Here is a 57,671-nt window from a genome sequence, read left to right as displayed (position 1 = left end):
CGGGATCATCGTCTCGTCGCCCGTGCTCACCAGGATGGCGGCGTGCATGGCGGCGTCGAGGAGAGCCGGGTGCAGACCGAAGCGCGCGGCCTCGTCCTTCGCCGACTCCGGCAGCGCCACCTCGGCGAACAGATCCTCGCCCTGCTTCCACACCGCCCGAAGCCCCTGGAACACCGGCCCGTAGCCGTAACCGCTCTCCAGCATCACCTCATACGCGCCGTCGACCGACACCGCCTCCGCACCCACGGGCGGCCACTCCGCTGCGTCGAACTGCGGGGCGGCGGCACCGGTGGCCAGGAAACCGGCGGCGTGCCGGAGCCAGGGTTCGTGGCCCTGGCCCTCCGGCCGGGAGTGCACGCTCAGGGCGCGACGCCCGTCCTCGTCCGGGACGCCCACGCGCACCTGCACCTGGACACCGCCCTGCTCGGGCAGGACCAGCGGCGCGGCGAGCGTCAGCTCCTCGACGACGTCGCAGCCGACCTCGTCACCGGCGCGGACGGCCAGCTCCAGCAGACCCGTCCCGGGGACGAGCACGGAACCCTTGACGACGTGGTCGGCGAGCCACGGGTGGGACTCCAGGGACAACCGTCCAGTGAAGAGGAACCCGTCGGCACCGGCCAGTTCCACGGCCGCGCCCAGCATCGGGTGCTCGGCCGACCCCAGACCCGCGAACCGGATATCTCCGGCACGCACCAGCGCACCCGTCGGCCAGAACCGCTCGCGCTGGAAGGCGTACGTCGGCAGGTCGGCCCTCCGGGCACCTGTGCCGGCGAAGACGGCGGACCAGTCGGCCCGCGCACCGTGGACGTAGAGCTGCGCCACGGCCGCGAGCGCCGTCGTCTCCTCGGCACGGTTCTTGCGGAGTACGGGGGCGAGCACGGCGGCCTCGTCGGTCACCGACTCCTGGGCCATGGCGGTCAGGACACCGTCCGGGCCGAGCTCCAGGAAGCGGGTGACACCTTCGGCCTGCAGGGTACGGATGCCGTCGGCGAAGCGGACCGCCTCACGGACGTGGCGTACCCAGTACTCGGCAGAGCACAGCTGCTCAGCGGTGGCCTGCTCGCCGGTGAGGTTGGAGACTACGGGGACGGTCGGGGACTGGAAGGTCAGGCCTTCCACGACCGCGCGGAAGTCGTCCAGCATCGGATCCATCAGCGGCGAGTGGAACGCGTGCGAGACGCGGAGTCGCGTCGTCTTGCGGCCCTGCGCCTCGAAGTGCGCCCGGACGGTCTCGACGGCGCCCTCCGCGCCCGAGACGACCACGGACGACGGTCCGTTGACGGCAGCGATCGAAACATCGTCGTTCAGGTGCGGCAGGACCTCGTCCTCGGTCGCCTGCACGGCCACCATCGCACCGCCCGCAGGCAACGCCTGCATCAGACGACCACGCGCCGACACCAACGCACACGCATCGGCCAGCGAGAACACACCCGCCACATGCGCAGCCGCCACCTCACCGATGGAATGACCCGCCACGAAGTCGGGGCGGACGCCCCACGACTCCACCAGCCTGAACAGCGCCACCTCGACGGCAAACAGCCCGGCCTGGGCGTACACCGTCTGATTCAGCAGCTCCTCGTCCTCGCCCCAGACGACAGCCGAGACCGACTGCTCAAGGTGCTCATCAAGCCCCGCACACACCGCGTCAAAGGCATCCGCGAACACCGGGAACCGGCCGTACAACTCACGACCCATCCCCAACCGCTGCGAACCCTGACCCGAGAACAAGAACGCCGACCGACCCGCACGCACCGAGCCTTCCACCACACCCGCATCCGCCTCGCCCGCCGCCAGCGCGGACAGGACCCGCAGCGCGTCGTCCACATCGGCGGACAGAAGGACCGCGCGATGGGCGAAGGCGGACCGGTTCGTCACAAGGGAGAAGCCGATGTCCGCAAGGGTGGCGTCTGTCCGGCCCTGAACGTGGTCCAGAAGGCGGGCAGCCTGCGCCCGCAGAGCGGCTTCGGTCTTGCCCGAGAGCACCCACGGCACCACACCGGGCTCGACCACGGGCTCGGCCTGTCCGTCCGTTGCCTCGACGGGCTCGGGCTGCTCCAGGATCACGTGCGCGTTCGTGCCGCTGATGCCGAAGGAGGAGACGGCCGCGCGACGCGGGCCGTCGCCTTCGGGCCAGGCCAGCTCGTCGGCAAGGAGCTCGACCGCGCCGGCGCTCCAGTCCACGTGCGAGGACGGCGCGTCCACATGCAGCGTCCTCGGCAGCACACCGTGCCGCATCGCCATAACCATCTTGATCACACCGGCCACACCAGCCGCAGCCTGCGTGTGACCGATGTTCGACTTGATCGAACCGAGCCGCAACGGCCGGTCCTCGGGCCGGTTCTGCCCGTACGTCGCCAGCAGCGCCTGGGCCTCGATCGGATCACCCAACGTCGTACCCGTGCCATGCGCCTCGACCACATCGACATCCGCAGCCGACAACCCACCACTGGCCAACGCCTGGCGGATCACCCGCTGCTGCGACGGACCGTTCGGCGCCGTCAAACCGTTCGACGCACCGTCCTGGTTGACGGCCGAGCCACGCACCACGGCCAGCACACGGTGGCCGTTGCGGCGCGCGTCCGACAGCCGCTCGAGTACGACCATGCCGACGCCCTCGGACCAGCCCACACCGTCCGCCGCATCGGAGAACGACCGGCACCGGCCGTCCGCCGACAATCCGCCCTGGCGGGAGAACTCGATGAACGTCATCGGCGTCGACATCACCGTCACGCCGCCGGCCACCGCCAGCGAGCACTCGCCCGAGCGCAGCGCCTGCGCCGCCAGGTGCAGACCCACGAGGGACGACGAGCAGGCCGTGTCGACCGTGACGGCCGGGCCCTCGAAACCGAAGGTGTACGACACGCGGCCCGAGGCCACGCTGCCCGCGCTACCGCTGCCCTGATAGCCCTCGAACTCGGGACCGGAGAGCAGATTCGCGTAGTCGTTGTACATCACACCCGCGAAGACACCCGTCTGGCTGCCCCGCAACGACACCGGATCAATACCGGCCCGCTCCAACGCCTCCCAGGTCGTCTCCAGCAACAGACGCTGCTGCGAATCCGTCGCCAACGCCTCGCGAGGGCTCATCCCGAAGAAGTCGGGGTCGAACTCCCCCGCCTCGTAAAGGAATCCACCGGACCGCGTGTACGACGTGCCGGGCACCTCGCGGTCGGCGTTGTAAAGCCCTTCCACGTCCCAGCCGCGGTCGGTCGGGAAGCCGCCCACCGCGTCGACGCCTTCGGACACCAGGCGCCACAGGTCCTCCGGGGAAGACACCCCGCCCGGGTAGCGGCAGCTCATGCCCACGATCACCACCGGATCGTCGGCAACAGGCGGCAACACCCGCACCGGCACCAGCGCCTCCGCGGACTCGCCGCCGAACAGCTCGTCCAGGAGGAAGCCCACCAGCGCATCTGCCGTGGGGTAGTCGAACACGGCGGTCGCGGGCAGCCGCAGCCCGGTCACCGTACCGAGGCGGTTGCGCAGTTCGACGGCCGTCAGGGAGTCGAAGCCCAGGTCCTGGAAGGCCCGCGTCGGATCCACCGTCTCCGAACCCGCGTGCCCCAGCACCACCGCGATCTGCCCACGCACCAGGTCGAGCAGCGCCTCACGCCGCTCCGCCACCGCAAGCCCCGCCAACCGCTGCACGAGACCGGCCGTGGCCGCCGAACCGGCGACCGCAGCGCGCCGTGCGCGCGTCCGGATCAGCCCGCGCAGCAGAGCGGGGATCTCGCCCTGGGACTTGAAGGCCGCCAGGTCGAGGCGCACCGGCAGTACGGCCGGTTCCACGCCGGACAGCGCGGCGTCGAACAGCGCCAGGCCCTGCTCCACGGACAGCGGCGGCATGCCGGCCCGGTTGATCCGCTGGATGTCGGCTTCGGAGAGGGTCCCGGTCATTCCGCTGTCCTGGGCCCAGGGGCCCCAGGCCAGCGACACACCGGGCAGGCCCTCCGCACGGCGGAACCGTGCGAGGGCGTCCAGGAAGGCGTTGCCGGCGGCGTAATTGCCCTGGCCCGCGCTGCCGAAGGTGCCCGCTACGGACGAGAAGACGACGAACGCGGACAGGTCGAGGTCCTTGGTGACCTCGTGCAGGTTCCAGGCCGCGTCCACCTTCGGGCGCAGGACGGCCGACAGGCGCTCCGGGGTCAGCGACCCGATCACACCGTCGTCCAGCACGCCGGCCGTGTGCACCACGGCCGAGACCGGGTGCCGCGCCACCAGCTCGGCCAGCGCGTCCCGGTCCGAGACGTCGCATGCGGCGATGGTCGCGTCGGCGCCCTGGGCGGCCAGTTCGGCGACGAGTTCCTCGGCGCCCTCGGCGGCCGGACCACTGCGGCTGACCAGCAGCAGGTTCCGTACGCCGTGCTCGGCCACCAGGTGCCGGGCCACCGCACGGCCCAGGCCGCCCGTGCCACCGGTGATCAGCACCGTGCCGTCCGCGTCCCACACGGCAGGACCGGACTCGACCGGCGCCGGCACCCGGGCCAGCCGGGCCGCCAGCACCTCGCCACCCCGGACCAGCAACTGCGGCTCGTCCAGAGAGAGCGACCGACGCAGCAGCGCCGACGAGGAGTCCTCGTCGCCGCCCAGGTCCACCAGGCCGAAGCGGCCCGGGTTCTCCAGCTGCGCCGAGCGCACCAGGCCCCACACGGCAGCACCGGCGAGGTCGTCACCCGTCGTCGCGCCCCGCGTCACGAACACCAGACGCGAACCGGCGAACCGCTCCTCGGCCAACCACGACTGCACCAGACCCAGCACCCGCGACACGGCCGCATGGACCGACTCCACCACGGCACCGGATCCGTCGCTCAATGCCACCGGCACCAGCACGACATCCGGCGCGTCCACTTCCGCTTCTGCGAGCAGCAGAAGGTCCGCGCTCGTCTCCACCGAAGGCCCGCTGAACGCCTCGGCGTCCGCCTCGTCGCCCGGCACCTGGACCGCAGCCCAGACGAGTTCGAACAGCGAGTCGTGGCCGACGGCGTTCAGCTGGTCGGCGGAGATCGTACGAACGACCAGCGACTCGACCGAGGCGACCGGCGCACCTGTCGTGTCAGCGATCGCGATCGACACCGCGCCGTCTCCGGTCCGCGACATGCGCACCCGTATCGCGGAAGCGCCTGCCGCATGCAGGCTGACCCCGCTCCAGGAGAACGGGACACCACCCGGCTCGTCGCCGCCGCCGAAGGCGAAGGCGTGCAGGCCGGCGTCGAAGAGCGCCGGGTGGAGCCCGAAGGCTCCGCCGTCCACGCTGTCAGGCAGGCCGACTTCGGCGAACACGTTCTCGCCGAGGCGCCAGGCTGCCCGCAGGCCCTGGAACACCGGGCCGTACTCGAACCCGGCATCCGCGAACCGCTCGTAGCAGTCGGACACGTCGACCGGCTCGGCGCCCTCCGGCGGCCACACAGCGGCGTCGAACGCCACCGCTGCCGCTTCGGCTGCCAGGGTTCCCTGAGCGTGCAGGGTCCAGAGCTGCTCTTGAGTGCCATCGCGACGGGAGTGGATGGTGAGAGCGCGGCGACCTGCGTCGTCCGGCTCACCGACCCACACCTGCACCTGGACGCCGCCCTGCTCGGGCAGCACCAGCGGCGCGGCAAGCGTCAACTCCTCCACCGCACCGCAACCGGTCTCGTCACCCGCACGGATCGCCAGCTCCAACAGAGCCGTACCGGGCACGAGAACCGAACCCATGACGACGTGATCAGCCAGCCAAGGATGCGACTGCACCGACAGACGCCCCGTGAAGAGGAAACCGTCCGTATTGACCAGCTCCACCGCCGCACCCAGCATCGGATGCTCCGCCGAACCCAGACCAGCGAACCGAACATCCCCAGCACGCATCAGCGAACCCGTCGGCCAGAACCGCTCGTGCTGGAAGGCGTACGTCGGCAGATCCACGTGCCCGGCACCGGTGCCGGCGAAGACAGCGGCCCAGTCGACCTTCGCCCCCTGGACGTGCAGCTGGGCCATCGCGCCGAGCACCGTGACCTCTTCGGCCCGGTCCTTGCGCAGGACGGGCACGAGCACGGCGGCCTCGTCGGTCACCGATTCCCGCGCCATGGCCGACAGCACGCCGTCCGGGCCGAGCTCCAGGAAACGCGTCACACCCTCGGCCTGCAGCGCCCGTACGCCGTCCGCGAAGCGCACGGCCTCGCGGACGTGCCGTACCCAGTAGTCAGCGGAGCACAGCTGCTCGTCCGAAGCCGGCTCACCCGTCAGGTTCGAGACCACCGGAATGGCCTGCGAACCGAAGGTCAGACCCGCCACGACCTCGCGGAAGTCCTCCAGCATCGGATCCATCAACGGCGAGTGGAACGCATGCGAAACACGAAGTCGCGTCGTCTTACGGCCCTGGCCCTCGAAGTGCGCCCGGATCTCCTCGACCGTGCTCTCCGCGCCCGAGACCACCACGGACGACGGTCCGTTGACGGCAGCGATCGAAACATCGTCGTTCAGGTGCGGCAGGACCTCGTCCTCCGACGCCTGCACGGCCACCATCGCACCGCCCGCAGGCAGCGCCTGCATCAGACGACCACGCGCCGCCACCAACGCACACGCGTCACCCAGCGAGAACACACCCGCCACATGCGCAGCCGCGACCTCACCGATGGAGTGGCCGGCCACATACTCCGGCCGGACACCCCACGACTCCACCAGACGGAACAGCGCCACCTCGACCGCGAACAACCCGGCCTGGGCATACACCGTCCGGTTCAGCAGATCGGCATCTTCACCCCAGACCACTTCCCGAAGCGGACGCTCCAGGTGCTCGTCCAACCCCGCACACACCGCGTCAAAGGCATCCGCGAACACCGGGAACCGGCCGTACAACTCACGGCCCATCCCCACCCGCTGCGAACCCTGACCCGAGAACAGGAGCGCCGAACGCCCCGCACGCACCGAGCCCTCGACCACACCCGCGTCCGGCTCACCGACCAGCAGCGCGGAGAGAGAGCGCACGATGCCGTCCCAGTCCGCGGCCAGCACCACCGCGCGGTGCGGGAAGCTCGACCGTTCCGTCGCCAGGGAGTAGCCGATGCTCGCGGCCGGCAGTTCGGACTGGCCCTCGACGTGGTTGAGCAGACGGGCGGCCTGGGCGCGCAGAGCGGCCTCGGTCTTGCCCGAGAGCACCCACGGCACCACACCGGGCGCCACCGTGGGCCCGTCCTGCGGAGCGGCCGGCGCCTCGACGGGCTCGGGCTGCTCGAGGATCACGTGCGCGTTCGTGCCGCTGATGCCGAAGGACGAGACGCCTGCCCGCAGTCGACGGTCCGTCGCCGCCCACTCGACCGGCTCGGTCAGCAGCTCGACGTCTCCGGCCGACCAGTCCACGTGCGAGGAGGGGGCGTCCACGTGCAGCGTCTTCGGCAGCACCCCGTGCCGCATCGCCATGACCATCTTGATCACACCGGCCACACCAGCCGCGGCCTGCGTATGACCAAGGTTCGACTTCACCGAACCCAGCCACAACGGCCGCTCCTCCGGTCGCTCCTGGCCGTACGTCGCCAGCAGCGCCTGAGCCTCGATCGGGTCACCCAGAGTCGTACCCGTACCGTGCGCCTCAACCACGTCGACGTCCGCAGCCGACAACCCACCACTGGCCAACGCCTGGCGAATCACCCGCTGCTGCGACGGACCGTTCGGCGCCGTCAAACCATTCGACGCGCCATCCTGGTTGACCGCAGAACCACGCACCACAGCCAGCACGCGGTGGCCGTTGCGCCGCGCGTCCGACAGCCGCTCCAGCACCAGCACACCGACGCCCTCGGACCACCCGACACCGTCCGCAGCGTCGGCGAAAGACCTGCATCGGCCGTCTTCCGACAGACCGCCCTGGCGGGAGAACTCGACGAAGGTGGTGGGCGTCGACATCACGGTCACGCCACCGGCGACCGCCAGCGAGCACTCGCCCGACCGCAGCGCCTGTGCCGCCCAGTGCAGCGCGACCAGGGACGACGAGCAGGCGGTGTCGACCGTGACCGCCGGGCCCTCGAAGCCGAAGGTGTACGACACGCGGCCGGAGGCGATGCTGGGGGCGCTGCCGTTGCCTCGGAAGCCCTCGAACTGGTCGCCGACCAGCATGTTGCCGTAGTCGTTGTACATCACGCCCGCGAAGACGCCCGTCTGGCTTCCCCGCAAGGACACCGGGTCGATGCCGGACCGCTCCAGGGCCTCCCAGGTCGTCTCCAGCAGCAGGCGCTGCTGCGAGTCCGTCGCCAGTGCCTCGCGAGGGCTCATCCCGAAGAAGTCGGGGTCGAACTCCCCCGCCTCGTACAGGAATCCACCGGACCGCGTGTACGACGTGCCGGGCACCTCGCGGTCGGCGTTGTAAAGCCCTTCCACGTCCCAGCCGCGGTCGGCCGGGAAGCCGCCCACCGCGTCCAGGCCCTCGGACACCAGGCGCCACAGGTCCTCGGGCGAGGACACCCCACCCGGGTAGCGGCAGCTCATGCCCACGATCACCACCGGATCGTCGGCAACAGGCGGCAACACCCGCACCGGCACCACGGCCTCTGCCGACTCGCTGCCGAACAGCTCGTCCAGCAGGTGGCCCACCAGCACGTCCGCCGTGGGGTAGTCGAACACCGCGGTGGCCGGCAGGCGCAGGCCCGTCGCCTTGTTCAGGCGGTTGCGCAGTTCGACCGCCGTCAGGGAGTCGAAGCCCAGGTCCTGGAAGGCCCGCGTCGGATCCACCGTCTCCGAACCCGCGTGTCCCAGGACCACGGCGATCTGCCCACGCACCAGGTCGAGCAGCACCTCGCGCCGCTCGGCCACCGCGAGCCCGGTCAGCCGCTGGACGAGTCCGGCGGAGACGGCGCCCGTGCCGGCCGTGACGGACCGGCGCACGCGCGTCCGGATCAGTCCGCGCAGCAGGGCGGGGATGTCGCCCTGCGCCCGCAGCGCCGCGAGGTCGAAGCGTACGGGGAGCACGACCGCCTCGTCGGCGGTGATCGCGGCGTCGAAGAGCGCCACGCCCTCGGCGGGCGACAGCTCCGGCATGCCCGAGCGGGCGATCCGCTGGATGTCGACGTCGGACAGGGTGCCGGTCATGCCTCCGTCCTGGGTCCACGGGCCCCAGGCCTGCGAGACGCCGGGCAGCCCGTGCGCACGGCGGTGCTGGGCCAGGGCGTCCAGGAAGGTGTTTCCCGCAGCGTAGTTGCCCTGCCCGGGGCCGCCGAAGATGCCGGAGACGGACGAGAAGAGCACGAACGCGGACAGGTCGAGGTCCTTGGTGGCCTCGTGCAGGTTCCAGGCCGCGTCCACCTTCGGGCGCAGGACGGTGGCCAGCCGCTCGGGCGTGAGGGCTTCGACGACCCCGTCGTCGATCACGCCGGCGGTGTGCACCACGGCCGAGACCGGATGCCGCGCCACGAGCTCGGACACGGCGTCCCGGTCCGTGACGTCACAGGACTCCACGGCCACGTCGGCGCCCTGCCGCGTCAGTTCCGCGATCAGCTCCTCGGCGCCCTCCGCGGCGGCGCCCCGGCGGCTGACCAGCAGCAGGCTCCGTACGCCGTGCTCGGCCACCAGGTGCCGGGCCACCGCACGGCCCAGGCCGCCCGTGCCACCGGTGATCAGAACCGTGCCGTCCGCGTCCCACACGGCAGGACCGGACTCGACCGGCGCCGGCACCCGGGCCAGCCGGGCCGCCAGCACCTCGCCGCCCCGGACGGCCAGCTGAGGCTCGTCCAGAGCGAGCGCCTCCCGCAGGGCCTGCGCGGCGTCCTCTGCGCCGTCGAGGTCCACCAGGCCGAAGCGTCCCGGGTTCTCGGACCGGGCCGACCGCACCAGGCCCCACACGGCGGCACCGACGAGGTCGTCACCGGTCGTCGCGCCCCGCGTCACGAACACCAGACGCGAACCGGCGAACCGCTCCTCGGCCAACCACGACTGCACCAGCCCCAGCACCCGCGACACGGCCGCATGCACCGACTCCACCACCGCGCCGTAGCCGCCGCTCGCGGCCACCGGCACCAGCACCACACCCGGAACATCTGCTTCCGATTTTGCCGTCAGCGCGGCCAGGTCCTCGTGGACATCAGCCGACAGCCCCGCCAGGACCTCTTCGGCACCGGACCCGACAACGGCGACGGCCAGGGGCTCGGCCTCCGGGGCCGGAGCCGGCAGCGGGACCCAGTCCACACGGAACAGGGAGTCACGGCCGATCCCGTTCGCCCCGGCCGAGCGGTCCCCGGCGGCGACGGCCCGCAGCGTCAGCGTCTCGACCGAGGCGACCGGCCCGCCGTCCGTGTCGGCGATCGCCACGGACACGGACTCGTCCCCGGTCCGGGCGACCCGGACGCGTACCGCCGAGGCGCCGGAGGCGTGCAGGGAGACGCCTTCCCAGGAGAAGGGCACCACTCCGCGCGGCATGCCGTTGAAGGCGGCGACGTGCAGGGCGGCGTCCAGCAGCGCCGGGTGGAGCCCGAACGCCCCCGCCCCGGCCTCGCCCTCGGCGGCCTCGGGCAGCACGACCTCCGCGAACACCTCGTCGCCGTGGCGCCACGCGGTCCGCATGCCCTGGAACAGCGGGCCGTAGGCGAAGCCGCCCTCGGCCATGCCCTCGTAGAGGCCCGTCAGGTCCACCGGCTCGGCCCCGGCGGGCGGCCACACACCGTCGCCGCCGAGGGGGGCGAAATCGGCCGTGTGCTCCCCCACGGCCAGCACGCCGGTCGCGTGGCGGGCCCAGGGCTGTTCGCCGGCGCCTTCGATCCGGGAACGGACGCTGAAGGAGCGGCTGCCGGATTCGTCGGGTGCGCCGACGCGCAACTGCAGTTGCACTCCACCCTGTTCGGGCAGGACGAGCGGCGCGGCCAGGGCGAGGTCGTCGATCCGGTCGCAGCCGACCTCGTCGCCGGCGCGGATCGCCAGCTCGACGAACGCCGTGCCCGGCAGCAGCGCCGAGCCCATCACGACGTGGTCGGCGAGCCAGGGGTGGGACTGCAGGGAGAGCCGGGTCGTGAACAACAGGCCGTCGTCGTCGGAGAGTTCCACCGAGGCGCTCAGCAGCGGATGCCCGGTGGACTCCAGGCCCGCCGCGCCGACGTCGCCGGTCGCGGAGAGGGCGGCCGGCTTCGGCCAGTACCACTCGTGCTGGAAGGCGTACGTCGGCAGGTCGACGTGCCGGGCGCCGGTCCCCTCGTAGACGGCGGTCCAGTCGACGTCGGCGCCCCGCACGGACAGCTGGGCCAGGGCCGCGAGGAGAGTCTGCTCCTCGGCCCTGCCCTTGCGCAGTACGGGCACGAGCACGGCGGCCTCGTCGGCCACCGACTCCCGCGCCATGGCCGACAGCACACCGTCCGGCCCCAGCTCCAGGAACCGCGTCACGCCCTCGGCCTGCAGCGCCCGTACGCCGTCCGCGAAGCGCACGGCCTCGCGGACGTGCCGCACCCAGTAGTCAGCGGAGCACAGCTGCTCGTCCGAAGCCGGCTCACCCGTCAGGTTCGAGACCACCGGAATGTCGGCGGAACCGAAGGACAGACCCGCCACCACCGCACGGAAGTCCTCCAGCATCGGATCCATCAACGGCGAGTGGAACGCATGCGAGACACGAAGTCGCGTCGTCTTACGGCCCTGGCCCTCGAAGTGCGCCCGGACCGCCTCGACCGTGCTCTCCGCGCCCGAGACCACCACGGACGACGGTCCGTTGACGGCAGCGATCGAAACATCGTCGTTCAGGTGCGGCAGGACCTCGTCCTCCGACGCCTGCACGGCCACCATCGCACCGCCCGCAGGCAGCGCCTGCATCAGACGACCACGCGCCGCCACCAACGCACACGCGTCACCCAGCGAGAACACACCCGCCACATGCGCAGCCGCGACCTCACCGATGGAGTGGCCGGCCACATACTCCGGCCGGACACCCCACGACTCCACCAGACGGAACAGCGCCACCTCGACCGCGAACAACCCGGCCTGGGCATACACCGTCCGGTTCAGCAGCTCCTCGTCCTCGCCCCAGACCACCTCATGCAGCGGACGGTCCAGGTGCTCATCAAGCCCCGCACACACCGCGTCGAACGCCTCGGCAAAAGCCGGGAACCGGCCGTACAACTCACGGCCCATCCCCAACCGCTGCGAACCCTGACCCGAGAACAGGAACGCCGAACGACCCGGACGCACCGCACCCTCGACCACGCCCGCATCCGCATCCGCCTCACCGGCGGACAGGGCCGTCAGGGCCCGCGTCACGGCGTCCCGGTCGGCGGCCAGCACCACCGCACGGTGGGGGAAGACCGCCCGGCTCGTGGCCAGCGAGAAGCCGAGGTCGGCGAGAGAGACGTCGGTCCGGTCCTGAACGTGCCCCAGCAGCCGCGCGGCCTGTGCGCGCAGCGCCGCTTCGGTCTTGCCGGACAGCATCCACGGCACCACACCGGGCACCGCACCGGGCACCACCGACGGGTCCGGGGCCGCCGACTCCTCGGCGGGCTCCGCCTGTTCGAGCACCACGTGTGCGTTCGTGCCGCTGATGCCGAACGCCGACACCGCCGAGCGGCGCGCCCGGCCCGTCTCGGGCCACTCGATCCGCTCGGTCAGCAGCTCGACCGCGCCGGCGTTCCAGTCCACGTGCGAGGAGGGGGCGTCCACGTGCAGCGTCTTCGGCAGCACGCCGTGCCGCATCGCCATGACCATCTTGATCACACCGGCGACGCCGGCGGCGGCCTGGGCGTGGCCGAGGTTCGACTTGATGCCGCCCAGCCACAGCGGCCGGTCCCCGGGCCGGTCCTGGCCGTACGTCGCCAGGAGCGCCTGCGCCTCGATCGGGTCGCCGAGCGTCGTACCCGTGCCGTGCGCCTCCACCGCGTCGACCTGGTCGGGGGACAGCTGGGCGTTGGCCAGGGCGGCGCGGATGACGCGCTGCTGGGAGGGGCCGTTGGGGGCGGTGAGGCGGCTGCTGGCGCCGTCCTGGTTGACGGCCGTGCCGCGCACGACGGCCAGCACCTGGTGGCCGTTGCGGCGGGCGTCCGAGAGCCGCTCGACGAGCAGGACGCCGACGCCTTCGGCCCAGGAGGTGCCGTCGGCCGCTTCGGCGAACGGCTTGCACCGGCCGTCGGCGGCGAGGCCGCGCTGCCGCGAGAACTCGGTGAAGAGGCTGGTCGTCGGCATGACGGCGACGCCGCCGGCCAGTGCCATCGAGCATTCGCCCGACCGCAGGGCGCGCACGGCCAGGTGCAGCGCCACCAGGGACGAGGAGCATGCCGTGTCGATGGTGACGGCCGGCCCCTCCAGGCCGAGGGTGTAGGCGATGCGTCCGGACAGGACGCTGGTCGCGCCGCCGGTGAGCAGGTGTCCCTCGGTCTCCTCGCTCTGCCGGGCGAGGGAGCCGTAGTTGGTGTCGGCGCCTCCGACGAAGACGCCGGTGCCGGTGCCGCGCAGCGAGGCGGGGTTGATGCGGGCGCGTTCGATGGCTTCCCACGCCGATTCCAGCAGCAGCCGCTGCTGGGGGTCCATGGCCAGGGCCTCGCGCGGGGCTATGCCGAAGAGGTCGGCGTCGAAGTGGCCGACGCCGGCGAGGAATCCGCCGCTGCGGACATAGCTCTTGCCCGGCTTGCCCGGTTCGGGGTCGTAGAGCCCTTCGACGTCCCAGCCGCGGTCGCCGGGCAGGTCGCCGACGGCGTCGGTGCCGTCGGCGACGAGCCGCCACAGGTCCTCGGGCGAGGCGATGCCGCCGGGGAAGCGGCAGGCCATGCCGACGATGGCGATCGGCTCGTTGTCCCTGGCCTCGACCGACTCCAGTCGCTGCTTGGTGCGCCGCAGGTCGGCGGTGACCAGCTTGAGGTAGTCGCGGAGCTTGTCTTCGTTACCGCTAGCCATGGGTGGGAACCTCCCAGTTCAGGAAAGATGTTTCGACCGACTGGGCTGTCAGGCGAGGCCGAGTTCTTTGTCGATGAGGTCAAACATTTCGTCGTCGCTCGAGGCGGCCGCGAGGTCGGCGTCGGCGTCGCCGTCGTCCTCCGCGGGGCCGCCGTCGTCGGCGACGTCGAGCTTCCACTGCAATGTCTTGAGGCGTTGGACCAGCCGGGTCCGGGCGTCGGCGTCCAGGCGGTCGCCGGACTCGGCCACGACCGCTTCGAGGTCGTCGAGTTCGGCGAACACCGGGGTGGTCCCCGTCCCGTCCGCGCTGCCGGGGTCGATCTGTGCGCGGAGGTGGCGGACCAGGCCGATGGGGGTCGGGTGGTCGAAGATCGCGGTCGTCGGGAGGCGCAGGCCGGTCTCGGCGTTGAGGCGGTTGCGCAGTTCCACGGCGGTCAGCGAGGACATGCCGAGGTCGAGGAAGCCTCGTTCGGCCTCGACGGCCTCCGGCGTGCCGTGGCCGAGCACGGCGGCGACGTGTCCGGAGACGAGCTGGAGCAGGAGGGCCTCCTGCTTCGGCACGCTGAGTCCGGCCAGCCGCTGTGCGAGGGCGAGGCGTTCGCCGCCCGCGGGTGCGCGGTCGGTGCCGTGTCCGGGGGTTCCGGCGGCGGTGCTCACGGCCCGGCGCGCGGGGGTGCGTACGAGTCCGCGCAGTACCGGCGGGAGTTCGCCGGCGGCGAGCAGGGCCCGGGGGTCCAGCCGGACCGGTACGAGGAGCGCGCGGTCGGTGCGGGGAGCGGCGTCGAGCAGGGCCAGGCCCTGGTCGGCGGAGAGGGGCAGCATGCCGGAGCGCGCGAAGCGATCAACGTCCACGCGGCCCAGTGTGGACGTCAATCCACTAGGTTCTTCCCAGAATCCCCACGCCATCGATACCGCCGCCATGCCCTGTGCGCGGCGGTGGTGGGCGAGGGCGTCGAGGAAGGCGTTGGCCGCGGCGTAGTTGGCCTGGGCCATGCCGCCGGCGACCCCGGCGAAGGAGGAGAACAGGACGAAGGCGGCGAGGCCGGCGTCCTTGGTGAGCTCGTGGAGGTGCCAGGCGGCGTCGGCCTTGGGGCGCAGCACGCGGTCGACCTGTTCGGGGGAGAGCGTTTCCAGCAGCCCGTCCTCGAGTACGCCGGCGGCGTGGACGACGGCGGTCAGGGGGTGTCGGTCCGGTACGGACGCCAGGAGCCCGGCCAGGGCGTCGCGGTCGGCGGTGTCGCAGGCGACCACGTCGACGTCGGCTCCCAGGGTCCGCAGCTCGTCGCGCAGGTGTTCCGCGCCCGGGGAGGCGAGGCCGCTGCGGCTGGTGAGCAGCAGGTGGCGGACGCCGTGGCGGGTGACGAGGTGGCGGGCGACGAGGCCGCCGAGCGCTCCGGTGCCGCCGGTGATGAGCACGGTGCCTTCGGTGTCCTGGGGGCCGGTGCCCTGCCAGGTGCGGGTGACGGTCTCCTCGGCCGTGGTGACGGTCCGCTGGAGGCGGGGGATCGTCGCGGTGCCCGATCGCAGTGCCAGTTGTGATTCGCCGGCGGCGACGGCCGTGGCCGTGGCCTGGGCGAGCACGGCGCGGGAGCGCTCGTCGTCGTCCAGGTCGACGAGCAGGAACCGGCCGGGGTGCTCGGACTGGGCGGAGCGGATGAGGCCCCATACCCCGGCGTCGGCCAGGCCCTGGACCGTGTCGTCGGGTCCGGTGGCGACGGCCTCCCGGGTGACCAGGACCAGGCGTGACGCGGCGAACCGCGCGTCGTCCAGCCAGGCCTGGGCGAGGGCCAGGACGTGGCGTACGGACTCGTGTGCGGCGTCGGCCGTCGTGGACCGGTCGGCGGGGGCCTGCCGTTGGGGCAGGTGGAGGACGACGGTCGTGGGTGCCTCGGCCGGTGCGGCGGTGTCGAGGGCGGTGCTCAGGGCGGTCGGGGTGCCGTCGAAGGCGGCGCGGTGCACCGGCACGCCGAGGTGCTCGAGCTGTGCGGCGGTCGCGGTGGCCGCCGGGTCCGTGCCGAGGACCGCCCACGTTCCGGCGGGCTTGTCGGTGCCGACGGCGGTGAGCGGGGTCCATTCGACGTGGAACAGCGCGTCGTGCCGTACGGTTCCGGCGCCCGCCCGCGCTCCGGCGGCGGCGAGTCGTTCCTGCGACACGGGCCGGGTGGTGATCGCGTCGATCGCGATCACGGGGGTGCCGGTGGTGTCCACGGCTGTCAGCGACACCGTGCCGTCCTCGCCGGCCGGTGTCAGCCGGACGCGGAGGGTGGTGGCGCCGGTGGCGAGGACCGTCACGCCCTGCCAGGCGGCGGGCAGCACGGGCGTGCTCCCGTCGGTTCCGTGGTCGGCGGCCCACAGGGCGAGGACCGTCTGCAGCAGGGCCGGGTGGACGCGGAAGCGTGCCGCGTCGTCCTGGGCGGTGCCGTCGAGGGCGACCTCGGCGAACAGGTCGTTCTCGTGCCGCCAGGCCGCTCGTACGGTCGGGAACGGTTCGTATCCCTGGGCGGCGAGCGTCCCGTACAGCTCATCGGTGTCGACGGGCCGGGCGTTCTCCGGCGGCCAGATGTCCAGGGCCGCCGTGTCGGGCGCCGGGTGGGCGGCGTCGGTGAGCGTTCCGGAGGCGTGCCGGGTCCATGCGGCGCCGGCGTCCTCGTGGGAGGGGCGCGAGTGGACGGTGACGGGGCGCAGGCCCGTGTCGTCGGCGGCGCCGACGGCCACCTGGATGCGGACGGTGCCGTCTTCGGGCAGGACCAGCGGCAGGTGTTCGGTGAGTTCGCCGACGACCGGGCAGCCGGCTTCGTCGCCGGCCCGGACGGCCCATTCGACGAGGGCGGTGCCGGGGACGACGGCCGAGTCCAGGACCATGTGGCCGGCCGGCCAGGGGTGCGTGTGGAGGCCGAGGGTGCCGGTGAGGACCACGCCGGCGTCGTCGGCGAGGGCGACGACCGAGTCGAGGCCGGTCGGGTCGACGGGCTCGGTCGCCTCCAGCCAGTACCGCTCGCGCTGGAAGGCGTAGGTCGGCAGCTCCACCGGGCGGCCGTCGGCGAGGAATTCCCGCCAGTCGACGCCGACGCCGTGCACATGGGCCTCGGACAGGGAGGCGAGCAGGCGTGCCGGGCCGCCGTCGTCGCGGCGCAGCGAGCCGATGAACACGGCGTCGGCCTCGGCGTCCGCGATGGTGTCCTCGATGCCCATGCTCAGGACGGGGTGCGGGCTGGACTCGACGAAGACGTCGTGGCCCTGGGCGAGCAGCGTGCGCAGCGACTCCTCGAGCCGCACGGTGCGGCGCAGGTTCTCGTACCAGTAGTGCTCGTCCAGTGCGGTGGTGGAGATCCAGTCCCCGGTGACCGTCGAGAAGAACGGGACGGTGCTCTCGCGGGGTTCGAGGCCGGCGAGGTCCGTGAGGAGGGCGGCGTGGATGCGTTCGACGTGGGCGGAGTGGGAGGCGTAGTCCACGGGGATCTTCTTGGCGCGGACCTTGTCGCGGCCGCACTCGGCGACGAGTTCGTCGAGTGCGGTGGTGTCGCCGGAGACGACGGTGGTGGCCGGGCCGTTGACGGCGGCCACGGACAGCTTGTCGCCCCAGCGTTCGATGCGGGTGAGGACCTGGTCGTGGGGGGCGGCGACGGACACCATGCCGCCGTGGCCCGAGAGTTCCCCGGCGATGGCCTGGCTGCGGACGGCGACGATCCTGGCCGCGTCGGCGAGGGACAGTGCGCCGGCCACGCATGCGGCGGCGATCTCGCCCTGGGAGTGGCCCAGGACGGCGGCCGGTCGCACGCCGTGGGCGCGCCAGAGCTCGGCGAGCGCGACCATGACCGCCCACAGGGCGGGCTGTGCCACGTCGACGCGGTCGAGGCCGGGGGCGTCGCCGGTGCCGCGCAGGACGTCGCGCAGGGACCAGTCGACGTAGGGGGCCAGTGCCTGTTCGCACTCGGCGATGCGGTCGGCGAAGGCCGGTGAGATGTCGAGGAGTTCGGTGCCCATGCCGGCCCACTGCGAGCCCTGGCCGGGGAAGACCAGGACGACCTTGCGTTCCCGGCCGCCGGTGAAGCCGCCGTGGACGACGCCGCCGGCGGGGGTGCCTTCGGCCAGTGCCCGCAGGCCGGCGGTGAGTTCGGCGCGGTCGGCGCCGGTGACGACGGCGCGTCGTTCGAGTGTCGAGCGCCGGGTGACCAGGGACGTGGCGATGTCGGCCGGGTCGGTGGCGGGTTCGTGCTCCAGGTGGGCGAGGAGGGCGCGGGCCTGGCCGCGCAGGGCCCGTTCGGTGCGGGCGGACAGCACCCAGGGCACGGCCCGGCCGACGGCGTCGCCGCTCGTCGGGGCGGTGGGCGTGTCCGGCGTCTCCGTGTCGGCCGGTGCTTCTTCGAGGATGACGTGGACGTTGGTGCCGCTGATGCCGAACGAGGAGACGCCGGCCCGGCGGGGCCGTTCGGTCTCCGGCCATTCGGCGGCCTCGCCGAGCAGGGTGACGGCGCCGGCGGACCAGTCCACGTGGCGGCTGGGCTCGTCGATGTGGAGGCTCTTGGGCAGCTGTCCGTGGCGCAGGGCCAGGACCATCTTCATGACGCCGGTGACGCCGGCGGCGGCCTGGGTGTGCCCGAGGTTGGACTTGATGGAGCCCAGCAGCAGGGGGCGGTCCTGCGGCCGGTCCTGGCCGTAGGTGGCGAGCAGGGCCTGGGCCTCGATGGGGTCGCCCAGCTTGGTGCCGGTGCCGTGGGCCTCCACGGCGTCGACGTCCAGGGGGGTCAGGCCGGCGTCGGCGAGGGCCTGGCGGATCACGCGCTGCTGCGAGGGCCCGTTGGGGGCGCTGAGGCCGTTGGAGGCACCGTCCTGGTTGACGGCGGAGCCCCGGACGACGGCGAGTACCGGGTGTCCGTTGCGGCGGGCGTCGGAGAGGCGCTCGACGAGCACCAGCGCCACGCCCTCGGAGAAGCCCGTCCCGTCGGCGGAGGCGGCGAACGGCTTGCACCGGCCGTCGCCGGCCAGTCCGCGCTGGCGGGAGAAGTCGGTGAACAGCCGCGGCGAGGACATGACGGTCACGCCGCCGGCCAGCGCCAGGGAGCATTCGCCCTGGCGCAGCGACTGCATCGCCATGTGCAGGGCGACCAGCGACGAGGAGCAGGCGGTGTCCACGGTCACGGCGGGGCCCTCCAGGCCCAGCGTGTAGGCGACGCGGCCGGAGGCGACGCTGAAGGCGTTGCCGTTGTTGACGTAGCCGGTGAGTTCCTCGGGTACGTCCGGGACGCGGGTGAGGTAGTCGCTGGAGGCCATGCCGGTGAAGACGCCGGTGCGGCTGCCGCGTACCGACCGGGGGTCGATCCCGGCGCGCTCGAAGACCTCCCAGGACGTTTCCAGCAGCAGCCGCTGCTGGGGGTCCATGGCCAGGGCCTCGCGGGGGCTGACGCCGAAGAAGTCGGCGTCGAACTCGGCGGCGTCGTTCAGGAAGCCGCCTTCGCGGGTGCGGGAGGCGCCGGGCCCGTCGGGCACGGCGTCGTAGAGCCCGTCGAGGTCCCAGCCGCGGTCGGCCGGGAAGGGGGCGATGGCGTCGGTGCCCGAGGACAGCAGCTCCCACAGGTCCTTCGGGGAGCGGACGCCGCCGGGGAGGCGGCAGGCCATGCCGACGATCGCGATGGGGTCGTCGGCCGCGTCCGGTGTCGCGGCCGGGTGCGCCGCGCCGGCACTACCGGTCTCGGCGTCGTCGCCGTCCGACAGCTCCGCTTCGAGGTACTCGGCGAGCGCGGCGGGGGCGGGGTAGTCGAAGGCCAGGGTGGCGGGCAGGCGCAGGCCGGTGGCGGTGCCGAGCCGGTTGCGGAGTTCGACGGAGGTGAGGGAGTTGAAGCCGAGGTCGCGGAAGGCGCGGTCGGCGTGGACGAGTTCGGTGCCGGTGTGTCCGAGCACGGCGGCCACGCAGGTGCTGACGAGGTCGAGCAGCAGGCCGCGGCGCTCGGCGCGGGGGCGCCCGGCCAGGCGCCGGCGCAGTCCGTCGGTGCCGGTGGCCTCGGCGGTGCTCGCCGTGCGGCGGGCGGGGCCGCGGTAGAGCGCCCGCAGCAGGGACGGGATGCCGTCCGGGGTGCGCGGGCGCAGGGCGGAGGCGTCCATCCGTACCGGTACGAGCAGGGCCCTGCGGGTGGTGAGGGCGGCGTCGAAGAGTGCGAGGCCGTCCTCGGTGGTGAGGGTCTGGGCTCCCGACTGGCGTGCGGTGACGAGGTCGTTGTGGTCGAGGTGCGCGGTCATGCCGCTGGCCTGGGCCCACAGTCCCCAGGCGAGCGAGGTGGTGGGCAGGCCGTGGGTACGGCGGTGCTGGGCGAGGCCGTCGAGGAAGGCGTTGGCCGCCGCGTAGTTGCCCTGGCCGGCGGAGCCGAACACGCCGGCGGCCGAGGAGAACAGCACGAGGTCGGCCAGGTCCAGGGAGGCCGTCAGCTCGTGGAGGTTGCGGGCCGCGTCGGCCTTGGGGCGGGTCACCGCCCGCAGGCGGCCGGGGGTCAGGGAGGCGATGACGCCGTCGTCGAGGACGCCTGCCGCGTGCACCACGGCCGTCAGGGGGTGTTCGGCGGGTACGGACGCCAGGAGCCCGGCCAGCGCGTCGCGGTCGGCGACGTCGCAGGCGGCGACGGTGACGTGGGCGGCGCCCAGTGCCGTCAGCTCCTCGCGCAGGGCCGCGGCGCCCGGGCTGTCGGGGCCCCGGCGGCTGGTCAGCGTCAGGTGGCGGACGCCGTGCCGGGACACCAGGTGCCGGGCCAGGAGCCCGCCCAGCTCTCCGGTGCCGCCGGTGATCAGCACGGTGCCCTCGGTGTCCCAGGGGCGGGGCACGGTGAGGACGACCTTGCCGACGTGGCGGGCCTCGGACACGAAGCGGAACGCGTCCCGGGCGTGCTGGACGTCCCAGGTGGTGACGGGCAGCGGCTGGAGCACGCCCTGTTCGAAGAGGGTGACCAGTTCCGCGAGCATCTGCTGGATGCGCTCGGGGCCCGCCTCGATCAGGTCGAACGCCCGGTAGGTGACGCCCCGGTGGGTGCGGGCGACCTCGTCGGCGTCGCGGATGTCGGTCTTGCCCATCTCGACGAGGCGGCCGCCGGGCGGCAGCAGCCGCAGGGAGGCGTCCACGTACTCGCGGGCCAGGGAGTTCAGGACGACGTCCACGCCCCGGCCGCCGGTGAGGGCGCGGAAGCGGTCCTCGAAGTCGAGGGTGCGGGAGGAGGCCAGCTTCTCGGCGGGCCAGCCTTCGGCCCGCAGCAGGTCCTGCTTGCGGTCACTGGCGGTGCCGAGGACGTCCGCGCCCCAGTGGCGGGCCAGCTGGGCGGCGGCCATGCCGACGCCGCCGGCGGCGGCGTGCACGAGGACCGTTTCGCCCTCGGCCAGGCCGGCGAGGTCTCGCAGCGCGTAGTAGGCGGTCAGGAACACCACGGGGACGGCGGCCGCCTGGGCGAAGGACCAGTCGCGCGGCACGCGGGCCAGCACCCGGTGGTCGGCCACGGCCAGCGGGCCGAAGCCGCCGGGCACCATGCCCATGACGCGGTCGCCGACGGCGAGCCCGCTCACGCCGGGCCCGACCTCGACGATGACGCCGGCGGCCTCGGAGCCCAGGAACCGGGCGCCGCCGGGGTACATGCCGAGCGCGTTGAGGACGTCGCGGAAGTTCAGCCCCGCCGCCCGCACCTCGAGCCGGACCTGGCCGGGCTCCAGGGGCCCGGTGACGTCCGGGCAGGACACGAGGGCCAGGTTGTCGACGGTGCCCTTCTCCGGGATGTCCAGCCGCCACGGCTGGGCGGGATCCGGGACGGTCAGCGGGGGGTGGGCGTGGGTGCGGACCAGACGCGGGGCGTAGGCGGTGCCCTGGCGGAGCGCCAGCTGGGGTTCGTCCGCGTCGATCAGGCCGGGCAGGGCCCGCCAGGAGGCGGCGTCGGCGTCGACGTCGGCCAGCACGATGCGGCCGGGGTGCTCGGACTGCGCGGAGCGGACGATGCCCCACGCGGAGGCCCCGGCGAGGTCGCCGACGTCCTCGCCGGAGTGGGTGGCGACGGCGTCGCGGGTGACGAGGACGAGCCGGGTGCCGGCGAAGTCGTCGTCGGCGAGCCAGGTCTGCAGCAGCTCCAGGACGGGGTCCAGGGCGGCGGCCACCTCGGACGGCGTGCCGTGTGCCGCGGGCAGGGGCACCAGGAGCACGTCGGGGGCCCGGTCCGCGGCGAGCGCGGCCAGGTCGTCCCCTGTCCGCGGGCACAGCCCGGCTTCGGCGAGGGCCGGGGGCGCCTCGCCCAGCAGGGCCCATCCGGCCGTGCCGGCCGGGCCGTCGGCGGGGCGGGGCAGCGGGGTCCACTCCAGGTGGAAGAGGGCGTCGCGGGCCGCGGAGGACGCGGGGTCGAGGAGTCCGTCCGCCACGGGCCGTACCGCGAGCGAGTCGATCGAGGCGACGGGGCGGCCCGTGCCGTCGGCCATCGCCACGGTGACGGCGTCCTTGCCGGCCGGGGTCAGCCGTACGCGCAGGGCGGTGGCGCCGGTCGCGTGCAGCGCGACGCCGGTCCAGGAGAACGGCATGCCGGGGCGGCCGTCCTCCTTGCCCAGCGGGCCGAGCCCGGCCGCGTGCAGGGCCGCGTCCAGCAGGGCGGGGTGGATGCCGCAGCGTGCCGCGTCCGCCAGGGCGGGCTCGGGCAGGGCCACGTCGGCGAAGACGTCCTCGCCCCGCCGCCAGGCCGCCCGTACGCCCTGGAAGACCGGGCCGTAGCCGTAGCCGTCCTCGGCGAGCCGGGCGTAGAACTCCTCGGTGTCCACGGCCTCGGCGCCGCGCGGGGGCCATGCCGCGAAGTCCCGCCAGTCCGCCGGGCCCTGCGCGTCGCCGGTGGCGAGCGTGCCCGTGGCGTGCTGGGTCCATGCCCCGCCGCCCGTGCCGGCGGTGGGGCCGGTCTGCCGCGCGTGCACGGTCACCGGCCGGCGGCCGGAGCCGTCCGGCTCGCCGACGGCGAGCTGGACCTGGACGTCACCGCGCTCGGGCAGGACGACGGGGGCGTGCAGGGTCAGCTCCTCGACGCGGCCGCAGCCGAGTTCGTCGCCGGCCCGGATCACGGCCTCCACCAGCGCCGCGCCCGGCACCACGACGACACCGGACACCGCGTGGTCGGCCAGCCAGGGGTGCGTACGGACCGACCAGCGGGCCGTCGCGACGATCCCGTCGCCGCCCGCGAGCTCCACCGAGGCGCCCAGCAGCGGGTGGCCGGGCGAACCCAGGCCCGCCGAGGCGACGTCACCCGTGGCGCCGGCGACGCGCGGCCAGAACCGCCGGCGCTGGAAGGCGTAGGTCGGCAGCTCGACGCGGCGGGCGGCCGTGCCGGCGAAGAACGCGTCCCAGTCGACGTCCACCCCGTGCACGCGGGCGTCGGCCAGGGACGTACGGAACCGGTCGAGGCCGCCCTCGTCACGGCGCAGCGTGCCGGTCGTGGCCGCCGGGACGCCGGCGTCCTGTGCGGTCTCCTGCACTCCGGCGATCACCACCGGGTGCGGGCTGACCTCGATGAAGGCGCGGTACCCGTCGCGCAGCAGCGCCCGGGTGGCCTGTTCGAACTCCACGGTCTGCCGCAGGTTGCGGTACCAGTAGGCGGCGTCGAGCCCGGTGGTGTCGACCGGCTCGCCGTCGACCGTCGAGTAGAAGGGGATGTCGGAGGGGCGGGGCGTGATGGGGGCCAGCACGGTCCGCAGTTCGTCGTGGATGCGCTCCACCTGGGCGGAGTGCGAGGCGTAGTCGACGGGGATGCGGCGGGCGCGGACGCCGTCGTCCTCGCACCCGGCGACGAGCGCGTCGAGGGCGTCCGGCGCGCCGGAGACCACCACGGAGTTCGGGCCGTTGACGGCGGCGAGGGACACGCGGTCGCCCCAGGCGTGCAGGCGCTCGCGCACCGCCTCGACGCGCTGGGCGACCGAGACCATGCCGCCCTGTGCGGAGAGGGCGGTCAGCGCCCGGCTACGCAGGGCGACCACGCGGGCGGCGTCGTCCAGGGAGAGGGCGCCCGCCACACAGGCGGCGGCGATCTCGCCCTGCGAGTGGCCGAGGACGGCCGCGGGCTCGACGCCGTGCGCCCGCCACAGTCCGGCCAGCGAGACCATCACGGCGAACAGGGCCGGCTGGACCACGTCCACGCGGTCCAGGGAGGGGGCGTCCGGTGCTCCGCGCAGCACGTCGGGCAGGGACCAGTCGGTGTACGGCGCGAGCGCTGCCGCGCACTCGGCCATGCGGGCGGCGAAGACGGGGGACGTGTCGAGGAGTTCCAGCGCCATGCCCGCCCACTGCGAGCCCTGGCCGGGGAAGACGAAGACGGCCTTCCGGCCGCCTTCGGCGGTGCCTTCGAGGACGCGGGGCGAGACGAGCCCCCCGGCCAGGGCGTCGAGCCCGGCCAGGAAGTCCTCGCGGCCGGCCGCGAGGACGGCGGCGCGGTGGTCCATGGCGGCCCGGCCGGTGGCCAGCGAGTACGCGATGTCGGTGCTGTCGGGCGCGGGGGTGGCCCGGACATGGGCGGCCAGGCGGCCGGCCTGCTCGCGGACGGCTTCGGCGCTCTTCGCCGAGAGCAGCCACGGGACGAGGGGCGTGCCGCGGTCTTCTGTTTCGGTCGTCTCGGGTGCGGGAGTGGCGGGTTCGGGTGCGGAAGTGGCGGGTTCGGGGGCTTCTTCGAGGATGACGTGGGCGTTGGTGCCGCTGATGCCGAAGGAGGAGACGCCGGCGCGGCGCGGCCGGTCGCCGCCGCCGGGCCAGGCGGCCGGCTCGGCGAGCAGCTCGACCGCGCCCTCCGTCCAGTCGACGTGCGGGGTGGGCTCGTCGATGTGCAGGCTCCTGGGCAGTTCGCCGTGGCGCATGGCCAGGACCATCTTCATGACGCCGGCGACGCCCGCGGCGGCCTGGGTGTGCCCGATGTTGGACTTGACGGAGCCGAGGCGCAGGGGCCGTTCCCGGTTCTGTCCGTAGGTGGCGAGCAGGGCCTGGGCCTCGATGGGGTCGCCCAGCTTGGTGCCGGTGCCGTGGGCCTCCACGACGTCGACGTCGGCGGCGGCCACACCGGCGTTGGCGAGGGCCTGGCGGATGACGCGCTGCTGCGAGGGGCCGTTGGGGGCGCTGAGGCCGTTGGAGGCACCGTCCTGGTTGACGGCGGAGCCCCGGACGACGGCGAGTACCGGGTGTCCGTTGCGCAGGGCGTCGGAGAGCCGCTCGACGAGCAGCAGTCCGGCCCCCTCGCTCCATCCGGTGCCGTCGGCGGCCGCCGCGAACGGCTTGCAGCGGCCGTCCGGTGCCAGGCCGCGCTGCCGGGAGAACTCCACGAAGGAGTAGGGGGTGGACATGACCGTCACACCGCCGGCCAGCGCCAGGGAGCACTCGCCCTGGCGCAGCGACTGCACCGCCATGTGCAGGGCCACGAGCGAGGACGAGCACGCCGTGTCGACGGTGACCGCGGGGCCCTCGAAGCCGAAGGTGTAGGCCACGCGGCCCGAGACGACGCTGCCGGCGTTGCCGGTCAGCAGGTGGCCGGCGACCTCGTCCCGGTCGCCGTCCAGAATGGTCTGGTAGTCGAGGGAGTTGGTGCCGGCGAACACCCCGGTCACGCTGCCGCGCAGGGTCTCGGGGTCGATGCCCGCGCCCTCGACGGCCTCCCACGCGGTTTCGAGCAGCAGCCGCTGCTGGGGGTCCATGGCCAGGGCCTCGCGCGGGGAGATCCCGAAGAAGGCGGGGTCGAACCCGGCCGCGTCGGCGAGGAATCCGCCCTCGCGGGCGTAGCTGGTGCCCTGGTGGTCGGGGTCGGGGTGGTAGAGCCCGTCGAGGTCCCAGCCGCGGTCGGCGGGGAACGGGGATATCCCGTCGCCGCCGCCGGAGACGAGGGACCAGAACTCCTGCGGGGAGCTCACCCCGCCGGGGAAGCGACAGGCCATGCCCACGATGGCCACCGGCTCGTCGGATCCCGCGGCGGCTGTCTGCCGGGTCACCGCGGCGGTGGTGCCGGGGCCGCCCAGGGTCAGGGTGCGCAGGTGCGCGGCGACGGCGAGGGCCGTGGGGTGGTCGAAGAGCAGGGTGGCGGGCAGGCGGACGCCGGTGGCGGCCGTGAGCCGGTTGCGCAGCTCGACCGCCGTCAGCGAGTCGAAGCCCAGCTCCCGGAAGGCGCGGTGGACGTCGACGGCGTCCGGTGAGGGGTGGCCGAGGACCTTGGCGGTCTCCTCCCGGACCAACTCCACCAGAACGCGTTCCTGTTCGGCCGCCGGCAGTGCGGCGATGCGGTCCCGCAACGGGGAGGCACCGCCCGGCCCGCCCGCCGCGCCTGCTCCGCCGCCGGCCGCGCGGTCCTGCAGGGCGCGGCGCGCCTCGGGCAGGTCGGCGAGGAGCGGGCTGGGCCGGACGGCGGTCAGAGCGGGGGCGTACGCGTCCCAGTCCACGTCGGCCACGGTCACGTTCGCCGTGCCCCGGGCGACGGCCCGGCTCAGGGCGGCGACGGCGAGGCGGGGGTCCATGGGGGTGAGCCCGTCGCGGCGCATGCGGTCGGCGAGGGTGGTGCCGCCGGCCGCCATGCCGCGGTCCGCCCAGGGGCCCCAGGCCACCGAGGTCGCGGCCAGGCCCATGGCGCGGCGCTGTTCGGCCAGGGCGTCGAGGAACGCGTTGGCCGCGGCGTAGTTGGCCTGGCCGGCGTTGCCGAGCACGCCCACGACGGACGAGAACAGCACGAACATCTCCAGGTCAGCGTCCTGGGTGAGCTCGTGCAGGTTGAGCGCCGCGACGGTCTTCGGGCGCAGTACGGCCTCGTAGCGCTCGGGGGTCAGCGAGTCGAGCACGCCGTCGTCGAGCACGCCCGCGGCGTGCACCACGCCGGTCAGGGGCACGTCGGAGGGGATGGCGGCCAGCAGGTCCGCGAGCGCGTCGCGGTCGGCGGCGTCGCAGGCGGCGATGGTGACCCGGGTGCCCAGGGCGGTGAGTTCGGCCTCCAGCTCGGCCGCGCCCGGGGCGGCCGAGCCCCGGCGGCCGGTGAGCAGGAGGTGCTCAGCCCCGGCGCCGGCCAGCCAGCGTGCCACGTGCGCGCCCAGCGCGCCCGTGCCGCCGGTGACCAGGACCGTGCCGCGTACGCCGGGGGTCTCCTCGGCGTTTCCGCGGGCGGCCGCCCGGACGAGGCGGCGGGCGAAGACGCCCGCGGGGCGGATGGCGAGCTGGTCCTCGGTGTGCCCGCCGGCGAGCACACCGAGGAGGGCGGCCACGCTCCGGTCGTCCATGGCCTCGGGGAGGTCGATCAGGCCGCCCCAGCGCTGCGGGAGCTCCAGGGCGACGACCCGGCCCAGACCCCACACCTGGGCCTGTACGGGGTGGGGCACCGTGTCCGGCCGGTCGGCCGGCACCGCGCCCCGGGTGACGCTCCACAGCGGTGCCTCGGCGGAGAGGTCCTCCAGGATCCGTACGAGCTCGGTGGTGGCGGCCAGTCCGCGGGGCACCGACGGGTGGTCGGGGTGGGGGCGTTCGTCGAACGCCAGGAGCGACAGGACACCGGCGAGGGGACCTTCGGCGAGCCGTGCGGCGACGGCGGCGCGGTCGTCGTCCCCGGCGCCCGGGCCCGCCAGCGCCAGGCGCTCGGCCCGCATGCCGTGGGCCGCGAGGGCGTCGGCGAGGCCGGTGGTCCACGGGTCGTCGTGGCCGTCGGGCACCACGATCAGCCAGCGGCCCGACGCCGTCCGGTCGGTGAGTCCGGTGACCGGGGTCCAGCGGGCGCGGTAGCTCCAACTGTCCACGGTGGTGAGGGTCCTGCGCCGGCGGCGCCACGAGGAGAGGGTGGGCAGCAGGGTGCCGAGGGAGGTCTCGGCGTCGTCGCCGTCGAGGGCCAGGACCGTCGACAGTTCCGTCACGTCGCCGCGTTCGACCGCCGACCAGAAGCCGGACTCGTCGGGATCGCCGGGGGCGGTGTGGGGGGCGTCCGGGCCGGTCAGCCAGTACTGCTGGCGCTGGAAGGCGTAGGTCGGCAGCTCCACGCGCCGGGCGGCGGTTCCGGCGAAGAACGCCCGCCAGTCCATGCGGGCGCCGTGCGCGGAGGCGGCGGCCACGGCCTCGGTGAGCGCCCGGGCCTCGGAGCGGTCGCGGCGCAGGGCGGAGAGCAGCAGCGGAGCGGGGGAGGTAGTGGCGGTGGCGGTCAGGGAGGCCTCGACCATCGGGGTGAGCACACCGCCGGGGCCGATCTCCACGAACGTGGCGACGCCCTCGGCTTCGAGCGTGCGCACCCCGGCGCAGAACCGGACGGCCTCGCGGACCTGGCGCACCCAGTACTCCGGGGAGCGCAGCTCCTCCGCCGTGGCGATCCGGCCCGACACCGTGGAGACGACGGGGATGCGCGGGGCGTCGTAGCGCAGGCCTTCGGCGACGCGCCGGAAGTCCTCCAGCATGGCGTCCATGCGCGGCGAGTGGAAGGCGTGGCTGACCCGCAGCCGCTTGACCTGCCGCCCCTGGTCCTTCCAGTGGGCGGCGATGGCGGAGACGGCTTCTTCGTCGCCCGAGACGACCACGGACTGCGGCCCGTTGACGGCTGCGAGGTCCACAGCGCCGGAGCCGGGGCCCGTGCCCGTACCCTCGTTGCCGGCGTATTCGGCCAGGGAGGCACGGATCTCGTCCTCGGTGGCCTGGACGGCCATCATCGCCCCGCCCGGGGGCAGGGCCTGCATCAGGCTGCCGCGCGCCGCGACGAGCGCGGCGGCGTCCTCCAGGGAGAGCACTCCGGCCACGTGCGCGGCGGAGAGCTCGCCGATGGAGTGACCGCCGACGAAGTGCGGTGTCATGCCCCACGATTCGAGGAGCCGGAACAGGGCGACCTCGACGGCGAACAGCGCGGCCTGCGTGTACTGCGTCTCGTTCAGCAGCGCGGCCTCCGCCGAGCCCTCGTCGGCGAAGACGATCTCGCGGACCGGGCGCTCCAGGTGCCGGTCCAGCTGTGCGCACACCGCGTCGAACGCCTCGGCGAAGGCCGGGTGGCTCGCGTGGAGTTCGCGTCCCATCGCGGGGCGCTGCGAGCCCTGGCCCGCGAAGAGGAACGCCATCGGCGCCTTGACGGCCGCGCCGGTGACGACTCCGGCCGTGTCACGGCCCTCGGCCAGGGCGTCCAGGCCGCGCAGGAACTCCTCCCGCTCCCCGGCCACGACGACCGCGCGGTGCTCCATCAGCGCCCTGGTCCCGGTCAGCGAGCGGGCCACGTCCTCGGGGGCCAGGTCCGTGCGGGCGCGGACGTGCCGGCCGAGCCGGGCGGCCTGCGCCCGCAGGGCCTGCGCGGACCGGGCCGACAGGACCCAGGGCAGGACGCCTCGCGGGTCCTTCTGCGGGGATTCTTGTGGGGCTTCCTGCGGGGTTGCCTGCGAGGCTTCTTGCGCGGCCTCCTGCGGGGCATCCTCCAGGATGACGTGGGCGTTGGTGCCGCTGACGCCGAACGCGGAGACGGCGGCGCGGCGGGGCCGGTCCGTCTCCGGCCAGGCTTCGGTGTCGGTCAGCAGCTTCGCGCTGCCGGCCGACCAGTCGACGTGCGGGGTGGGCTCGTCGATGTGCAGGGTCCGGGGGACGGTGGCGTGGCGCATGGCCATGACCATCTTCATGACGCCGGCGACGCCCGCGGCGGCCTGCGTGTGCCCGATGTTGGACTTGAGCGAACCGAGCAGCAGCGCCCGGCCGGCCGGACGCTGCTGCCCGTAAGTGGCCAGCAGGGCCTGGGCCTCGATGGGGTCGCCGAGCGTCGTACCGGTGCCGTGGGCCTCCACGACGTCGACGTCCGCCGCGGCCACGCCGGCGTTGGCGAGGGCCTGGCGGATGACACGCTGCTGCGAGGGCCCGTTGGGGGCGGTCAGACCGTTGGACGCACCGTCCTGGTTGACGGCGCTGCCACGGACGACGGCCAGCACCGGGTGACCGTTGCGGCGGGCGTCGGAGAGCCGCTCCACGAGCAGCAGCCCGACGCCCTCGCTCCATCCCGTGCCGTCGGCGGCCGCCGCGAACGGCTTGCAGCGGCCGTCCGCGGCCAGGCCGCGCTGCCGGGAGAACTCCACGAACATCTGCGGGGTCGACATCACGGTCGCGCCGCCCACCAGGGCCAGCGAGCACTCGTCCTGGCGCAGCGACTGCACCGCCATGTGCAACGCGACGAGGGACGACGAGCAGGCCGTGTCGACGGAGACCGCCGGGCCCTCCAGGCCGAGGACGTAGGAGATCCGGCCCGAGGCGACGCTGATGGTGTTGCCGGTCAGCAGGTGTCCCGCGACCTCTTCCTGCTTCTTGCCGGGACCGTCGTCGTAGTAGCCGTGGCCGGTGCCGACGAAGACGCCGGTACGGGTGCCGGCGAGGGACTCCGGGTCGATGCCGGCCCGTTCGACGACCTCCCACGCGGTTTCCAGCAGCAGCCGCTGCTGCGGGTCCATGGCCAGGGCCTCGCGCGGGGAGATCCCGAAGAAGGCGGGGTCGAACTCGCCCGCCTCGTGCAGGAATCCGCCCTCGCGGGAGTACGTGGTCCCGTGGCGGCCGGGGTCGGGGTCGTACAGGCCCTCCAGGTCCCAGCCGCGGTTGCCGGGGAAGGCGGAGATGGCGTCGACGCCGTCGTGGACCAGGTCCCAGAGCTCTTCCGGGGACCGTACGCCGCCGGGGTAACGGCAGCCCATGGCGACGATCGCGATGGGTTCCCGGCGCTTGTCCTCCACCTCTCCCAGCTGCTGACGGGTGTCGTGAAGGTCCGCGATGGCCCGCTTCAGATACTCGCGGAGCTTCTCCTCGTTCGACGTCACGCTGTCAACCCCTCGGTGGTGTGCCGGGAAATGCCCGTTGGAGGCCTGGCCGTTCGGCCGTCGTCGAGGGGGGCGAAGAGACTGCCGACACCCACGTCCGACCATTTCCTGCTCATCTTCGTCAACGTGGACTGCGGGTTTCCCTAGATGCGCAGCCGAAAATGGGCGCACCGCACACCCGGAGGTGCGCGGTGCGCCCGTCGGCCGATGTCAGTGACTCTGGCGGCCGGTGACCGCCGATGTCAGCCGATGTCTGCCGCGAGGGCGGCGAACGCGTCCGACGTGAGCCAGTTCTCGATGATTTCGGCGGTCTTCGCGGAGTCCTCCCGCATCATCGACAGGTGGTCCGCCGCGACCAGCCGGACGGCGGCCGAGGCGACCAGCGGCTCCTGCTGCTTCGACTGACCGCCGTCCGTCTCCGGGCTCTCCAGCCCCTGGAGGGACCGGTCGCACTTGATCTCGAGGACGGGGGCCGTGGTGTGCTGGACGTCCAGGGCGTTCAGCAGGACCATCCACCGGCCCATCGCGGACAGCCGCGAGTTGGTCAGGCGTACGGGCGATTCCTCCTTGCCGCGGAAGTTGAGCCGCATCATGCCCATGTAGTCGACGCCCTCGTCGCTGTTGTGCTGGAAGCTCAGCGTGTCCAGCAGCACGACGGCCGCGGGCTTGATGCCCCACGTGTGCTCCAGCACCCCGGCCGCCGCGTAGGCGAACGAACCGCCGGAGGAGTGACCGGCCAGGACGAAGGGCTCGCCGTCGCTGGCGCGGAGCGCGCTCTCGGCGATGACCCGCGCGGCGACCTCGGGCGTCGCCGGCAGCCGCTCACCCGTGGCGAAGCCGACCAGCGGCAGCGCGGCCACGTCCCGCCTGCCCCGGAAGTGCGCGGCGAGGCGGGAGTACTGGTGGACGCCCGCGTTGGCGGTGGGTGCGCTGACACAGATCAGCTTCGGGCTGCCGGTGCCTTCGGCCAGCGTCGCCGACAGGGGCAGGTCCTCCAGTTCCGCCGTCGCCTCGAAGGTGGGGCGCAGCGCGGCGACGGTGGCCAGCATGCGCTGGGCCTCCCTCAGTTTGCCGTTCTCCATCGCGTCGAGGAACAGCCGCTCCAGCGAGTCGATCTCCGGTTCGCCGGACGACATCCTCATGGCGCCGCCGGAGGAGTCCCCGGCCGACTGCGAGGACAGCTCGCTGCGCAGCCAGGCGGCCAGGTCGGCGGGCGTCTTGCTGTCGAACACCAGGGTCGCCGGCAGGCTCAGCCCGGTGACGGTCATGAGGCGGTTGCGCAGCTCCACGGACGTCAGGGAGTCGAAGCCCAGCTCGTAGAAGTCGCGGTGCGCTTCGACGGTGTCGGGCGAGGCGTGGCCGAGGACGGCGGCGGCCTCGGCGCGGACGACGTCCACGACGTGGCGGACGCGCTCGCTGTCGCCCATCGCCAGCAGCTGCTGGATGAACGTCTCCGGCGTGCCCGCCCCTGCGGCGGCGTTCACGGCCGCGCGGCGGGCCCTGCCCAGCAGACCGCGGAACAGCGGGGCCACCTCGCCCTGCGGCCGCATGCCGCCCGTGGGCAGCCCGAGCGGTACGACGACCGGTTCGGTGGACCGGACTGCGGCGGTGAACAGGGCCAGGCCCTCTTCGACCGACAGGGGTGGCAGGTCGCCGCCCGCCTGTATGCGCTGAGCGGCGGTGGCATCGTGCTGTACGTCCACCCGCGCGTCCGTTTCCGGTGCGGCGTCGGTGTCCAGGGCCCAGGGGCCCCAGGCGAGCGACGTGCCCGCGAGGCCGCGAGCGGTGCGGTGGTGGGCGAGGGCGTCCAGGAACGCGTTCGCCGCGGAGTAGCCGCCCTGGTACGGGCCGCCCATCACTCCGGCCAGGGACGAGAAGGTGATGAACGCCGCCAGGCCGAGGTCGGCGGTGAGCTCGTGCAGGCGCCACGCCGCGTCGGCCTTGGCACGCAGGACACCGGCCACACGGTCGGGGGTCTGGGAGGTGACGGCTCCGTCGTCGTGCACGCCGGCGGTGTGGACGACCGCGGTCAGCGGGTGCTCCGCCGGTATTCCGGCCAGCAGTGCGGCGACCGCGTCGCGGTCCGCCACGTCGCACGCCGCGATCGTCACCTGGGCGCCCAGGTCACGGAGCTCCTTCTCCAGCTCGTCGGCACCGGGGGCGTCCGGCCCCCGGCGGCCGGCGAGCAGCAGGTGCCGCGTGCCCGTGGCGGCCAGTCGCCGGGCGAGACGGCCGCCCAGCGCGCCCGTGCCGCCGGTGATCAGTACGGTGCCGTCGGCGTCCCACTCGGGGGCCGGCGTGCTCGCGTCGGCGGTCACGCGGGCCAGACGGCCCACGCGTACGACGCCGTCCCGGACCACGAACTGGGCGTCGCCGGTGGCCAGCAGCGCGGGCAGGGCCGGCAGCAGCGCCGCGGCGTCCTGCTCGTCGCCGAGGTCGGCCAGGGCGAAGCGGTCCGGGTGCTCGGCCTGGGCCGAGCGCACCAGGCCCCACACCGCGCCCGCAGCCAGGTCCTCGACGCCCTCGCCGGAATCGGCGGCGATCGCCCTGCGGGTCATGAAGACCAGGCGCGAGCCGGCGAACCGCTCCTCCCCCAGCCACTCCTGGACCAGGCCCAGGACACGGGCCGTCAGCTCGTGCACCGTGCCGGGCACATCGTCCCCGGCGCCCCAGACCGGGACGAGCACCAGGCCCTCGTCGCCGGCCACGTCCTTGAGGGAGGCCGTCGGCTCGCCCACCCCGAACTCGTCGCCGCCGCCCAGCGTCACATGCCGGACGTCACCGGCCGCCTGAACCTCCGGGGCCGGAGTCCAGTCCACGCGGAACAGCGGATCCCGTCCGCTGCCCGAGGCCGACAGGCCGACTGCCGAGGGCGCCTGCAGAGCCAGCGACTCCACGGACAGCACCGGGGCGCCCGCGACATCGACTGCCGCGACGGACAGCGCGTTCTCGCTGCCGTCGAGCTTCGTCAGACGGACGCGCAGCCGGGCGGCACCGGTGGCGTGCAGCGACACGCCGCTCCAGGAGGAGGGCAGCAGGACGGCGTCCTCGTCCTCCCCCGCTCCGGCGAGCCCGGCGGCGTGAACCGCCGAGGCCAGCAGCGCCGGGTGCAACCCGAAGTGCTCGGCGTCCCCGTGTCCGTTCCCGTGTCCGTCCCGGTCGCCGTCCCCGGACGTGCCGCCCGGCAGCTCGACCTCCGCGAAGGTCTCGTCACCGCGCGTCCAGACCGCACGCAGGCCCTGGAAGGCCGGCCCGTAGTCGGTCGCGTCGTAGAAGCCGTCCAGGTCGACGGCTGCGGCGCCCAGGGGCGGCCAGACCGACGCGTCGAACTCCGCGATCCGCTCCCCCGCCGTCAGCACACCGCTGACGTGCCGCGTCCACGGCTGGTCCGGGGCGTGTTCCGGGCGCGAGTAGACGGCCACCCGGCGGGCTCCCGACGCGTCGGGGGCCTCGAGCCAGACCTGGAGGGCCACGGCCCCGTCCTCGGTCAGTACGAGCGGCCCGGTCAGGTCGAGCTCCGCGACCCGGTCGCATCCGGCCTGATCACCGGCGCGGACGGCCAGCTCCAGGAAACCGGTCCCGGGGAAGAGGACCGTGCCGCCCACCATGTGGTCGAGCAGCCAGGGGTGATCCTGAGCCGAGAGCCGGCTGGTGAACATCATCCCGTCCGAGTCCGCCAGCGGCACGGCCGCGCCCAGCAGCGGATGCCCGGCCGGGATGAGACCCGCGCCCGTCACATCACCCGTGCGCGTGGCCGGCGTCGGCCAGTAGCGCTGGTGCTGGAAGGCGTACGTCGGCAGGTCGACGCGGCGGGCGCCGGTGCCGGTGCCGGTGATGAGGGCCGTCCAGTCGACGTCGACGCCTGCGACGTGGAGTCGTGCGAGGGCGGTGAGCAGGGCGGTCTCTTCGGGCCGGTCCTTGCGCAGGGCGGGAACGACCACGAGGTCGCCGTTGTCGGCGTCCAGGCTCTGCTGGGCCATGGCGGCGAGCACGCCGTCCGGGCCCAGCTCGAGGAACGCGGTCGCACCGGCCTTGGCCAGCGTCTGCACTCCGTCGGCGAAGCGCACGGCCTCGCGGACGTGACGCACCCAGTACTCGGGGCTGCAGATGAGGTCGGTTGCCACCTCACCCGTCACGTTCGACACGAGCGGGATCTTCGGCGCGGAGTAGGACAGCGTCGACGCGACCTGCCGGAACTCCTCCAACATCGGATCCATCAGCGGGGAGTGGAAAGCGTGGCTCACCGACAGACGCTGCGTCTTACGGCCTTCTGCCGCGAACTTCTCCGCGATCTGCAGCACCGCGGCTTCGTCACCGGCGATGACAAGCGCGTTGGGGCCGTTGACCGCTGCGATGGAGACACCCTCGACGAGGCGGGGCAGTGTCTCGTCCTCGATGGCCTGGACGGCCACCATGGCACCACCAGCAGGCAGCGCCTGCATCAGCCGCGCCCGGGCCGCCACCAGCGTGCAGGCGTCATCCAGGGAAAGCACCCCGGCGACATGCGCGGCAGCGATCTCACCGATCGAGTGCCCGGCCAGGAAGTCGGGTCGTACACCCCACGACTCCACCAACCGGAACAGCGCCACCTCGACCGCGAACAACGCAGGCTGCGTATACCCGGTCTCATTCAGCGCACCGGCGTCCTCGCCGAACAGCACATCCCGCAGCGAGCCGTCCATCCGCTCCAGCACCGCATCCAGCGCCTCAGCAAACACCGGGAACCGGCCGTACAACTCACGACCCATCCCCACCCGCTGCGAACCCTGACCCGAGAAGAGGACAGCCAGCGTCCGGTCACCCGTCGCCGCGCCGCGCGCCACCTCGGCCACGGCGCCGCCGCCGGCCAGCAGCACCGCGCGGTGTTCGAAGGCCGACCGGCCCGCCGCCAGCGAGAAGCCCACGTCCACCGGGGAGAGCCCGGCCAGGGACGACAGCCGCTCGAGCTGCTGGGCCAGTGCGCCCGCCGACTTCGCCGAGACGGGCCACGGGGTCACGGCGGAGTCGTGCCCGGCCCGTGCGTCCTGGTCCCCGGCCGGCTCGTCGGCCGGCGGGGCCTGCTCGATGATGGCGTGCGCGTTCGTACCGCTGATGCCGAACGACGAGACACCCGCACGCCACGGCCGGTCCACCTCGGGCCACTGCTTCTGGTCGGTCAGCAGCTCCACCGCACCCATGGACCAGTCCACGTGGGACGAGGGCCGGTCGAGGTGCAGCGTCTTCGGCAGCACTCCGTGCCGCATCGCCATGACCGTCTTGATGACGCCCGCGACGCCGGCCGCCGCCTGGGTGTGGCCGATGTTCGACTTCACCGACCCCAGGAGCAGCGGGCGGTCCTCCGGCCGGTCCTGCCCGTAGGTGGCCAGGAGCGCCTGCGCCTCGATCGGGTCGCCGAGCGGCGTACCCGTGCCGTGTCCCTCGACCGCGTCGACGTCGGCGGTGGACAGGCCCGCGCTGGCGAGGGCCTGGCGGATGACCCGCTGCTGCGAGGGGCCGTTGGGGGCGGTGAGCCCGTTGGACGCACCGTCCTGGTTGATCGCCGAGCCGCGCACGACCGCGAGGACCTGGTGTCCGTTGCGGCGGGCGTCGGACAGCCGCTCCAGGACGAGCATGCCCACGCCCTCGGACCACGCCGTGCCGTCCGCGGTGTCCGAGTAGGTCTTGCACCGGCCGTCGGGGGCCAGGACGCCCTGCACGGTGAAGCCCGTGAAGTTGGCGGGCGTGGTCATCGTCGTGACGCCGCCGGCGAGGGCGAGCGAGCATTCGCCGGTGCGCAGGGCCTGGGCGGCCCAGTGCAGCGCGACGAGGGACGACGAGCACGCCGTGTCGACGGTGACGGCGGGGCCTTCGAGGCCGAAGGTGTAGGAGACGCGTCCGGAGACGACGCTCGCGGCGAGGCCGGTGCCGGCGTGGCCGCCGACGTCCTCCTTCGAGTTCATCACCAGCGCGCCGTAGTCCAGGCCGCTCGTGCCGACGAAGACGCCGGTCTGGCTGCCGTGCAGGCCTTCCGGGTCGATCCCGGCGCGCTCGAACGCCTCCCAGGAGGTTTCCAGCAGCAGTCGCTGCTGCGGGTCCATGGCGAGCGCCTCGCGCGGCGAGATGCCGAAGAACCCGGCGTCGAAGTCGGCGACGTCGTGCAGGAACCCACCCTCGAGGCTCGCGCTGCGGCCCCGGCCGTCGGGGCCACCGGTGCGCAGGGTCTCCAGGTCCCAGCCGCGGTCGGTCGGGAAGCCGGAGATGCCTTCCCGGCCTTCGTGGACGAGCTGCCACAGGTCTTCGGGGGAACGCACACCGCCGGGCAGGCGGCAGGCCATGCCGACGATGACGACCGGGTCCTCGGCCACCGCGGCCGTGACCGCGGCGGGGAGGCTCGCGTCTCCGTGCTCGTCCAGCAGCTCCCTGACGATGTGCTGCGCGAGGGCGACGGGGGTGGGGTAGTCGAAGACGAGCGTGGCGGGCAGGCGCAGGCCGGTGGCCGTGGTCAGGCGGTTGCGGAGTTCGACGGCGGTCAGCGAGTCGAAGCCCAGGTTGTGGAAGTCCTGCGTCGCCTCGATCGCCTTGGCCGAGGCATGGCCGAGAACGGCGGCGGCCTCGGTCCGTACGAGCTCCACCGCGAACCGGGCGCGCTCGTCCTCGCCCAGGCCCAGCAGCTGGCGGGTGAGCGCCGCCGCCGTGCCGGCCCCTCCGGCCGCGGTCGCGGCCGTTCGCCGGGTGCCCCTGACCAGACCGCGCAGCAGCGGGGGTACGTGACCCTGCATCCGGGTGGCCCCGGAGCCCGAGGCCTGGCCGATGAGGACGAGGTACGGCTCGTCCGACGTCGTGGCGGCGTCGAACAGGGCCAGGCCCTGATCGACCGTGAGCGGGGGCATGCCGGAGGCCGCGATGCGCTGCATCTCCGCCTCGGACAACGTGCCCGTCATGCCGCTCCCCTGCGCCCACGCACCCCACGCCAGGGACTGCGCGGGCAGACCCTGTGCGGCGCGGTGCTGGGCGAGGGCGTCGAGGAAAACGTTGCCGGCGGCGTAATTGCCCTGGCCCGCGCTGCCCATCACACCCGAAATGGAGGAGTACGTGATGAACGCGGCCAGGTCGAGGCCCTGCGTGGCCTGGTGAAGGTTCCACGCCGCGTCCACCTTCGGCCGCAGGACAGCCGACAAACGCTCAGGCGTCAGGGAAGTGACCACGCCGTCATCGAGGGCACCGGCCGTGTGGATCACGGCGGTCAGCGGGTGCTCTTCGGGGATCGCGGCCAGGAGGCCGGCGACAGCACCGGCATCGGTGACGTCGCACGGCGCGACCGTCACGTCGGCGCCGTGGGCGATCAGCTCCGCCTGCAGCTCCAGCGCACCCGGCGCATCGGCACCACGACGGCTCACCAGCAACAGGTGCTTCGCACCGCGCTCGGCCACCAAGTGCCGTGCGAGCTCGCCACCGAGACCACCGGTACCGCCGGTGATGAGGACCGTGCCCTCGGGGGCCCACTGTCGCGGCATCGTCAGCACGATCTTGCCGATGTGACGGGCCTGGCTCATGAAGCGGAACGCCTCGGGCGCCCGTCGTACGTCCCACGAAGCGACCGGCAGGAGCCGCAGGGCCCCCTGGTCGAACAGCTCCAGCAGTTCGGCGAGCATCTCCTGGGTCCGGTCCGGCCCCGCCTCGGCGAGGTCGAAGGCGCGGTAACGCACCCCGGTCAGCGCCTCGGGGTCACGGATGTCGGTCTTGCCCATTTCCAGGAAACGACCGCCCGGCGCCATCAACCGCAGTGAAGCGTCGACGAACTCGCCGGCCAGCGCGTTCAGCACCACGTCCACACCACGTCCACCGGTGACCTGCCGGAACCGCTCCTCGAAGTCCGTCGAGCGGGACGACGCGATGTGGTCCTCCGGAACACCCAGCTCACGCAGGGTCTCCCACTTACCCTCACTCGCCGTCGCGAACACCTCAGCGCCCACATGCCGCGCGAACTGGATCGCCGCCATGCCGACACCACCCGCGCCGGCGTGAATCAGGATCGACTCACCCGAACGCAGACCGGCCAGGTCCTTCAACGCGTACAGAGCGGTCAGGAAGACCAGCGGCACCGACGCCGCCTCCACCCCCGACCAACCCTGCGGCACTCCAGTCACATACCGCTCATCCACCACAGCCATCGGGCCGAAGCCACCGGGCACCATGCCCATCACCCGGTCGCCCGGGCGAACACCGTGCACATCGGCGCCGGTCTCGGTCACCACACCGGCGGCCTCGGCACCCAGCGGACCGGCCTCACCCGGGTACATGCCGAGGGCATTGAGGACGTCACGGAAGTTGACGCCCGCAGCCTCGACAGCCACCCGGATCTGCCCCGGAGCCAGCGGCTCCAGCGCCTCCGGATGCGGGGCGAGCACCAGGCCGTCCAGGCTGCCCTTGGCCCCGGCGTCCAGCCGCCACGGCTCACCGGCCGGAGGCACCAGACCGCGCCCCGCGACCGTACGGGCCAACCGGCCCACCCGCAGCGCACCGTCCCGCACCACGAACTGCTCATCGCCCGCGGCAAGCAACCCGGGCAGACCCGGCAGCACACCCACCACACCGTCGAGCTCACCGTCGACGTCGAGGAGCGCGAAGCGGCCCGGGTTCTCCGACTGCGCCGAGCGCACCAGACCCCACACCGCAGCCGCCGCGAGGTCGTCGACGTCCTCGCCGGAACCGGCGGCGATCGCCTTGCGGGTGACGAAGACCAGGCGCGAGGTCTCGAACCGCTCCTCCGCCAGCCACTCCTGGACCAGCGCGAGCACTCGGCCCGTCAGCTCGTGGACCGCGGCAGGAGCCTCGGCGCCGTCGCCCGAGACGGGGACGAGCACCAGGCCCTCATCGCCCGTGACCTCTGCCAGAGAGCCGGCCGTCGCACCGACGCCGAACCCGTCCACGGCGCCCAATGACACGCATCGGCCCTCCTCCGAGGACTGCGCCTGTGCTTCGGGGGCGGCGGCCCAGTCCAGGTACAGCAGCGGGTTCTGCTCGGTGCCCTGGTGGGCGGGCGCCACCACGGCCTGCCGCGCCCGCATCGCCAGCGTCTCGACCGTCAGCACCGGAGCGCCCTCGACGTCGGCGACCGCGATGGTCAGCGAGTTCTCGCCGAGCTTGACCATGCGGGCCCGTACGACCGAGGCACCGCCGGCGTGCAGCGACACACCGCTCCAGCCGAAGGGCATAACGACATAACCGTCGTTGCCGACACCGGCGATTTCGTGGGCGTGCAGCACCGCGTCCAGCAGCGCCGGATGGATGCCGAAGCGCTCGGCGTCCTCGAGGGCATCGTGCGGCAGCGCCGCCTCGATGAAGACCTCGGCGTCACGCATCCAGACCGAGCGCAGCCCCTGGAACACCGGGCCGTACTCGGTCCGGTCGTAGTAGCCCTCGATGTCCACGGCGATCGCGTCCCGGGGCGGCCAGACGGAGGCGTCGAACTCCGCCACCCGCTCGCCGGTGCCCAGCAGACCCGCGGCGTGCTCGCTCCACGCCTGATCGGCGGCATGCTCCGGGCGCGAGTAGAAGTTCACCGTACGGACGCCGGTCTCGTCGGGCGCACCCATCAGCACCTGAACGAGCGCGGCGCCGTCCTCGGCCAGCACCAGCGGGGCGAGCAGCGTGAGTTCCTCGACCCGGTCGCAGCCGACCTGGTCTCCGGCGCTCATCGCCAGCTCCAGGAATCCGGTGGCCGGGAACATGACCTTTCCGTCCACCACGTGGTCGACGAGCCAGGGGTGCGACTGCAGCGACAGCCTGCCCGTGAACAGCACCTCTTCGGAATCCGCGAGGGCCAGGGTCGCGCCCAGCAGCGGGTGTTCCGCCGGGGACAGACCGGCGCCCGTCACATCACCCGTGAGCACAGCGGGCGTCGGCCAGTAGCGCTCGTGCTGGAAGGCGTACGTCGGCAGGTCGACGCGGCGGGCGCCGGTGCCGGCGAACAGGGCCGCCCAGTCCAGGTCGATGCCCGCCACATGCAGCCGGGCGAGGGCGGTGAGCAGGGCGGTCTCTTCGGAGCGGTCCTTGCGCAGGGCGGGGACGACGACAGCCTCGTGGTCGTCAAGGCTCTGCTGAGCCATGGCGGCGAGCACGCCGTCCGGGCCCACCTCGAGGAACGCGGTCGCACCGGCCTCGGCCAAGGCCGTCACACCGTCGGCGAAGCGCACGGCCTCGCGGACGTGGCGCACCCAGTAGTCCGGGCTGCAGATGAGGTCGGTCGCCACTTCGCCGGTCACGTTCGATACGAGCGGGATCTTCGGCGCGGAGTAGGACAGCGTGGATGCGACCTGCCGGAACTCCTCCAACATCGGATCCATCAGCGGCGAATGGAACGCGTGACTCACCGACAGACGCTGCGTCTTACGACCCTCAGCCGCGAACTTCTCCGCGATCCGCAGCACTGCGGCTTCGTCACCGGCAATGACGACCGCGCGGGGGCCGTTGACCGCCGCGATCGACACACCCTCGACCAGACGGTCAGCCACCTCGGCCTCGGCCGCCTGGACCGCGACCATCGCACCACCCGAAGGCAGCGCCTGCATCAACCGCGCCCGGGCCGCCACCAACGTGCACGCATCATCCAGAGACAACACCCCGGCAACATGCGCGGCAGCGATCTCACCGATCGAGTGCCCGGCCACAAAGTCCGGGCGCACACCCCACGACTCCACCAACCGGAACAGCGCCACCTCGACCGCGAACAACGCAGGCTGCGTAAACCCGGTCTCGTTCAGCCGCTCTGCTGTGTCATCGCCGAACAGCACCTCCCGCAGCGAACCATCCATCCGCTCCAGCACCGCATCCAGCGCCTCCGCGAACACCGGGAACCGGCCGTACAACTCACGACCCATCCCCACCCGCTGCGAACCCTGACCCGAGAACAGCACCGCCAGCATGCGGCCGGAGACCGCCGCGCCGCGCGCCACCTCGGTGACAGCACCGCCATCAGCCAACAGCACCGCACGGTGCTCGAAGGCCGACCGGCCCGCCGCCAGCGAGAAGCCCACGTCCACCGGGGACAGGTCCGGTCGCTGCCCGGTCCACGTGTGCAGCTGCTCGATCTGAGCCGTCAGCGCTTCGGCCGACTTGCCGGACACCGGCCACAGCGCCGCCGACGGCTCGCGGGGCTCATCCTGGTCGTCCGCCGGTGCTTCGACCGGCGGGGCCTGCTCGATGATCGTGTGCGCGTTCGTGCCGCTGATGCCGAAGGCCGACACGCCTGCTCGGCGCGGGCGCCCGGTGTCCGGCCAGTCGGCGGCTTCGGTGAGCAGTTTGACGTCGCCGGCCGTCCAGTCCACATGGGACGACGGTGCGTCCACGTGCAGGGTGCGGGGCAGCGTGCCGTGCCGCATCGCCATGACCATCTTCATCACGCCGGCGACGCCGGCCGCCGCCTGCGAGTGGCCGATGTTCGACTTGATCGAGCCGAGCAGCAGCGGCTGTCCTTCGGCGCGCTCCTGGCCGTACGTCGCCAGCAGTGCCTGTGCCTCGATCGGGTCGCCGAGGGTCGTACCCGTGCCGTGGGCCTCGACCGCGTCGACGTCGGCGGTCGACAGGCCCGCGCTCGCCAGAGCCTGGCGGATGACCCTCTGCTGGGAGGGGCCATTGGGGGCGGTGAGCCCGTTGGACGCACCGTCCTGGTTGATCGCCGAGCCACGCACGACGGCCAGTACCGGGTGACCGTTGCGGCGGGCGTCCGACAGCCGCTCCAGGACGAGCACGCCGACGCCTTCGGACCAGCCGGTGCCGTCGGCCCCGTCGGCGAACGCCTTGCACCGGCCGTCCGAGGCCAGGCCGCCCTGCCGGGTGAAGCTGGGGAAGCCGATGGAGGTGGACATCACCGTGACGCCGCCCGCGAGGGCGAGCGAGCATTCGCCGGTGCGCAGGGACTGCGCGGCCCAGTGGAGGGCGACGAGGGACGACGAGCACGCCGTGTCGACGGTGACGGCGGGGCCTTCGAGGCCGAAGGTGTAGGAGACGCGTCCGGAGACGACACTTCCGGCGAGGCCGGTGCTGGTGTGTCCCTCGAGGTCGTCGCGCGAGTTCATCACGAGCATCGTGTAGTCCTGGCCGCCGGTGCCGACGAAGACGCCGGTCTGGCTGCCCCTGAGGGACGCGGGCTTGATCCCGGCCCGCTCGATGGCCTCCCAGGAGGTTTCCAGCAGCAGTCGCTGCTGCGGGTCCATGGCGAGCGCCTCGCGCGGCGAGATGCCGAAGAACCCGGCGTCGAAGTCACCGATGCCCTGCAGGAATCCGCCCTTGGCGGTGGCGCTGCGGCCGCGGCCGCTCTGGCCTCCGTCCATCAGGGTGTCCAGGTCCCAGCCGCGGTCGGTCGGGAAGTCGGAGATGCCTTCCCGGCCCTCCTGCACGAGCTGCCACAGGTCTTCGGGGGAACGCACGCCACCGGGCAGACGGCAGGCCATGCCGACGATGACGACCGGGTCCTCGGCCACCGCCGACGCGACCGCGACGGGGGCGTTGTCGTCGCCGTGCTCGTCCAGCAGCACCGCGATGAGGTGTTCGGCGAGCGTGGTGGGGGTGGGGTAGTCGAAGACGAGGGTCGCGGGCAGGCGCAGGCCGGTGGCGGTCGTCAGGCGGTTGCGGAGTTCGACGGCGGTCAGCGAGTCGAAGCCCAGGTTGTGGAAGTCCTGCGTCGCCTCGATCGCCTTGGCCGAGGCATGGCCGAGAACGGCGGCGGCCTCGCCGCAGACCAGGTTCACGGCGTAGCGGAGGCGCTCCTCGTCGCGCAGTTCCCACAGGCGTCGGGTGAGCAGCGCGGCCGTACCGGCTCCTCCGGCCGCGGTCGCGGCAGATCGCCGGCCGGCCTTGACGAGGCCGCGCAGGACGGCGGGCACCTCGCCGGGGATGCGCACGGATCCGGAGACGGGGCCGATGACCACCAGGTGGGCGTCGTCGCAGCTGGTGGCCGCGTCGAACAGGGCCAGACCCTGTTCGACCGTGAGCGGGGGGACGCCGGAGGCCGCGATGCGCTGCATCTCCGCCTCGGACAGCGTGCCTGTCATGCCGGTGGCCTGTGTCCAGGCGCCCCACGCCAGGGACTGCGCAGGCAGTCCCTGTGCGGCGCGGTGCTGGGCGAGGGCGTCGAGGAAGACGTTGCCGGCGGCGTAATTGCCCTGACCGGCGCTGCCCATCACACCCGAGATGGAGGAGAACATCGTGAAGGCGGCGAGGTCGAGGCTCTCGGTGGCCCGGTGCAGGTTCCACGCCGCGTCCACCTTCGGCCGCAGCACAGCCGACAGACGCTCAGGCGTCAGGGAGGTCACCACGCCGTCGTCGAGGACACCGGCCGTGTGGATCACCGCGGTCAGCGGGTGCTCCGCCGGTACCGCCGCCACCATCTCCGCCACGGCATCCGCATCGGCGGTGTCGCACGCACTGATCGTCACGTCGGCGCCATGGGCGATCAGCTCCGCCTGCAGCTCCACCGCGCCCGGCGCCTCTGCGCCACGGCGGCTCACCAGCAACAGGTGCTTCACGCCGCGCTCGGCCACCAGGTGTCGTGCGAGCTCGCTGCCCAGACCACCGGTACCGCCGGTGATGAGGACCGTGCCCTCGGGGGCCCACTGCCGCGGCATCGTCAGCACGATCTTGCCGACGTGCTGGGCTCGGCTCATGAAGCGGAACGCCTCGCCCGCACGCCGCACGTCCCATGTCGCCACCGGAAGCGGGCGCAGTACGTTCCGCGCGAAGAGTTCGAGCAGTTCGGTGAGCATCTCCTGGGTCCGGTCCGGACCCGCCTCGGCGAGGTCGAAGGCGCGGTAACGCACCCCGGTCAGGGCCTCGGGGTCACGGATGTCGGTCTTGCCCATCTCCAGGAAACGACCGCCCGGCGCCATCAACCGCAGCGACGCGTCCACGAACTCGCCCGCCAGCGCGTTCAGCACCACGTCCACACCACGGCCACCGGTGACCTGCCGGAACCGCTCCTCGAAGTCAGTCGACCGGGACGACGCAATGTGATCATCCGGAATACCCAGCTCACGCAGGGTCTCCCACTTACCCTCACTCGCCGTCGCGAACACCTCGGCACCCACATGCTGCGCGAACTGAATCGCCGCCATGCCGACACCACCGGCACCGGCGTGAATCAGGATCGACTCACCCGCCCGCAGACCGGCCAGATCCTTCAACGCGTACAGAGCCGTCAGGAACACCAGCGGCACCGAAGCCGCCTCCACCCCCGACCAACCCTCCGGCACTCCCACCACATACCGCTCATCCACCACAGCCATCGGACCGAAGCCGCCCGGCACCATGCCCATCACCCGGTCGCCGACAGCGAGTCCGGTGACGCCCGGCCCGACCTCCGCCACCACACCGGCGGCCTCGGCACCCAGCAGGCCGGCCTCACCCGGGTACATGCCCAGTGCGTTGAGGACGTCGCGGAAGTTCAGTCCGGCGGCCTGGACCTCCAGGCGGACCTGGCCCGGAGCGAGCGGCTCCAGTACCTCGGTGCAGGGCGCCAGTACCAGCCCGTCGAGGCTGCCCTTGGCCCCGGCATCCAGCCGCCACGGCTCACCGGCCGGAGGCAGCAGGCCGCCCCCGGAGGCCGTACGGGCCAGCCGGCCCACCCGCAGGTCGCCGTCCCGCACGACGAACTGCTGGTCACCGGCTGCGAGCAGCCCCGGCAGGCCCATCAGCAGACCCGGGAAGTCGTCGTCGGCGCCGTCGACGTCGAGGAGCGCGAAGCGACCGGGGTTCTCCGACTGCGCCGAGCGCACCAGACCCCACACCGCAGCCGCCGCGAGGTCGTCGACGGACTCGCCGTCCGTGGCCGACACGGCGTTGCGCGTCACGAACACCATGCGCGAGGCGGCGAACCGCTCCTCCGTCAGCCACTCCTGGACCAGTCCGAGCACCCGGGCCGTCAGCTCGTGCACCGCGCCGGACACATCGGCGCCGCTGCACGGGACGGGGACGAGCACCAGGTCCTCGTCGCCCGCGGCCTCCGCCAGGGAAGCGATCGTGGCAGCGTCCGCGAAGCCGTCGGCACCCAACGACACCCATCGGGTGCCCTCGCGCGGCTGCGTCTCCGGGGCCGGCACCCACTCCAGCCGGAGCAGCGAGTCCTGCTCGGCCCGGCGCGGGGCGGGCGCCTCCACGGCCTGTCGCGCCCGCATCGCCAGCGTCTCGACCGTCAGCACCGGAGCGCCCTCGACGTCGGCGACCGCGATGGACACCGAGTCCTCGCCGAGCTTGACCATGCGGGCCCGTACGACCGAGGCGCCGTGGGCGTGCAGCGACACACCGCTCCAGCCGAAGGGCATGAGCGCGTGCTCCGCGTCGCCCACGCCGGCGACGCCGTGGGCGTGCAACACCGCGTCCAGCAGCGCCGGGTGCATGCCGAAGCTCTCGGCCTCGCCGGCCGCGTCGCCGGTCAGGGCCGCTTCGATGAAGACCTCGTCGTCGCGGAGCCAGACCGAGCGCAGTCCCTGGAAGACCGGGCCGTACTGGGTCCGCTCGTAGAACCCTTCGAGGTCGACGACCACCGCGTTCTGGGGCGGCCAGACGGAGGCGTCGAACTCCGCCACCCGCTCGCCGGTGCCCAACAGACCGGTGGCGTGTTCGGTCCACGCCTGGTCCTCGGCGTCCTCCGGGCGGGCGTAGAGGCTCACGGTGCGGGCGCCCGCCTCGTCGGGGGCGCCGACGAGCACCTGCACGAGTGCGGCGCTCGCCTCGGTCAGCACCAGCGGAGCGACGAGCGTGAACTCCTCGACCCGGTCGCAGCCGACCTGGTCCGCGGCGCGCATCGCCAGTTCCAGGAATCCGGTGCCGGGGAAGAGGATCTTGCCGTCCACGACGTGGTCGGCGAGCCAGGGGTGCGTGTGGGGGGACAGCCTGCCGGTGAACAGCACCTCGTCCGAGTCCGCGAGGGCCAGGGTCGCGCCCAGCAGCGGGTGTTCCGCCGGGGACAGGCCCGCGCCCGTCACATCGCCCGTCAGGGCGGCCGGCCGCGGCCAGTACCGCTCGTGCTGGAAGGCGTACGTCGGCAGGTCCACCCGGCGGGCGCCGGTGCCGGCGAACAGCTGGGACCAGTCCGCTTCGACGCCCGCGACGTGCAGTCGCGCGAGCGCGATGAGCAGGGCGGTCTCTTCGGGGCGGTTCTTGCGCAGCGCGGGTACGACCACCGCGTTCTCGGCGGCTTCGCCCAGGCTGTGCTGCGCCATGGCCGCCAGCACGCCGTCCGGGCCGAGCTCCAGGAACGTGGTGACGCCCGCCTCGGCGAGTGCCTGCACGCCGTCCGTGAAGCGGACGGTCTCGCGGACGTGGCGAACCCAGTACTCGGGGCTGCACACGAGCTCTTCCGTGGCCAGTTCACCGGTCACGTTCGACACGACCGGGATCCGCGGTGCCGAGAAGGAGAGCCCGGATACGACCTGCCGGAAGTCCTCCAGCATGGGGTCCATCAGAGGCGAGTGGAACGCGTGGCTCACCGTAAGTCGCAGCGTCTTGCGGCCCTCGGCCGCGAGCCGCTCGGCGACGCCCAGCACCGCGGTCTCGTCGCCGGCGATGACGAGCGAGTCCGGTCCGTTGACCGCCGCGATCGCCACGCCGTCGACCAGGCGCCCGGTCACCTCGGCCTCGGTGGCCTGGACGGCGACCATGGCCCCGCCCGTGGGCAGTGCCTGCATCAGCCGCGCCCTGGCCGCGACGAGGGTGCACGCGTCCTGGAGCGAGAGGACGCCGGCGACGTGGGCCGCCGCGATCTCGCCGATGGAGTGGCCGGCGACGAAGTCCGGGCGCAGGCCCCAGGACTCCACCAGGCGGTAGAGGGCCACTTCGATGGCGAACATCGCGGGCTGGGTGAAGCCCGTGCGGTCCAGCAGGTCCGCCTCGGGCGTGCCTGCCTCGGCGAAGAGCACCTCGCGCAACGGACGCTCCAGTTCGGCGTCCAGGCTTGCGGTCACCGCGTCCAGGGCCTCGGCGAAGACCGGGAACCGGGCGTAGAGGTCCCGGCCCATGCCGGGGCGCTGGGAACCCTGTCCCGAGAAGAGGAAGGCCGACTTGCCGGCAGGCGTGTCCGGGGCGACGCCCCGCGCGACCTCGGTGATCCCGGTATCGCCGGCCAGCAGAACGGCGCGGTGCGCGAAGGTGGACCTGCCGGTGGCCAGTGAGAAGCCCACGTCGACCGGTGACCGGTCGGTGAGTGCCGTGATGCGCTCCAGCTGGGCGGCCAGCGCGTCCTCGGTCTTCGCCGACACCAGCCACGGCACGACCGTGGGCGCGGCCGCGGCGGCCGGTGCGGGCTGCGAGGCGTCGGAGTCGGCCGCGGCGGGCGCTCCGGCTGTGGGGTCGGTCGCCGCTTCGGCTGCCGGGGCCTGCTCGATGATGGCGTGCGCGTTGGTGCCGCTGATGCCGAAGGACGACACGCCCGCTCGCCACGGCCTGTCGGCCTCGGGCCACGGAGTGCGCCCGGTCAGCAGCTCCACCGCGCCCGCCGACCAGTCGACGTGCGTGGAAGGCCGGTCCACGTGCAGTGTCTTGGGCAGCACGCCGTGCTGCATCGACAGGACCATCTTGATGATGCCCGCGACGCCGGCCGCCGCCTGGGTGTGACCGATGTTCGACTTGACCGAGCCCAGCAGCAGCGGCCGCTCGGGGTCGCGGTCCTGCCCGTACGTGGCCAGGAGCGCCTGGGCCTCGATCGGGTCACCGAGGGTCGTGCCGGTGCCGTGGGCCTCGACGACGTCGACGTCGCCGGTCGCCAGGCCCGCGCTGGCGAGGGCCTGGCGGATGACCCTCTGCTGGGAGGGGCCGTTGGGGGCGGTGAGCCCGTTGGACGCACCGTCCTGGTTGACGGCCGAACCGCGCACCACGGCGAGGATCTTGTGCCCGTTGCGGCGGGCGTCGGACAGCCGCTCCAGTACGAGCACGCCGACGCCTTCGGACCAGCCGGTGCCGTCGGCCGCGTCGGCGAACGCCTTGCACCGGCCGTCCGTGGCCAGGCCACCCTGGCGGCTGAAGCCGGCGAATCCCATCGGCGTCGACAGGACCGTCACACCGCCGGCCAGCGCCAGCGAGCACTCGCCGTTGCGCAGCGCGTGGGAAGCGATGTGCAGGGCCACGAGGGATGACGAACATGCCGTGTCGACCGTCACCGCGGGACCTTCGAGCCCGAAGGTGTACGACACGCGTCCGGAAATCACGCTGCTCGCCAGGCCGGTGCCGGCGTGGCCTTCCGTGTCCTCGCGGGAGTTCATCACGACGCCCGCGTAATCGACGCCGTTCGTGCCGACGAACACGCCCGTCCGGCTGCCGCGCAGGCCCGAGGGGTCGATTCCGGCCCGCTCGAACGCCTCCCATGACGTTTCCAGCAGCAGACGCTGCTGCGGGTCCATCGCCACCGCCTCGCGCGGCGAAATTCCGAAGAAGCCCGCGTCGAACGCACCGGCGTCGACGAATCCGCCCTCGGCGGTCGCGCTGCTGCCGTTGCCGTCACCACGGAGAGCGTCGATGTTCCACCCACGGTCGGTGGGGAATTCCGAGATTCCGTCCCGGCCCTCGTCCAGCAGCTTCCAGAGCTCTTCCGGTGACTGCACCCCGCCGGGGAGCCGGCAGGCCATCCCTACGATCGCGATCGGCTCCTGCTTGCCGGACTCGACTTCCAGCAGCCGTTGGCGGGTCTGGTGCAGGTCGGCCGTGACCCACTTGAGGTAGTCAACGAGCTTGCTGTCGTTCGACATGACGAGGAACCTTCCCTGTGAATAATGAGGCCGGATCAGCGATCGCTCAGACGGCCGAGCTCGTTGTCGATGAAGTCGAAAATTTCATCGGTGCTGGCGGATTCGATCCGCTCGGTGACATGGGCACCGGTGGTTTCCGCGTCGCCCTCTCGCCACTTCTCCAATATGTGGAGCAGCCGGTTGGCGACCGCCGCCCTGGTGAGGGCGTCCGGCTCGCTCGCGGCAAGCGTGGAGTCCAGGCGGTCGATTTCCGCCAGGAGTGAGGGGCTTTCCCCGGCGCTCTCCTCGCCCACGAGCTGCGAGACGAGGTGGTCGGCCAGGTTGGCGGGGGTCGGGTAGTCGAATACCAAGGTGGCGGAGAGACGCAGTCCTGTCGCCGTGGACAGTCGGTTGCGCAATTCCACAGCAGTCAGCGAATCGAAACCCAGGTCGTGGAATTCCCGTTTCGCTTCGACCGCCTTGGAGGAGGCGTGGCCGAGGACGGCGGCGGCTTCGGTCCGTACGAGGTCGACCACGAATCCGGGTCGTTCCTCTTCCGGCATTTCCCGGAGCCGCCGGGTGAACATGACCGCGGTGGCCGCTCCGCCGGCCGTGGAAGCGGCCGACCGGCGGGCACTCTTCACCAGGCCCCGGAGCAGCGCGGGGACGTCGCCCCGCACCCGCCTGGCACCGGAGGTGGGGCCGATGGGGACAAGGTGGCTCTCGTCGCACGCCGTGGCGGCGTCGAACAGCGCCAGGCCCTGCTCCACCGACAGCGGGGGAACGCCGGAGGCCGCGATGCGCTGCATCTCCGCCTCGGACAGCGTGCCCGTCATGCCGCTCCCCTGCGCCCACGCACCCCACGCCAGGGACTGCGCGGACAGACCCTGGGCGGCACGGTGCTGGGCGAGGGCGTCGAGAAAGACGTTGCCGGCGGCGTAATTGCCCTGACCGGCGCTGCCCATCACACCCGAGATGGAGGAGTACGTGATGAACGCGGCGAGGTCGAGGCCCTTGGTCGCCTGGTGAAGGTTCCACGCCGCGTCCACCTTCGGCCGCAGCACGGCCGACAGACGCTTAGGCGTCAGGGAGGTCACCACGCCGTCGTCGAGGACACCGGCCGTGTGGATCACGGCGGTCAGCGGGTGCTCCGCCGGAACCCCCGCCACCAACTCGGCGACGGCGTCCGCGTCGGCGGTGTCGCACGCGCTGATCGTCACGTCGGCGCCCTGGGCGATCAGCTCGGCCCGCAACTCCACTGCGCCCGGGGCGTTCGCGCCGCGCCGGCTCGCCAGCAGCAGGTGCTTCAGACCGCGCCGGGTGACGAGATGCCGTGCCAGCTCGCCGCCGAGCCCACCCGTGCCACCGGTGATCAGTACGGTGCCCTCCGCATCCCATGCGGGGACCGCCGTCTCCTCGGCCGTGACACGGGCGAGCCGGCCGACGTGCAGCATCCCGTCCCGTACGACGAACTGGGCGTCGCCCGCAGCCAGGAGCGCCGGCAGGCCCGGCAGTACCTGGGCGGCGTCCTCGACATCCTCGGCGTCCTCGACGTCGAGCAGGACGAACCGCCCGGGGTTCTCCGACTGCGCCGAGCGCACCAGGCCCCGGACCGCGGCCGCTGCCAGGTCCTCGACGCCGTCGCCGGCGTGAGCGGAGACGGCGCCGCGGGTCACGAACACCAGCTGCGACGCGGCGAACCGGCTCTCGGCGAGCCACTCCTGCAGCAGGCCCAGCACCCGGGCCGTGAGCTCGTGCACCGTCGCGGGTACGTCATCGCCGGCGGCGTCGCTGCCCATACGGGGCACGGAGGCCAGGACCAGCTCCGGAACCGGCCCGTCCAGAGCAGCCAGTCCCTCGGCGCCGACAGCCACGGTTCCGTAGCGGACGCCTTCGGAAGCGTTGCCTTCCGGTGCCGGCACCCACTCCAGCCTCAGCAGCGAACCTTCGTCGGCGCCGCGGGCAGTGGACACTTCGGCATCCGGGAGGACCCGCAGGGCCAGCGATTCCACCGACAGCACCGGAGCACCGGAGCCGTCGACCGCCGCGATCGACACCGAGTTCTCCCCGGTCCTCGCAATGCGTGCCCGTACGGCCGAGGCGCCGGCGGCGTGGAGCGAGACGCCGTTCCACGACTGTGCGGTGAGCTGCTGCTCCTCGTCGTCCAGTCCCGCGAACCCGACGGCCTGCACCATCGCTTCCAGGAGCGCCGGGTGAAGCCCGAAGTACTGGGCATCGTCCGCCTGGTCCGGCAGCGCGATGTCGACATATGCCTCGTCGCCCAGCGTCCAGACGGCACGCAGCCCCTGGAACACCGGACCGATGTCGGTCGCGTCGTCGTAGAAGCCCGCCAGATCGACGGCGACAGCACCCTGCGGCGGCCAGACCGACGCGTCGAACTCGGCAGTCAGCTCGCCCGCGGCCAGCACACCACTGGCGTGCCCGGTCCACGCCTGGTCGTCGTCGGCGCTTTCGGGGCGGGAGTAGAAGCTCACCTCGCGGGCCCCGGACTCGTCCGGGGCACCCACGCGGACCTGGAGGACCACGGCGTCGCCCTCTGCCAGGACGAGCGGCTCGGTGAGACCGAGCTCTTCGACCCGGTCGCAACCGACCTGGTCGCCGGCGCGGACGGCCAGCTCCAGGAACCCGGAGGCCGGGAAGACCACAGCACCGCCGACCGTGTGCTCGGAGAGCCACGCGTGGGTCTGCAGCGAAAGCCTGCCCGTGAACAACGCGCCTTCGGAGCCCGCCAGTGCGATCGCCGCGCCAAGGAGCGGATGCTCGGCGGGCCGGAGACCGGCGGACGTCACATCACCCGTGTAGGCAGCGGGCCTGGGCCAGTAGCGCTCGTGCTGGAAGGCGTACGTCGGCAGGTCGACGCGGCGGGCGCCGGTGCCGGTGAAGAGGGCCGACCAGTCCACGTCGACGCCCGCCACGTGCAACCGGGCGAGGGCGGTGAGCAGCGAGGTCTCCTCCGGCCGGTCCTTGCGCAGGGCGGGGACGACGACAGCCTCGTGGTCGTCAAGGCTCTGCTGGGCCATGGCGGCGAGCACGCCGTCCGGGCCCACCTCGAGGAACGCGGTCGCACCGGCGTCGGCGAGCGTCTGCACGCCGTCGGCGAAGCGGACGGCTTCGCGGACGTGGCGCACCCAGTAGTCCGGGCTGCAGACCAGCTCCGCGGATGCCACCTCACCCGTCACGTTCGATACGAGCGGGATCTTCGGCGCGGAGTAGGACAGCGTCGACGCGACCTGCCGGAACTCCTCCAACATCGGATCCATCAGCGGGGAGTGGAAAGCGTGGCTGACCGACAGACGCTGCGTCTTGCGGCCCTCGGCGGCAAACTTCTCCGCGATCCGGAGCACCGCGGCTTCGTCACCGGCGATGACGACCGCCTTGGGGCCGTTGACCGCTGCGATGGAGACACCCTCGACAAGACGGTCAGCCACCTCGGCCTCGGCCGCCTGGACCGCGACCATCGCACCGCCGGCAGGCAGCGCCTGCATCAACCGCGCCCGGGCATCAACAAGAGCGCACGCATCGTCCAGAGACAGCACCCCGGCGACATGCGCGGCAGCGATCTCACCGATGGAATGACCGGCCACAAAGTCCGGGCGTACGCCCCAGGACTCTACGAGACGGAACAGCGCCACCTCGACCGCGAACAGCGCAGGCTGCGTAAACCCGGTCTCGTTCAGCCGCTCTGCTGTGTCATCGCCGAACAGCACCTCCCGCAGCGAGCCGTCCATCCGCTCCAGCACCGCATCCAGCGCCTCCGCGAACACCGGGAACCGGCCGTACAACTCACGACCCATCCCCACCCGCTGCGAACCCTGCCCCGAGAAGAGGACAGCCAGCGTCCGGTCACCCGTCGCCGCGCCACGCGCCACCTCGGTGACAGCATCACCATCAGCCAGCAGCACCGCACGCTGTCCAAACGTCGACCGGCCCGTCGCCAGGGAGAAGCCCACATCGGCCGGGGACAGCCCCTCCAACGCCGACACCCGCTCCAGCTGCTCCGCCAGCGCATCCTCGGACTTCGCCGACACCAGCCACGGCACCACTGCAGGCGACGGGGTCTGCGACGCTGCGGGCTGCTGCTCAGCGAGGGCCTCGGCCGGGCCCGCCTGCTCCAGCACCACATGCGCGTTCGTCCCGCTCAGCCCGAACGACGACACGCCCGCGCGCCACGGCCGGTCCACCTCGGGCCACGACGTGTGCTCCGTCAAAAGCTCCACCGCGCCCGCCGACCAGTCCACGTGCGAGGACGGAGCGTCCACGTGCAGCGTCTTCGGCAGCACACCGTGCCGCATCGCCATGACCATCTTGATCACACCCGCGACACCGGCCGCGGCCTGCGTATGACCAAGGTTCGACTTCACCGAACCCAGCCACAACGGCCGCTCCTCCGGCCGCTCCTGGCCATACGTCGCCAGCAGCGCCTGAGCCTCGATCGGATCACCCAACGTCGTACCCGTACCGTGCGCCTCAACCACATCGACATCCGCAGCCGACAACCCACCACTCGCCAACGCCTGGCGAATCACCCGCTGCTGCGACGGACCATTAGGCGCCGTCAAACCATTCGACGCGCCATCCTGATTAACCGCAGAACCACGCACCACAGCCAGCACACGGTGACCATTACGCCGCGCATCCGACAACCGCTCCAGCACCAGCACACCGACACCCTCGGACCAGCCCGTGCCATCGGCCGCGTCGGCGAACGCCTTGCACCGGCCGTCCGTGGCCAGGCCACCCTGGCGGCTGAAGCCCGCGAAGCTCATGGGCGTGGACAGGACCGTCACACCGCCGGCCAGGGCGAGCGAGGTCTCGCCGTTGCGCAACGACTGCGAGGCGAGGTGCAGCGCCACAAGTGAGGAGGAACAGGCGGTGTCGACCGTGACCGCCGGTCCTTCGAAACCGAACGTGTAGGAAAGGCGCCCGGAAATGACGCTGTTGGCGAGGCCGGTACTCGCGTGGCCCTCCACGTCCTCCCGGGAATTCATCACCAGCGTGGCGTAGTCCTGGCCGGTGGTGCCGACGAAGACACCGGTGCTGCTCCCCCGCAGAGCCGCGGGGTCGATCGCCGCGCGTTCGATCGCTTCCCAGGTGGTCTCGAGCAGCAACCGTTGCTGGGGGTCCATCGCCAGCGCTTCGCGCGGCGAGATCCCGAAGAACCCGGCGTCGAACTCCCCCACTCCCTGGAGGAACCCGCCGCGTCGCGTGGCGCTGACGCCTCGGCCTTCCGGATTGCTGCCGAACAGCGCGTCCAGGTCCCAGCCCCGGTCCGTGGGGAAGCCGCCGATCGCGTCCTGCCCCTCCAGGAGCATCTGCCAGAGGTCTTCCGGCGAACGCACCCCACCGGGCATCCGGCACGCCATCCCGACGATGGCGATCGGCTCGTCGGCGAATCGTCGGGCGTCCACGGCAACGCCAGTGTCCGCAGTGTCCGCGTCCGCGTGCTCGTCCAGCAGCTCTCCGGCGAGGTGCCTGGCGAGCGTGGTGGGGGTGGGGTAGTCGAAGATCAGGGTTGCCGGGAGCCTGAGGCCGGTGACGACGGTCAGACGATTGCGCAGCTCCAGCGCGGTCAGTGAGTCGAAGCCCAGTTCCCTGAACTCCCGGCCCACGTCGATCGCCTTGGCGGAGGCATGTCCGAGGACGGCCGCGGCTTCGGTTCGTACGAGGTCCGCGGCGAACCGGCCGCGCTCCTCCTCGCCCATGGCCAGGAGCTGGCGTGCGAGCGTCGCCGCCGTACCGGCACCTCCGGCGGCCGTCGCGGCCGCACGCCGGGCTCCCTTGATCAAGCCCCGCAGCACTGCCGGCACCTGACCGCGCATGCGCGCGGTGCCGCCGGCCGGAGCCGGGCCGATGGGCACGATGTACGCCTCGTCGGACGCCGTGGCGGCGTCGAACAGGGCCAGGCCCTGCTCCACCGACAGCGGGGGGACGCCGGAGGCCGCGATGCGCTGCATGTCGGCCTCGGACAGCGTGCCCGTCATGCCGCTGGTCTGCGCCCACGCGCCCCACGCCAAGGACTGCGCCGCCAGCCCCTGCGACCTGCGGAATTGGGCCAGTACGTCGAGGAAGACATTGCCGGCGGCGTAGTTGCCCTGGCCCGCACTGCCCATCACACCCGAGATGGAGGAGTACGTGATGAACGCGGCCAGGTCGAGACCCTGAGTGGCCCGGTGAAGGTTCCACGCCGCATCCACCTTCGGCCGCAGCACAGCCGAGAGACGCTCCGGCGACAACGACGTCACCACGCCGTCGTCCAGCACACCCGCCGTGTGAATCACCGCGGTCAGCGGATGCTCCGACGGGACTCCCGCCAGCAGATCCGCAACGGCACTCGCATCAGCGACATCGCATGCCACGACTGAAACGTCGGCTCCCTGAGCAATCAGCTCAGCCCGCAGCTCCACCGCACCCGGTGCCTCCACACCACGGCGGCTCACCAGCAACAGGTGCTTCACACCGCGCTCGGCCACCAAGTGCCGTGCGAGCTCGCCACCGAGACCACCGGTACCACCGGTGATCAGCACCGTCCCTTCGGGAGCCCATTCCGGAGTCGACACCGCGCCCGTCGTGAGGCGCGCCAGCCGTCCGACCCGTACCTGTCCCCCGCGCACCACGAACTGGGCATCGCCGGTGGTCAACAGACCGGGCAGGAGCGGGAGGACCGGAAGGGCATCCGTCAGCGCAGGCGAGGCGTCGTTCCCCGCGATGTCGAGGAGCACGAACCGGTCGGGGTTCTCCGACTGGGCAGCACGCAGCAGACCCCAGGCAGCGCCGGCCGCCAGGTCCTGCACCGCATCGCCCTCATGGGCACACACGGCGTTACGGGTGACGAACACGAGCCGGGACGCCGAGAAGCGCTCCTGTGCCAGCCATTCCTGGACCAGTCGCAGGACCCGTGCGGTGGCGTCATGCACCGCGCCGGGCACCTCGTCGCCCTCGGCCGGGACCGGAACCAGCACCAGGTCCGGCACCGGCTGTGCTTCGTCACTCCCGAGCTCGGAGAGGGAGCCGATCGTAGCGATGCCCGCTCCGAACCCGTCGGTGCCGAGCGCCACACACCGGAGCCCTTCGGTCTCCTGTACCTGCGGAGCCGGAATCCACTCCAGCCGCAACAGGGAGCCGTGCCGGTCACCACGGGCCGCCTGCTCCTGCGGCGCGGACGGTGCGCGCAGCACCAGCGAGTCCACCGACAGCACTGGGGCACCGGCGCCGTCGATCACCGCGATCGACACCGAGTCGTCGCCGGTCCTGGCGATACGCACCCGCGCCGTGGACGCGCCACCGGCGTGCAGTGAGACACCGCTCCAGGCAGACGGCAGCAGCTCGGCCGTCTGCTCCTCGCCCGCGCCCTCGGCTCCGGCTCCGGCGAACCCGGTCGCGGCCTGCACCGCCGCCGTCAGCAAGGCCGGGTGGAGCCCGTACCGGTCGGCATCGCCGGACACCTCGCCCGGGAGTACGACCTCGGCGAACGTCTCGTCGCCTCGCACCCATGCCGCACGCAGGCCCTGGAGGGCCGGCCCGTACTCGAGGCGGTCGTAGAAGTCCTCCAGGTCCACAGCCGTCGCGCCCTGCGGCGGCCAGACCGTACCGTCGAACGTCGCGATCCGCTCACCCGAGGAGAGAACACCCGTGGCGTGCTCGGTCCACGCCTGATCCATGGCATCCGTGGCCTGCGAGTAGAGGCTCACCTCACGGGCTCCCGACGCGTCGGGAGCGCCCACCCATACCTGCACCAACACGGCGCCGTCGTCGGTGAGCACCAGGGGCGTACCGAGGGCGAGTTCCTCGACCCGGCCGCATCCGACCTGGTCGCCGGCGCGGATGGCGAGTTCGAGGAAGGCCGCTGCGGGGAACACGACCGCCCCGCCCACCGCATGGTCCTTGAGCCATGCGTGCGTGTTGAGCGACAGGCGGCCCGTGAACAGCACACCGTCCGAACCGGCCGGTGCGACGGCCGCACCCAGCAGCGGGTGCTCGGCCGGCATGAGGCCTGCGGCAGTCACGTCGCCGAGATCGGCCGTCAGCGTGGGCCAGTACCGCTCGTGCTGGAAGGCATAGGTCGGGACATCCACCCGACGGGCGCCCATACCGGCAAAGCAGGCCGCCCAGTCGATGCCGATGCCTGCGACGTGGAGCCGGGCGAGGGCGGTGAGCAGGGCGGTTTCTTCGGGGCGGTCCTTGCGCAGGGCGGGGACGACGACGGCCTCGTGGTCGTCAAGGCTCTGTTGGGCCATGGCGGCGAGCACGCCGTCCGGACCCACCTCGAGGAACGCGGTCGCACCGGCCTCGGCCAGGGCCGTCACACCGTCGGCGAAGCGGACGGCCTCGCGGACGTGGCGCACCCAGTAGTCCGGGCTGCAGACCAGCTCCGCGGATGCCACCTCACCCGTCACG

4 protein-coding genes (1 of these 4 running past the window's edge) are annotated in these 57,671 nt (G+C 72.9%); all 4 read right to left on the bottom strand.

Annotated features, from left to right (window positions below):
* The coding region annotated (locus AB0G59_RS26120; protein ID WP_360916245.1) for an SDR family NAD(P)-dependent oxidoreductase crosses the window boundary (this coding region is incomplete at its 3' end): on the bottom strand, window positions 1–13,815 show 13,815 of its 23,261 nt. 9,446 nt of the annotated region lie to the left of the window's left edge.
* 48 nt (window positions 13,816–13,863) lie between these two features.
* Complete coding sequence (locus AB0G59_RS26115) at window positions 13,864–30,564, bottom strand: type I polyketide synthase (protein WP_360916242.1); 16,701 nt, start codon at window positions 30,562–30,564, stop codon at window positions 13,864–13,866.
* A 242-nt stretch (window positions 30,565–30,806) separates the two neighbouring features.
* Window positions 30,807–49,277, bottom strand: a complete 18,471-nt coding sequence (locus AB0G59_RS26110) for an SDR family NAD(P)-dependent oxidoreductase (RefSeq protein WP_360916239.1) — start codon at window positions 49,275–49,277, stop codon at window positions 30,807–30,809.
* A gap of 35 nt (window positions 49,278–49,312) precedes the next feature.
* Window positions 49,313–57,658 carry an SDR family NAD(P)-dependent oxidoreductase gene (locus tag AB0G59_RS26105; RefSeq protein WP_360916236.1) on the bottom strand — a complete coding sequence of 2,782 codons (8,346 nt, stop codon included), beginning with the start codon at window positions 57,656–57,658 and terminating at the stop codon, window positions 49,313–49,315.
* Window positions 57,659–57,671: the final 13 nt, after the last annotated feature.

The sequence above is a fragment of the Streptomyces sp. NPDC021096 genome (assembly GCF_040641275.1).
Taxonomy (GTDB): Bacteria; Actinomycetota; Actinomycetes; order Streptomycetales; family Streptomycetaceae; genus Streptomyces.
The sequence above is the reverse complement of the archived record's forward strand: the minus strand, read 5'-3'. Positions and strand labels throughout refer to the sequence as shown.

Coding starts and splice junctions, on each gene's coding strand:
- AB0G59_RS26110 (WP_360916239.1), bottom strand. CDS start 49,277: ATGTCGAACGACAGCAAGCTCGTTGACTACCTCAAGTGGGTCACGGCC.